Origin of the sequence: Limimaricola cinnabarinus (assembly GCF_047631075.1) — a bacterium.
Classification (GTDB): Bacteria; Pseudomonadota; Alphaproteobacteria; order Rhodobacterales; family Rhodobacteraceae; genus Limimaricola; species Limimaricola cinnabarinus.
In genome coordinates this window covers 1-52989 of sequence record NZ_JBLHYX010000017.1, presented here as the reverse complement: position 1 = coordinate 52989, position 52989 = coordinate 1, and the positions used below count along the sequence as shown (strand labels likewise).

Genomic DNA, 52989 nt, shown 5'->3' with positions numbered 1-52989 from the left:
GAACGAGGCGGGCTTCGTGGAGAACACGGTGAAGGCCATCGCCGGGCGCACCATCCACGCCTTTCACACCGAGGGCGCGGGCGGCGGCCACGCGCCCGACATCATCAAGATCTGCGGCGAGATGTCGGTCCTGCCCGCCTCGACCAACCCCACGCGCCCCTTCACCGTCAACACGGTCGAGGAGCATCTCGACATGTTGATGGTCTGCCACCACCTCGACAAGCGGGTGCCCGAGGACATCGCCTTTGCCGAGAGCCGGATCCGGCGCGAGACCATCGCCGCCGAGGACATTCTGCACGACATGGGCGCCTTCTCGATCATCGCAAGCGACAGCCAGGCGATGGGCCGCGTCGGTGAGGTGCTGATCCGCACATGGCAGACCGCCGACAAGATGAAGCGCCAGCGCGGGCGTCTGGCGGAAGAGACCGGCGAGAACGACAACTTCCGCGCCCGCCGCTATATCGCGAAATACACCATCAACCCGGCGCTGGCGCATGGTCTGGCGCGCGAGATCGGCTCGATCGAGCCGGGCAAGCGCGCGGATCTGGTGCTGTGGCATCCCGCCTTCTTCGGGGTGAAGCCCGAGATGGTGCTCTTGGGTGGTCAGATCGTAATGGCGCAGATGGGCGATCCCAACGCCTCGATCCCGACGCCGCAGCCGGTGCATCTGCGCCCGATGTTTGGCGCCTATGGCCGCGCAGTGGAACATGCGGGCGTCACCTTCGTGTCCAAGGCGGCGCAGGAGGACGGGCTGCGCGACAAGATCGGCCTCGCCAAGCAGACGGTGGCGATCGAGGACACGCGACACGTCACCAAGCGCGACCTGAAGCTCAACGACGCGCTGCCCAGCGTCGAGGTGCACCCCGAGACCTACGAAGTGCGCGCCGACGGCGTGCTGCTCACCTGCGAGCCTGCCGAGGTGCTGCCGATGGCACAGCGCTACTTCCTGTTCTGAGGATAACCATGATCGATCTTCCCACTGCCCGGCACTTGCACCGCAAGGGTGACTGGTCCGGCCCCGCCGAGACCTGCGCGCTCGATTACGAGGGCCGTTTTTTGCGCCGCAAGCGGCTGGAAACGGCATCGGGCCGTCCCTTCCTCGTCGATCTCGCGCAGACCACATCGCTCGACGCAGGCGATGCGCTGGAACTGTCGGACGGCAGCCACGTCGCGATCGAGGCCGCGCCAGAGCCACTGACCGAGGCGCGCGGCGACCTCGTCCGTCTCGCTTGGCATGTCGGCAACCGCCACACCCCCTGCGAGATCCGTCCTGATTGCCTCGTGATCCGCCGCGACCACGTGATCGCGCATATGCTGGCGCATCTGGGCGCGGAGTTGCGCGACGTGACCAGGCCCTTCACGCCCGAGGGCGGGGCCTATGGCCATGGCCGCACCCATGCCCACGACCATGTCGCCACCGCTCATGCTCACTGATCATCAGGCCCTGATGCTGATGCGCTGGCTGTCGCCGGGCTACCCGGTCGGGGCCTTCGCCTATTCGCACGGGCTGGAGCAGGCCATCGCCGAAGAAAACGTGCGGGATCGCGCCACGCTCGAGGACTGGCTGCGGGACACGTTGGAGCATGGCGCAGGCCGCAACGACGCGCTGCTGCTCGTTGCGGCCTATCGCGACCCGGACGACACCGCACGGACCGACGCCGCCGCCCGCGCCTTTGCCGCGAGCCGCGAAAGGGTGATCGAGACCGAGCGGCAGGGCGCGGCCTTCGCGCGCACCGAGGCCATCGTCTTGGGCGGCCCGGATGCGCCGCTGAGCTATCCTGTCGCCATCGGCGCGGCAGCGGCGCGCCATGTGTTGCCGCTACGGCCCACTTGCGCGCTCTACCTCCAAGCCTTCGCCGCCAATCTCGTCACGGCGGCGCAACGCCTGATGCCGCTGGGCCAGACCGAAGGCCAAAGACTGCAATCCGCCCTCGCGCCCCCCTGCGCCCGCATCGCCGAGGAGACCGAGCACGGCACGCTCGACGATCTCTCCTCCACGACCTTCATGGGTGACATCGCGTCGATGCGCCACGAGACCCTGCAACCGAGGATATTCGCCACATGAGCACGACCTCCATGAACGGCCCCCTGCGCATCGGCATCGGCGGCCCCGTCGGCGCTGGAAAGACGACGCTCACTGCCGCTCTGGCCCGCGCCCTTGCGCCCGATCACTCCATCGGCGTCATCACCAATGACATCTACACCCAAGAGGACGCCGAGGCCCTGATGCGGATGCAGATCCTGCCCGGCGACCGGGTGATCGGCGTTGAAACGGGCGGCTGCCCGCACACCGCGATCCGCGAGGATGCAAGCCTCAACCTCGCCGCCGTGGCGGAACTCGAACGGCGGCATCCAGGGGTCGAGGTGGTGCTGATCGAATCGGGCGGCGACAATCTCTCGGCGACCTTCTCGCCCGAACTGGCGGACGTCACCGTCTATGTCATCGACGTGGCCGCAGGCGAGGAGATCCCGCGCAAGGGCGGTCCCGCCATCACCCGGTCGGATCTTCTGGTCATCAACAAGACCGACCTTGCGCCGCATGTCGGCGCCTCGCTCGAGGTGATGGAGCGCGACGCAGCCCGGATGCGCGCAGGCCGGCCCTTCACCTTCTGCGCGCTGCGCCATGGGGGCGGCATAGACGAGGTGCTAGGTCACCTGCGCCGGATGGGCGGCCTTGCGGCCCCGGACGCGGCGCCCGCTCTGGCACCAAGCGCCGCGGCAGGGTAACGAGGAGCGGCAGCGACGGAGCCCCCTTGGCCTATCTCGACAACATCCGCACCTTCGTCCGGGTCTACGAGCTGGGCTCGATGTCTGCCGCCGGGCGCGACATGCGGATCTCGGCCGCCGTCGCCTCGGCCCGCATAGGTCAGCTCGAGACGCATCTGGGCGTGCGCCTGTTCCAGCGCACCACCCGCAGCCTCGCCCCCACCGAGCAGGGCCGCAGCTTCTATGATGGCGCGCGCGCGGTGCTCGAAAAGGTCGAGGAGGCCGAGGCGCTGGTCTCGGAAATCACCGAGACCCCGCGCGGCACGATCCATGTCGCGGCGCCTCTGGGGGTGGGCCGGCGGCTGATCGCGCCGCTGCTTCCTGGCTTCGCGCAGGCCTATCCACGCATCGATCTGCGGCTGCGGCTGTCGGACCGGATGATCGATCTGGCCGCCGAGGCGATCGATCTGCGGTTCTTCCTCGGCCATCCCGCCGACAGCGATCTGACGATCCGCCAGATCGCGACCTGCGCGCGCGTGCTCTGCGCGGCACCGGCCTATATCGACCGGCACGGCGCACCCCGCGATGGCAACGATCTGGTGGCGGCGGGGCATGACTGCCTCAACCTGCGCTTTCCCGGCGCCACGGAGTTCCGCTGGACGCTGAGGACACCGCAAGGCCCCCGGCCCTATCCGGTCAGGGGCCGCCTCGAATGCGACGATGGCGACGTGCTGACCGCTTGGGCGCTCGAAGGGGCGGGCATCGCGATGAAACCGGTGTTCGAGATCGCGGAGCATCTCGCGGCCGGGCGTCTCGTCCCGGTCTGCGCCGCGACGCCGCCGCTGCCGGTACAGATGGCCTGCCTCTTCACGCATCGGCGGCTGCAGGACCCCAAGATCCGCATCTTCATGGAACATGTCTCGGGTCGCGTGGCGAGCGCCGTCGCTGCCGCCGAGGCGAAGGCAACCGAGGACGCAGCGGAACAATCGGCAGGAAATTGCTGACGGCTCGTCTTTTCGGGAACCGCTTCTGATCCTTTTGGGCGACTCTGTTATATCGGAGGGAGAGCCAGAGGAGATCGCCCTTGTTCGCAGCCGTCCAGTCCGTGCAGGCCCCGGAACGTCCCGTCAGCCCTTCCGAAACCGGTCCACTCGTGCGCACCGCCATCCTGCTGGCCCGCGTCTGGGAGCTGCGCGACGCACAGATGGTGGCGATTCTGGGCGGCATGCAGCCCGAAAGCTGGCGTCGCTGGTGCGCGGGACAGGTCGAGATCGTCGATCGCGAACGCCTGCGCCGCATGGCACTGCTTCGTGATATCCATATCGCCACCCGCCCGGCCTGTGTCGGTCTCGGTGCTGCCGACTGGATCCGCGCGCGTCAGCGCCAGCTTGGCGATCGCAGCCCGCTGCAGCTGATGATGTCCGGCCGGGTCGAGGATCTGGTACGGCTGCGCGACAGCTACGCCTCCATCGCCGCCTGATCTCTCCGAGGGGGCGTTCCCCCGGCGGGATCGTTCCGGTTGACAGATCCGCGCCGACGGATAGGAGGGCGCTCTCGCCCCACCGCCGGAGCTCCCCGCCATGGACCTGCCCCTCGCGCCGTTTCTCGCGGCGCTCGATCTCATCGCAGCCGTCTCCTTCGCCGCGACCGGCGCGCTGGTCGCCTCGCGCAAGGAACTCGACATCCTCGGCTTCGTCTGGTTCGGGGTCATCACCGGCGTCGGCGGTGGCACGCTGCGCGACCTGCTGCTCGGGCTGCCTGTGTTCTGGGTCGAGGATCCGACCACCGTGCTGGTCTGCATCGCCACCGCTATCGCGGTGCATTTCGCGGCGCATCTGATCGAATACCGTTACCGCTACATCCTGTGGCTCGACGCCTTCGGCATGGCGCTGGTGAGCGTGGTAGGCACGCTCAAGGCGCTCGATGCGGGGGCCGGGGTCACGGTGGCGATCGCCATGGGCGTGATCACCGCCAATGTCGGCGGCATCATCCGTGACACGCTGGGCCAAGAGCCCTCGGTGATCCTGCGCCGCGAGATCTATGTCGCGGCCTCGATGCTGGGCGCGGCGGCCTGCGCGGCGCTCGAAGTCGCGGGGGCGGGTCGCGAGGCGGCGGCGCTGGCGGGCTTCGGCGCGGCCTTCGTGCTGCGGATGCTGGCGCTCTGGCGGGGCTGGTCGATGCCCGCCTACAAATCGCGTCCGGGCCGTGAGAATCCGCCCACCGGGTTCGAAACCGATACCTGACGTGAAAAGGGGGGCCACGAAGCCCCCCCTGTCTTGTCGTCTGGCGTGCGACCCTCAGCCCAGGGGCCGGGTCAGCGCCGGGTTGGCCCATGCCCCGCGGTCGATGTCGAGATCGGCATAGTCCGCGATCTCCAGCACCGGCTCCACCGCGCCCGCGCGCAGCTGGCGGCGGTAGTCGTCCAGAAGCCGCAGCCCGACCGGGAACAGCATCGCCAGCGCCAGCAGGTTGACCAGCGCCAAAAGCCCCATCAGCGGGTCCGAGAAGAAGAACACGGCCGTTGCACCCGGGGCCGCCGCGCCGAGGAACACCACCAGCGGCACCGCGAGACGCAGCAGAAGCCGGGCGATCCTGGTGTCCGAGAGGACCGAAAGCGCCGTCTCGCCGAGGTAGTAGTTGTAGATGATCGAGGAGAAGGCGAAGAGCAGCACCGCGCCGGTCAGGAAGTACTGCGACCAAGCGCCCAGATGATCGACGAGGCTCTGCTGCGTCAACGCGACGCCGTCCACCTCGGTGGCACCGGGCACGTAGACATCGCCCAGAAGGATCACCATCGCGGTGCAGGTGCAGATGATGATGGTGTCGATGAACACCGACAGCGACTGCACGATGCCTTGGCTGATCGGGTGCGGCACCGCCGCCGCCGCTGCCACGTTCGGAGCCGAGCCGAGGCCCGCCTCGTTCGAGAAGAGGCCGCGCCGCATGCCTTGGGCCACCGCCGCGCCGACACCGCCGCCGACCGCTTCCTCGAGGCCCACCGCGTTAGCCACGATGGTCCACAGCGCCGCCGGAACCTCCGTGATGTTGAGCACGATCACGGCCAGAGCGAGCACGATATAGCCCAGTGCCATCACCGGGATCACCACGTCCGAGACCTGCGCGATCCGTTTGATGCCGCCGAACACGATGATCAGCGTGACGAGAGCAAGCCCCGCGCCGACCCAGATCGGATCTAGCCCGAGGCTGTCCTGCGCCGCCACGGCGACGGTGTTGCCCTGAAACGCCGAGAAGCCGAGGCCGAAGGAGGCCAGCAGGCAGACCGCGTAGAGCATCGCGAGCCAGGTGAACCGCTCACCCAGACCGTGAATGATGTATTGCGCCGGACCACCGCGGAAGGTGCCGTCATCCTCGCTGCGCTTGTAGAGTTGCGCCAGCGCGCATTCGAACAGAGAGGTCGCCATGCCGATGAACGCAACGACCCACATCCAGAACACCGCGCCCGGCCCGCCCAGCGTGATCGCCACGGCGACACCCGCGATGTTGCCGCCGCCGACGCGGCCGCCGATGGACACGAGCAGCGCCTCGCGCGAGGACACGCCACCGGCGCGATTGCCGCCCTCGGACAGCACGCCCCACATGCGCCCGAAATAGCGCAGCTGAACGAAGCCCGACATCAGGGTGAAGGTCCCGCCGAAAACAACGAGGAAGGGGATCAGCGCCCACCCCCAGGTGGCGTCTCCGATCCAGCCGAATAGTGTCTGCAACTGTGTCATGCGGTCCTGTCTCCCCTGTCACACCCGATAAGCACGGTGCGGCTCTGTGGCGCGTTTGCGCAAGCGGCGCAACGCAATGTTCCAATATGACCGCGTCAAAGAAGCACCAACACCACGGACCCCACATAGAGGCCAAGCACCAGAACGCTCTCGAAGCCGATCCGCACCGGTCCGGTCTTCTGTCGCCGCAGCATTCCCAGAAGCAGCACACCGGTCATCAGCATGGCGATGAGCGCCGTGGACCGGTCGGCCGGGCCAATTGCCGCGTAGATCGACCCGTCATCGAAGAAATCCGCCGCCGACAGGAACATCACCTCGAAGGCGTTGCCGCCGATCACATCGCCTACGGCGAGACTGACCGCGCCGATCCGCACCGCCGCGATGGCGGTGACCAGCTCGGGCAAAGAATTGGCGACACCGGCAAAGACCGTGCCCACCGCGCTCTCGCCCATGCCGGTGATCTCCACGAGCGCGAGGCTCGCCTCGCCGATCACCCAGCCCGCTACCGCCGTCACCCCCGCATAGAGTGCGAAGCGCAGCCACAGGCCGGTGTCGGACTTGCCGCCCTCGCGGTCGGGCTCAGAGACCTCCTCGCGCGTCTCGTCGGTCTCGACAGGATGCCACATCGGGGCCTCATGCATCTGGGCAAGCAGGCGCAGGCCCAGAGCGTAACCCACCGGGATCAGCAGCGAGGCGGGATGCACGCCCCAGAAGGTGATCTGCGGTTCGGCGGAAGCGATGAGCGGGATCGACAGCAGCGCCACCAGTAGCACGCCTTGCGCGAGGCCGGTGACAGAGGCGGCGGCATGTTCGAGATTGGCGCGACGGTAGAACAGGTCGGCCACGGCGATGAAGGCGGTCTGTGCGGTGAGCCCGCCCAGCGCGTTGCCGACGGCAAGACCCGAGGCTCCCTGTGCTGCGGTCGAGATCGAGGTGATGGCGCCGGGCAGCGAGGTCGCCGCGCCGACGAAGAGCGCCCCGGCAACGACCTCGCCCATACCGGTGCGATCGGCCAAGGCGTCGGCCACATGCGCAAGGCGCACGCCCGCCAGGGCAATGGCCGCCGCCGCCATCACGAAGATGCCGGCAACGGCCCCGAGCGAGAGGCCACCCAGATCCATCTAGAGGACGGGCGTGACCATCATTCGGCGGCGATGAACTCGCGGCCCTCGAACAGGGCGCAGGAGCCGTCGCTGTCGCCGATGGCGAAACCGGAGCCGCTATCGGAAATGTCGCAACGCATCGGGAAGATCGCCGACCCCGTGTCGCCCTGCGCTTGGTCGAGCGTCAGAATGCCATTGGCGACCGTGTAGACGCCGTTGACCCGGCCCAGCTGATCGCTGCCCGCCATGGAAAAGCGGCCATCCTGCGAGAACTTCACCGCGATGGGGCCAAGGGTATAAAGGCCTGGTTCGATGGCATTGGCTGGGGCGACTGCCTCTTCGGTATCGCTGTTGGCCGGGGCCACGGCAGGACCGGCAGGCGCTGCGTTCGCCTGCTCGCCGAGAGCGGGGTCGGAGACGTCGATCGAAGGTGCGGCGGCCACGGGAGCAGACGCTTCGGCGGCATCCGAGCCAATGTCGCCAGCCTCGGAGGCTTGAGCCGGTTGCGTGGCTTCGGTCTCTGTCTGTGCATCCTCCTGCGGCAGCTCGGTCACCTGCGGACGCGCCTGCGCACCGGCTTCGGCGGCGGTCGGCACGACGGGGGCGGCGGTTTCCTCCTGAGCGACGTCCTCCTGAGCGATGGGGGCCTCTGCCTCGGCCTGAGCGTCAGGAGCGGTCGCCTCGTCGCGAGTCGCTTCGTCCTGCGGCAGGTCCGTCACCTGCGGGCGTACGACAGGGGTCGACGCGATGCCCTGCCGCGACGATGCGGCGGCAATGCGGCTTTCGATCTGCGCCAGTTCCTCGGCCCGCATGGCGAGGTTCTGCGCCAGCCGCGCCACTTCCTGCTGCAGCAGCTGCTGCTGGTCGCGCGCGGCCTCGACGTCGCCGCTCAAAGCCTGCTGCTCTTCGCTGAGCTGAGCCACCTCGGTTTCAAGCCCGTCGCGGCGTTCGGTCAGCTCGGCAACGCGTGCCTCCGCCTCGGCCACCTGCTTTTCCAAGGTCGTGTTCTGGGCCCGCAACTCACCGAGCTCGGTTTCGGCCTGCGAGACCTGTTCGGTCAGGTCGGCAGCTTCGGCGCTCAGCGTCGCGATGAGCTGGCGCAGCTCGGCCTCCTCATTGCGGGCCTGCTCCAGACGCTCGGTTACCTCGTTCAGCTCGGCGGCGGAGGCTTCGGCCTGCGCCTGCGCGTCGGCCCGGCGGCTCTCGATGCTGTCAAGCTCCGAGCGCAGCGGTGCGAGCTGCTCCTCAAGAGCCTGCGTCCGCGCCTGTGCCTGACCGAGATCGGCTTCGGCCGTGGCGATCTGACCGGACAGCTCCTGCAGCCGCGCTTCGGCAGGAGCGATCTCCGCCTCGATGGTGGCGCGGCGGTTCTCGAGCTCCTGCTCCTCGACGCGCATCTGATCGAACTCCGCGCGCAGCGCCTCGATGCTGCCCATGGTCTCGGTCTGGATCGCCACCTGATCCTCAAGCTCGACGACCCGGACCTGCGTCTCTTCGAGATCGCCGCCGATCGAGGCGCGGGCGATGAGCAGCCACAGAACTAGGATCCAGCCGATCACCGCGGCGGCCACCGCGATCCAGAATTGTGACGTCTTGGGCCGCTTCGCGGGTCCGGCTGTATCGGTCATGTCGTGAAATCTCCCCTCGTGGCGCGTCGCGCGCACCGCATTCTTGTCGCCAAGAGGCAACCTAGGCAAGCGCGACAGGTTCCAGACCCGGCGCAGATTTTCTCAAGCATCCCCGTCATCGGGAGGGGGGCCAGATCGCGGCCACCGCCTCGCGCACCCGCCGCAAGGGATGCGTCACGGCCACTTCCGACAAGGGCAGGACCGCCCCGTCTGGGCCATAGCCCAACGCTGCCATCGCCTCCCGCGCCCCCTCGGGACAGGGCATCCTTGCGCGCAGGTCATAATCGGCAGTGCCGTCGCGTACGGCTTCCAGTGCATCCTTCTGCCCCTCCCCCGGCCTGTCGCAAAACGCCGCGAGCGCCTGCCGCGCCGCGCCGGGATCTGCCACGAGGTCCTCGTAGCGCAGGATCAGCCGGGCATGCAGCCTTCGGGCATCCATCAGCGCCAGCCGGTAGGCCTGCCCCCAATGCGCCACCAGATCTGCTTCGCCCAGATTGCTCCACTTCTCGGTCGCGCGCGCCACCGCCAGCGGATGCCGCGTGACGATGACGAATTGCGACAGCGGAAAGAGCTGCTGGTAGAGACGGCTACGCAGCAGGTTCACTGGCGATTTCTCGACCCGCCACGGGGTCGGGGGGAACCACGGGTCCCAATCCGCCTCGATCCGTTCGCGCACGTCGAGCCGGTCATAAGGCCCGCCGTCGACGAGATGCTGATCGGGATCGAAGGCAAAGCGTCCCGGCGCCCCGGACTGGGCGTCATGCGGGATCGCGCCTTGCAGGTAGACGCCTTCATTTTCTGGAACGGGCGCATTCCAGATCGCACCGATACCATCGATCGAGGCCGCGATCCGTGTGGCCAGCGACGTGCCCGACCGATGCAACCCACCGATGAAAAGATAACGATGGCGCATGGTTGCGTTGTCCTCGGGCGGGCTGATCACATGCACCTAGTGCGTTTGGCCGAAAAATCCCGCCTGGGTACGCACCGGAACATGAAGGGAACCGATATTCGCCAAGGAGCATTGAGCGGCGAAACCGACATCCCTGCCGAAAGATCCCCCCGATGTTCGTGATGCAAATTGCGCTCGGCGGTTGCCTCAAGGCGCCGCCGATCCACTATGGCCTGACTGACGATACCGGGGGCCACATCGCCTATGTCCTCGCCGCCACCCATGCGCTCGAGGCGCGCGATGACATCGACTATGTCGAAGTGGTCACGCGGCGGTTCGACCGGCCCGATCTCGGCGCGGCCCATGCGCGGCCCTACGAGAAGCTGGGGCCGAAATCCGGCATCCTGCGGATCGACGACGGGGTGGCGGACTATCTGTCCAAGGAGGCGCTGGAGGCACAGGTCGAGGCCTTCACGGCAGCGTTTCTGACCCATCTCGATGGGCTGGTCCGCAAGCCCGACGTGATCCATGCGCATTTCGCCGATGCAGCGAAGGTTGCGCTCGCGGCGCGGGCGCGTTTCGGCATCCCGGTGATCTACACGCCACATTCGCTCGGACTCGACAAGGCAGGGGCCATGGCCGCCCCTGGCATGGCCCGCCGGATCGCAGCCGAGACCCGTGCGATCGCCGGGGCCTGCGCCACCGTGGTGTCGTCGCGCGATGAGGCCGAGCGACAGGTCAGCGCCTATCCGGGCGCCGATCCGGCCCGTATCCATTGCATCGCCCCCGGCGCCACTTTGCCTGCTGCCCCTGACCGCGACGCGGCCCGCGCGCTGATCGCGCCGTGGCTCGGCGCGCCCGACAAACCGATGATCCTCGCCGTCGCGCGACCGGTGGAAAAGAAGAACCTTGTCGGGCTGGTCGAGGCCTATGCCCGCACGCCGGGCCTGCGCCAACGCGCCAACCTCGTGATTCTCGCCGGGCTGCGCGGTCCCGGACGGCAGGGCAGCGCCGAACAGCGCCGGGTCATCGCCGGGATCGAACGCGCGGTGCGGACACACGGGCTCGAAGGGCGCGTCGCCCTGCCGCCCGAGCACGACGCCGCGGCTCTCGCGGGGCTTTATGCCCTCGCCGCCGACCGGCGCGGCATCTTTGCCAACCCTGCCTTCACCGAGCCCTTTGGCCTGACCATTCTGGAGGCCGCCGCCGCCGGCCTGCCGGTGGTGGCCACTTGTCATGGCGGCCCCTCGGACATCGTGACCCGGATCGGGCACGGGCTATTAGCCGAACCGAACGATCCGCCGGCCTTCGGCGCCGCGCTGTCGCGGCTTCTTGGCGATGCCGACCTCCATGCGCGCTGCCGGGCCGCCGCCGCCGATCATGAGGACGCCTATTCCTGGGCGGCCTGGGCCGCACGGGTGGCCGATCTCATGGCGCGCATCGCGGCACCGCGTCCATTGCCTGCCCCCACCCGCATCCTTGCCAGCGACATCGACAACACGCTCACCGGAGACCGCGGCGCTCTAACCGGTTTCGCGGAATGGCGCAGGCAGGGCCATGCGCTCTTTGCCGTGGCCACGGGGCGCACCATTACCGAGGCGCGGCGCATCCTCGCGGAATGGGACATCGAAGAACCCGACGCCTTCATCACCTCTGTCGGCACCGAGATCTATCGGCGCGACGCAACAGGGCGGCTCGTCTTCGACGAAACATGGGCACAGGAAATCGAGTCGGACTGGCGGATCGATGCGATCCGCGACACCCTCGACAACCCCTCGATCCGGGCCCAGCCCGAAATCGAGCAGCGGCGCTGGAAGCTGGGCTATCTGGGCGACGCGCGACAGGCCATGCGCATCCGCAACCGGCTCGACATGGCGGGTCTCGCGGCGCGGGTCATCGCCTCGCATGGGCGGTTGATCGACGTGCTACCAATCCGGGCCGGCAAGGGAGCGGCGGTCGCGCATCTGGCCAAGAGCCATGGGCTGACGCTCGACCACTGCGTCGTGGCAGGCGATTCGGGCAATGACGAATGCATGTTGCGCGCTGCCGGTCGCGCCATCGTCGTGGGCAATGCCGATGGCGATCTGTGCCACCTGCCGCGTCGGCCCGGCCTGTATCGAAGCCCATTGGCACATGCGGCGGGCCTTCTCGACGGCTTGGCCTGGGCCGGGCTGCACGACGGGGCGGGGGCGCCGCAATTGCGGATGGCCGCCGAATGAAGCCGATCGGGTACTTCGTCCACCACCAGGGGCGCGGCCATGCCGAGCGCTGCGCCGCGCTGGCGCATGCCTTGCCCGCCATGCGGCCGCTGGTGATCTTCTGCGCCCGCGACGACATCTTCCCGCCCCTGCCGCCGCAGGCGCGCATCGTCACCATCCCCTCGCTGTTTCAGGCCACGGGGGCGGAGGCGCAGGGGCTGGCCGATCTCGATACGCCGGACACACTGCATTGCGCGCCCGTCGGTTGGCCCGGCATCCGCGAGGCCATGGGGATCATCGCGCAATGGTTCCGGGAGGCCGACCCGGCGCTGATGATCTGCGACGTCTCGGCCGAGATCGCGCAGCTGGCGCGGATCTGCTCGGTGCCGCATGTGAAGGTGGTCCAGCATGGCGACCGCAGCGATCCGGGCCATGTCGCGACCTATCGCGGCGCGCTGGGACTGCTGGCCCCCTGCCACGCGGCTTTGGCGCAACCCGACTGGCCCGACTGGATGATCGCCAAGACCCATTTCGCGGGCGGTCTCGGCATCGCGCCGATGCCCGCGCGGGACGCGGCGCGGGCGCGACTCGGCATCCAGGCCGATGAGCGGATCGCCCTCGTCGTCTCGGGCGGCGGCGGGTCGGGCTTTGCACAGGCGCCGATCGGCGTCGGCGCGCGCGCCCTGAGCGATTGGAGTTGGCACAGCATCGGCCATGTGGAGCGCGACTGGCACGCCACCGAACCCGGCAACCTCACGCATCACGGCTGGGTCGACGACGCGCCCGACCGCATCGCCAGCGCCGATCTCGTCATCGCCTCAACCGGCAACACCACCTGCCATCAGGTGCTGGCCGCCGGGGTGCCGTGGATCGCGGTGCCTGAATGGCGCTATTTCGATGAGCAGCACGAAAAGGCCCGCGCGCTCGCGGAGGCGGGCCTTGCCCATGTGACACCACATCTGCCGTCCTCGGCCCACGCCTGGCGCGGCGCGGTCGAGGCGGCGCAGGCCGGGCATGATGCCGGGCGCATGCGATCCCTTGTCGACGCCGATGCCGCCCGCGCCGCCGCGTCCTGGATCGAAGGCTTGATCCACCGCGCCTGGGGGGCCGCTGCGCCCTTCGCCCTCGTTGCCGAATGACATTCCGGAGCCCCCTATGACAGCCTCAGTCCTGACCATCGCCCGCGGGCGCGACGCCCATCTTGCCAATGTCGTGCGGGGCCTTGCCCGCCAGACCGAACTGCCGGCCGAATTCGTGATCGTGCGGATGCAGGCCGAACCCTATGATCTGCCCGAGGCCCCCTTTCCGGTCCGACAGATCGCCCTGATCCGCGACAGCCTGCCGCTCGCAGAGGCACGCAACCTCGCGGCCAAGGAGGCCGTGGGTGACGAGTTGCTGTTCCTCGATGTCGATTGCATCCCCGCCCCCGACTTCGTGGCAGACTACTGCCGCCACCTCGCCGCCTTCGACGGGCTGGTGATGGGCGAGGTCATGTACCTGCCCGACGGGGTCAACCAAGAGGGCTGGGACTATCCCGATTTCGAGGCGGTGGCCGAGCGCCATTCCGACCGGCAGGGCCCACCGCCCGAAAGCGTCCGGGACTGCAACGACTACCGCTGTTTCTGGTCGCTCAACTTCGCCATGCGCCGCGCCGATTTCCGCAAGGCGGGCGGCTTTGACACCCGCTTTCACGGCTATGGCGGCGAAGATACGGATTTCGGCCGCATGCTCGACAAGAAGGGCATCAAGATCGGCTGGGCCAAGGGAGCGCGGGTCTATCACCAGTACCACCCGCACCACATGCCCCCAGTGCATCATCTCGAAAGCGTGGTGCGCAACGCCGAGCTGTTCCGCGAGAAATGGGGCCACCGCACCATGGGGCACTGGCTGCACGCCTTCGCGCTCATGGGGCTGATCGCGCATGACGAGGAGCGCATCCGAATCCTGCGCGCCCCCTCGGAGGCCGATCTCGAGCTGACCCGGCACCAGAGCCACCGGCCCTATTGCAACTCGGCCGAGGTGATCCGCGAGATCGAGCGCCGCCGCGCCGCGACATCCGCCAGCCGCGTGGCGGCGGAATAGACCTCAGGCCCCGGCGATCGCCGCCGGGGTCATCCGCAGCTGGTGCGGCGCATAGGCGAGGTTGGGCCAATCCGCCTCGCGCGCCGCGACCGCCTCGGCATAGAGCGCCTCGTAACCATCCACCATCGCGCGGATCGAGAACCGCGCCTCGACCCGCGCCCGTGCCGCCGCGCGGGGCAGCGTCATCGCCGTCAGAATGGCCCGCGCCAAGGCGTCCGGGTCGTTGGGCGGCGCATAGGCGCCGCTGTCACCGATCACCTCGCGCACCGCGCCCTGATCGATCGCCGCGACCGGCAGCCCGCAAGCCATCGCTTCGATCGCGGCCAGACCGAAGGGTTCGTCCCATAGCGGTGTAAAGAGCAGCGCCGAGGCCCGTCCGAAGGCCTGCGCAAGATCGGCCCCCGCGAGGTGGCCGCCATATCGGACATCTCCCCCCAGATGCGGTTTCACCTCTACCTCGAAGTAGTCGCGGTGTTCGATCACCCCGAAGAGCGTCAGGGGCACGCCCGCGATCCGCGCCGCCTGTGCGGCCAGATGCGTTCCCTTGGTCGGCGTGATCCGCCCCGCCCAGACCGCCGAGCCATCGCCAGAGGGCAAAAACGGCCAATCCTCAAGCGCGATGCCGTTGCCGACGACGCGGGCCGTGGTGGGCGGCACCTCCCACCAGCGGCCGAGCTGCCGCGTCGAGCAGGTGGTCACGAGATGCCACGGCGCGACGCTGTCGGTCATCGCGCGGCGCAGCACCTCGAAGGGCGGGACATGCATCGACGATACCATCGGCAAACGTTTCGCGCGCGAAACACGCGGCACGAAACGGTGCAGCGTGTTGTTGTGCACGACGTCGTAGCCGCCTTTCGCCACGTGGTCGCATGCGCCTGCGAAGGCCGCGTCGAGATGCGCGTTGAGCACTTCCGTGCCGTGAAAATCGTGCCACGGGTAACGGCGGTCGTAGTGCTCGGGCACGACCGGGTGCAGTCGCGCCCCCGACGGGGCGGCGCTGTCGCCACTGGCCAGAAGCGTGACCTCGTGACCGCGCGCCACGAGCGCGCGCGCGAGGTGCCAGCCATGCGCCTCCATGCCACCCATGAAGGGCGGGCGCACGGGGTGGCGGATATGGGTCATCAGGGCGATTTTCACGGGTGGGACTCCGGCGCGGGTCTGGACGCCTGTCTGAGCGCCTGCCTGACCGACAAGCTGCGCCCGGTTCCGGGCCGGTCAAGGGTCCGTTTTGCCCCGGTGCGGGGCCGCGTTGGGGGCGGGCCGGACCGGAACGAAACGCTCGCGCGCGTCGTTGACCAAGGCACATCAGGCGGAAAGGACTTCCCATGAGCCTCAAACGGATTCTCGGCGTCATGCTCGCCTCTCGCATGGCCGGTCGTGGCCGCCGCCGGGGCAGCCTCGGCAGCGCGGCGCTTCTGGGTGGGCTCGGCGGACGCGGCATGCGCGGCAAGGCCGGCGTCGCGGCGCTGGGCTACATGGCCTATCAGGCCTACCGCGATCACCAGTCGCGTCAGCGCGCCAGCGGCTCGACCGCGCACACCCCCAAAACCGGCAGCAGCAGCTCGGGACTGGGCGGCATCTTCGATCAGATCGCCGGTGCGCTCGGCGGCGAGACACAGTCGCAGGAGGCGCCGGACCCGCGCCATCAGCAGGCCGCCGAGGCGATGAGCGACGACCGCGCGCTCCTGCTGATCCGGGGCATGATCGCCGCGGCCCATGCCGACGGCACGCTGAGCATGGATGAGCGTCACCGCATCACTGGTCAGCTCGACGAGGCCGAGGCCAGCGCCGATGAGCGGCGGCTCATGAACACCGAGATCGAAAACCCCAAACCGCTCGATACGCTGCTTGCGCAGATCGACGATCATGACACGGCGATCGAGTTCTACCTCGCGTCCCGCGCGGCGGTCGATTCCGAGACCGAGGCCAACCGGGCCTACCTGACGCTGCTGCGCAATCGTCTCGCCATCACCGAGGACGAAGCACGCGAGGCCGAAGAACTGGCCCCCTGACCCTCGGGTCGGTCCTGCGGGAACGAACAAGGGCCGCTTCCATCGGAAGCGGCCCTTTTGCCATGCCGGGATAGGCGTGGTCTCGATCTCACTCGGTGTCAGTCGGCCCCTTGGCATAGGCGTCGGCGGTCTTTTCGGGTCCCGAACGCACGGCGCGGCGGCTGACCTTCTTTTCGCCCGGCGCGACAGTGTTGCCCCCCTTCTTCGCACCAAGCTTGCCCGGATCGACATCTTCGGTCGACTTGGCCTTCTTGGGGCGTCCCCGCTTGGGAGCGGCCCCCGGTTCGGCCGATTTCGCGGCAGCCTTGCGGCGGCCGCCCGTGGCCGGGGTGGTGTCGGCGATCTGCTCGCCCGGGGCTTCGGTCAGCCCCTCCTTCGCCTGCCGCTCGCCGATCTCGTCGAGACCGTCGAGACCGTCGGCGCTCAGCGGGGCGCCTTCGCTGCGGCCCGCCAGACCAGCGGCGGCGGCGGTGCCCGGTGCGACGTCGTTGTCGGTTGCCTCTTCGGCATCGATCTGCGCCGCGGCCTCGTGCCAATGATCCTGGTCGCGGCCCTCGGGTGCGCCCTCGTTCTGCCACAGATCATAGGCGCGCTGCCGAATCCGTTCTTCCCTGTCGTCGGCCATGGGGCCCTCCCGATTGAATCAATGCTCTTTTCCGGAGGTATCGCGCCAAGCGGCAATTGCGAGTCTCCGCGCCCGAAAAGCTTTGCGCAAACGCCGAACGCCCGGCGCGGCGTCTTGTGACGCGCCCGGTTGCGGCGATGATTTCGGTCTGAGCAGGAAATGGCGGACTGGGGAGGATTCGAACCCCCGACCCCTTGATTCGTAGTCAAGTACTCTATCCAACTGAGCTACCAGTCCGCTGTAGAGTGAGGCCGATCTACCGCCCGGTGCCGGGACATGCAAGGGCCGTTTTTCGGAAATCCCCGGTTTTCGCATTCGATCTCGCATGCCGTGGGGGCAGGCCCAGACCTCGCTGGCCTCAGGCTGGTGAAGCGGGAGCGCTGCGTGGCAGGCAGATCGCGAACTCGGTGCCGGTCTCGTCGGAGCGGGTCAGCTCCAGCCGCCCGCCATGCCCCCGTACCAGCTCGGCGGCGATGGCGAGGCCGAGACCCGAGCCGCCCTTGGCCACACCGCCGCGAAACGCGAGAAACAGGTGCTCGCGCGCCCGGGGTGGCAGGCCGGGGCCCGTATCCGTCACGAAGATCCACCACTCCTCGTCCTCCTCGCGGGCCGAGACGGTGACACGCCCCGTGTTGCCGGTCGCAGTGATGGCCTGTCGCGCGTTGCGCACGAGGTTCGACAGCACGCGGAACAGCTGCTCGGAATCGGCACGTAGTACGAAGCCCGCGGGGATCTCCTCCACCAGCGCCACCTCGCCCTCGGGCGTCGCCAAACGCTCGGCCTCGATCACTTCCGCGACGAGCGGCGCAAGCTCGAACCGGGCAAGCTGCGGCGGCGGCTCCTCGGCCCGGCCGAAGGCCAGCGTCGATTCGCACAGGTTCACCGCGCGGGTGATCGACCCCACGAGCTTGGGCGCCATACGCTTGACCAGCGGATCCTCGGAGCCTTCGAGCCGGTCGGCGAAGAGCTGCGCCGAGGTGAGGATGTTGCGCAGGTCGTGGCTGACCTTGGCGACGCCGGAGCCGAGCTGAGCCAGCCGGTCCTTCTGGCGCAGCGCCGAGGTGAGTTGCGTCTCCATCGCCTGAAGCGCGGTTTCGGCCTCTCGCAACTCGCGCAGGCTGGCGCGCGGCGAGATGATCCGGCGCGCATCCTCGGGCGCGTCGGCATAGCTCTGGATCTGCCCCACCACCCGCTTGATCGGGAGCACGAGAAAGGCCTGCACCGCCGCGAAGAGCAAGGCCGCCGTCACCACCGAGATCACCGCCGACAGGATCAGGATGCGCAGGCCGTAGTCGAGCATCTCGGCGCGCAGCGGCGCCTCGTCCATCGTCACTTCGATCAGCAGCCCACCCTGCTGCACGGGATCTCCGATCACGCGGATGATCCTCTCCCCGGTGCCGGTCAGCGTGCCCAGCGCGTCGCGGATCAGCGTCAGCGCCGGGACCTCGCGCAGATCATAGGTCGCATGGATCGGCTCGGGCAGCGGCGAGGACAGCGCAAGCTGACGCACCTCGTCGCGCCTGAGCACAACGTTGTAGACGCCCGCGTTCTCCAGAAGCTCGGCCTCCAGATCGGCGTCGAGCGTGTCGGAGGCCAACAACGCCAGCGATGCGATCTGCGCGCGTTCGAGCCGCAGTTGCAGGTAGTCCTGCCGAAACCGCGCCACCGATGGGACGAAGATCAGCACCTCGGCCAGCATCACGAAAACCGTGGTCAGGGCAAGAAAGCGTCCTGAGAGGGTATTGAACATCTGGTCCCTTTTGCGCCGCCGGGCGGCCGGACCTTCAAGGTATCCAGCGTTGCACCGCCCGGACGGCGGTCTTCACCCATTCGTTATCAAACAGGCTGGCGCTGAAATAGTTGCCTGCCGCGCGCTTGTTGATTTCGCCCAAGGTCGGATAGGGCAGCACCGCGCCCGCGATCTTCGACAGCTTGGTGCCGCTGGCGATGGCGATCGCCCAGACGCCGATCAGCTCGTCGGCGCTCGCGCCGAGGATTGTGGCTCCCACGGGGCGGCCCTTCACGGCCATCAGCTTGAGCGTGCCGAGGGTGCGGCCTTCGGCGATGGCGCGATCGTTCTCGTCATAGGCCATGCGGATCACCTTGAGCGCGTTGCCATGCTTCTCGCGTGCCTGCGCCTCGGTCAGCCCGACCTGCGCGAGGCCGGGGTCGGTGTAGGTGGCCCATGGGATATGCGCGGTCCTGGCCTTGGATGGCAGTCCGAACAGCATGGAACGGATGATGACGCCCGCATGGTAGCCCGCGACATGGGTGAACATCAGTCCGCCCGCCGCGTCGCCCACCGCATAGACCCGGCGATTCGTCTTCGAGCGCAGATCCTCGCCCACCGTGATACCGTGCCGGTCATGTTTCACGTGTGCCACGTCAAGGCCGAGCCCGTCGGTCACGACCTGTCGGCCCACTGCCATCAGGAGGTGCGAACCCTCGAACCGGCCTTTTTCCGTCTCGACGGTGATCGCGCCCTCGTGGCCCGAGACGGCGGTGACCTTGGCCCCCTCTTCGATGCGGATGCCCTCGGCGCGCAGCCGGCCGAGAAGCTGCTCGGCCAGCTCGGGGTCGTCCTTGCCCAGCGCCTTCGCCCCCTCGATCACCGTGACCTCCGAGCCGAGCCTGCGATGCGCCTGCGCCATCTCGATGCCGATCGGCCCACCGCCGATCACCAGCAGATGGCGCGGCCTTTCGCGCAGGCCGAAAATCGTCTCGTTGGTAAGATAGGGCGTGTCCTCGATGCCATCGATCGGTGGCACGAGGGGGCGCGAACCGGTGGCGAGCACGAAGCGGCGCGCCTTGATCGTCGTGTCGCCCGCTTGCATCTCGTGGGGCGAGGTGAAGCGCGCGTGTTCGCGGATCACGGTGATGCCGAAGCCTTCGAACCGCTCTTGCGAGTCAACGGGCGCGATGGTGGCGATGCTGCGCGCGACATGCTCCTTCACGGCGGCGAAATCGATCTCGGGGGTAACCGGCGTGATGCCCATCTCCGCACCCTTGGTCATCGCATGCGCCTGCTTGGCTGCCGCCAGAAGCGCCTTGGAGGGCACACAGCCGCTGTTGAGGCAATCGCCGCCCATCTCCCCCTTTTCGATCAGCACGACGCGCGCGCCCATCTGCGCCGCCCCCGCCGCGACCGAAAGCCCGCCCGATCCGGCGCCGACGATGCAGATGTCGCAGTCGATATGGCTCATGAGAAGCCTTTCCGGCCCTTCACGGCCTTGATCACGAGGGGCAGCGCCGAAAGGGCGGCGAGCCCCAGAAGCGGCAGCAGGACATGGGGGGCGAAGATGATGCCGAGATCCGGCGTTTCACCGGCGGCGAAGACCGTGCCGAGCCCGGCCCCGACCGAGGTGAACACGAGCGAGCCCGGCAGAATGCCCAGAAGCGTGGTGACCCCGAAAGGCACCAGCCCCACGCCGACGAGCGCCGGCAGCAAATTGGCCATGAAGAACGGCACCACCGGCAGCAGCCGCAGCAGGAACAGCATCGACCACTGATTCTCACGAATGCCGTCCGTGATGCTCTTGATCCGCCCTGCGGAGGTGTCCATGCCGCCCGATAGCCGCCGTCCCAGTCCGGCCCGCGCCGCCAGGAAGATCAGCATCGCCCCGGCGGCCGCAGCAACGGTATTGAACAGGACACCGGGAAAGGTGCCGAACAGGAACCCGCCCGTCAGCGTCGCCACGGTGGCCCCGGGCAATGAAAAGGCAACAATCGCGACATAGGCGGCCATGAAGCACGCCACGGCGAGCGCGTAATTGGCGTCGCGCCATGTGACCAGCGCCTCGCGGTTGTCGCGCAGCGTGTCGAAGCTGAGCAGGTCGCGCAGAAAGAACGCCCCCGTCAGCGCGATGAGACCGATCACGATCAGCGGCAGGTGGCGCAGCCAGCCCGATCGGCGGGGCCCATGCTCTTCCACGGTCTCGATGCTCATCCCGGGATCTCCTGATCGGTGGCTCCCTTAGACATGCACCGCTGCGGGAAGGCCGCCCACCCCCCTCGCAGGCTCTTGATCCGCAGGGTGGGACTGTAACAATGCCGGTGATATGGGGATTCAGGCCCAGCTTGCGTTGACAGCCTGCCGATGCCTCTCTATGGCACGGGCTTCGAATGATGGCAGGCCCCGAATCCGGCATGGACGGCGGACGGCGCGGCCCCTTGAGACGGAGAAAGCGCAATGAAACGCACGTTCCAACCCTCGAACCGTGTGCGCAAAGCGCGTCACGGCTTCCGCGCCCGCATGGCCACCAAGGCCGGCCGGAAGATCATCAACGCCCGCCGTGCGCAGGGCCGCAAGGTCCTGAGCGCCTGATCATCGATCAGGTGGCAGCGGAAAAGACCCCCGTGGTCGGCAGCGATGCCGCCGCGCAGGGGTCTTTTGGCGTTGGCGTCGACAAGATGCGCAAGCGTGCCGACTTCCTGCGCGCCGCGCGGGCGCTGCGGCAGGGCACGACCGGTTTTCACCTGCAGGGCAACCCGCGCGGGAACGGTCTCGACACCGTGCGCGTGGGCTTCACCTGTTCCAAGAAGGTCGGCAACGCGGTCGCGCGCAACCGCGCCAAGCGCCGCCTGCGCGAGGTGGCGCGCAAAATGCTGCCCGAACAAGGCCGCCCTGGCTGGGATTACGTGCTGATCGGCCGCGCCAATGTCACGGCCACGCATGATATCGAACAGATGGCGCGCGATCTAGAATGGGCGCTGGGCCGCGTCCATTCGCAGGCATGAGCCCTCTCGCACGACTGTTGGCCCTGCCGGTGCGCGCGTATCGGCTTACCTTCTCCCCCATGGTCGGCCATGGCTGCCGCTTTCATCCGACCTGCTCGGCCTATGCGCTCGAGGCGCTGGAACGGCATGGCGGGCTCAGGGGCGGCTGGCTCACCCTGCGGCGTCTCGCCCGCTGCCACCCATGGGGCGGCAGCGGCATAGACAACGTTCCCGACTGACCACATCCCTTCGGGCCACTCCCCGCCGGATCATTGCCTGAGCGTGATGACTCCACAGGCGATGCGGTCGCCCGCCCCTGCTTCGGCCTGATAGGTGTCGGGGTTCACATGCACGATGACCGCCGAGCCGTCCTCGTCGAACAGCGTGCTCTCGGCCCCCTCCTCCATTGAAAGCCGGTCGGTGAACATGTCGGCGTTCACCTCCATCTCGGCATCGGCATAGATGTTGGGCATATCGCCCGCATGCATCCCCGCCTCGTTCATGAAGCCATGCTCGGCCCCGTCGGGGTTGTAGTGATCACCTGCCGCCTCGAAATCGGGCTCGCAGGTGCCTGTCTCGTGGATGTGAAAGCTGTGGCCGCCCTCCGGCAGGTTGGTGATGCCAAGCGTGAGCAGCACGCCATTCGGGGTCTGGGTGAAGGCCACCGTGCCCATTTCCATCCCGTCGGCGCCGACCATGTCGGCCACGGCGTCCTGTGCGGAGGCGGCGGCAGGAAGCGCCAGAAGCGCGGCGCAAGTGATCAATGTCTTCATGGGGGTTCTCCCTTGGCTTGGGGCATTCTGCCCTGGCGGGAAAACGACGATCGGCCACCCGGCGTTCCACCCCTTTCTTCACTGGCCCTTTCTTCACTGACCCTTTCTTCGCTGGCTCTTTCCTCGCAGGCGCCCGCGTGGCATATTTCCGCCGATCCACAGGAGCCCCGATCATGCTCGACGACGCCCAAGATGACAGCCATGACGACATCCACCCGCTCTTTGCCGGCGCGCCCAAGACCACGGAGTTCCGCAAGCTGCGTAAGCGGATCATTCGCGACACCCGCGAGGCGATCGAGAAATACGGCATGGTCGAGCGCGGCGCGCGTTGGCTGGTCTGCCTTTCGGGCGGCAAGGACAGCTACACGCTGCTCGCGGCGCTGACCGAGTTGCAATGGCGCGGGCTGCTGCCGGTCGAGATCCTTGCCTGCAACCTCGATCAGGGCCAGCCAGGCTTTCCGGCGACCGTTCTCCCCGAGTTCCTCGAACGCATGGGCGTGCCGCACCGGATCGAGTATCAGGACACCTATTCCATCGTCATGGACAAGGTGCCGCAGGGCCGCACCATGTGCGCACTGTGCTCGCGTCTGCGCCGTGCCAACCTCTACCGCGCCGCGCGCGAGGAGGGATGTTCGGCCGTGGTGCTGGGCCATCACCGCGACGATATGCTCGAGACCTTCTTTCTCAACCTGTTCCACGGCGGCAAGATCGCGACGATGCCACCCAAGCTCCTGAACGACGAGGGCGACCTGTTCCTCTACCGCCCGCTTGCGCATGTGGCCGAAGCCGATTGCGAGAAGTTCGCGACCGCAATGAACTACCCGATCATCCCGTGCGACCTGTGCGGCAGCCAAGACGGGCTGCAACGCCAACAGATCAAGCAGATGATCGACCAGTGGGAAAGAAACGCGCCGGGGCGGCGCCAGAAAATGTTCACTGCGCTGAACCAGGTCAGGCCGAGCCACATGCTCGACCCCGAGCTGTTCGATTTCGCGGCGTTGACCCGCGATGCGCCCGAAAGGTAGCCGCAATTCTAACGATCCGGGCCCGTCACATTAAGAAACCGCTTAGATTGCGTTTCTAGGTTGTCTTCCTGTCAGGGCCCGGCGCGACCGCGCATCGGCCTCTCTTCGGCGGGACGAGAACACGCATGCGCAGTACGGTCGGCCTTCCCCTGCACCGCCTCATCGCAGCCCTCGCGGGACCGATCGGTCGCCTGACCCGCCCTGTCATGCTCGCCATGGCGCCGATGTTGCTGCTCGCGGCGCTGACGCTGGGGGGCAATCTCGGAGTCGCGCTCGTGCTCCTCGCGTTGCCGCTGACCGTGGCGAGCGCGGTTGGCCGGCCGATCCTGACGCGAGAGGGGACACGCGACCCGTTGACCGGGCTCGGCGACCGTGCCGCCCTGACCGCCGAACTGGACCGGATACTGGGCCGAAGCGGCGGGCCGCCGCGATCGGTTGCAGCCATGGTGCTCGAGATCGACGGCTTCAAACAGATCGAACAGCGGCATGACCGCGTCGCGATCGAATGGCTGCTTCGGATCGTGGGCGAAAGACTGCAGGACGGCCTGCGTGACGGCGACACGCTTGCCCGTCTCGATGGGGCCTGTTTCGGCCTGGCGCTCTCCTCGCGCCATCAGCCCGACCTCGAAACGGCGATCCAGCTTGGCCAGAGGTTGCAGGCTGCGGTCGCCGATCCGATCCCGGTCGAGGGCCTGCAGATCCATGTCACCGTATCGCTGGGCTTCGCTTTGGCATTGCGACTGGTGCGACCGGACGGGGCCGATCTCGTACAGGCCGCGACCCTTGCCTTGATTGAGGCACAGCGTGGTGGATCGAATTCGATCCGCTGCTACTCCGAAGCGATGCGCCACCGGGTGAGCCTGCGTCACGACCTCGCGGACGAGGTGGCCGCCGCGCTCGACAGGGGAGATGTCGTGGCCCATTTCCAGCCGCAGATTTCGCTGCGCAGCGGGCGGCTCACCGGTGTTGAAGCACTCGCGCGCTGGCACCACCCGGAACGCGGCCTGATCCCACCAGGGGAGTTCCTGCCGGTGATGGAACAGGCCGGGCTGATGGGTCGGCTGGGAGAGGTCATGGTGCAGGACGGCCTCAACGCGCTGCGCCTGTGGGACGCCGCGGGCCTTGATGTGCCGCATGTCGCCATCAACTTCTCGCAGGCAGAGCTCGCCGACCCGCGGCTGGTCGACCGTCTTGCGTGGGAGCTTGATCGCTTCGACCTGCGCCCCGACCGTCTGGCGATCGAGGTCCTCGAAACGGTGGTGGCCAAACGTGTCGAGGACGTGGTGGTCCGCAATCTCTCGGGTCTGTCCGGTCTTGGCTGCAGGCTCGATCTTGACGATTTCGGCACCGGTCATGCCGCGATTACCTCGATCCGACAATTCTCGATCCAGCGCATCAAGATCGACCGCTCCTTCGTTACCCGAATCGACAACGACGCGGAGCAGCAGAAGATGGTCTCGGCGATCCTGACCATGGCTGACAGGCTCGGGATCGAGACATTGGCCGAAGGGGTCGAGACCGAAGCCGAGCGCGACATGCTTCACCGCTTGGGGTGCGACCATGGGCAGGGGTTTGGCATCGGCAGGCCGATGCCGCGCCTGGAGACCGAAGCCTGGATCCGCGCCATCCCCCCCTCCTGCCACGAAGAGCCGTCATGCCGCGCCGTATGACCCCCGGCACCGGGCCGCAAAGGCGAAAGAGCTTGACCTTCGGACCCTCGCCCTGTTGAACCGCCACTGACCTTTTCCGGCGATCGAGGGCGTTTTTTCATGGACGATCAGAACAAGAACCTGATCCTGGCGACAGTGCTCAGCCTGGTGGTGATCCTGGGGTGGTTCCTGATCTTCCCACCCGAGGAGCAGGCCCCCTCGCCCGATCTCGACGAGATATCGACCGCTGCCGAAGGGCCGTCTCCGGCTTCGGGCGACACCGCACTGCCCGGCACCACCGCAGCGCAGGCCGCCCCTCAAGAGCAGGAAGCGCCTCGCATCGCCGTCGAGACTCCGAGCCTGACCGGTTCGCTGTCGCTGCGCGGCGGCCGGATCGACGATCTGTCGCTCGTGGGCTACCACGAAACGCTCAACCCCGAGAGCCCGTTGGTTCGGCTGCTGTCGCCCGTCGGCACCGAGACGCCCTATTATGCGGTCTGGGGCTGGGCCCCGGTCGGCGGCACCTCGACCTCCCTGCCCGGCCCCGACACGCTGTGGACCTTGGAAAGCGGCGAGACGCTGACCCCCGGCAGCCCGGTGACCTTGGCTTGGGACAATGGCGAGGGTCTCGTGTTCCGCCGCACCGTCTCGGTCGATGACAAGTTCATGTTCAACGTCGAGCAGACCGTCGAGAACACCGGCGACATTGCCGTGAGCCTTGCTCCCTATGGCTTTGTCGCACGCCACGGCCAGCCCGACACGCAGAACTTCTTCATCCTGCACGAGGGTCTCGTGCGAATGACCGACGGCACGCTCGAAGAGATCAAGTACAAGAACATGGACGATCTCGACCCCGATCCGCGCGGTGCGGGGCTGGTCGACGTGGCCGAGGTCACCGAGAATGGCTGGACCGGCTTCACCGACAAATATTGGATGACGACGCTGATCCCCGAGCCGGGAACGCCGTTCCGGTCGGTCGTGCGCTACACCGAAGGCACCGAGATCTACCAGACCGACAGCGTGTCGCCTGCGCTCGAGGTGGCCCCCGGCGCCACGGTCTCCTCCGAAACCCGGCTCTTCGCCGGCGCCAAGGAATGGGAGGCGATCCGCTCCTATCAGGACGACGGCGGCATCGAGGGCTTCGTCGACAGCATCGACTGGGGCTGGTTCTTCTTCCTGACCAAGCCGATTTTCATACTACTGCACTTCCTCAACGGTCTGATCGGCAACATGGGCTGGTCGATCGTGGCGCTGACGCTGATCCTCAAGGCGATCGTGTTCCCGCTGGCATACCGCTCCTACGTGTCGATGGCGCGGATGAAGGAGCTGCAGCCGCAGATGGAGGCGCTCAAGGAGCAGTCCGGCGACGACCGTCAGAAGCTCCAGCAGGGCATGATGAAGCTCTACAAGGAGAACAAGGTCAACCCGGCCTCGGGCTGCCTGCCGATCCTGATCCAGATCCCGATCTTCTTCTCGCTCTACAAGGTGATCTTCGTCACCATTGAATTGCGCCATGCCGAATGGTTCGGCTGGATCCGCGACCTGTCGGCCCCCGACCCGTCCTCGATCCTGAACCTGTTCGGCCTGTTGCCCTTCGACGCGCCAGATCCGACCAGCTTCCTCGCGATCATCTCGCTGGGCATCCTGCCGATCCTTCTGGGCATCTCGATGTGGTTGCAGCAAAAGCTGAACCCGGCCCCCACCGATCCGACGCAGAAAATGGTCTTCGCCTGGATGCCGTGGGTCTTCATGTTCATGCTCGGCAATTTCGCCAGCGGTCTCGTGGTCTACTGGATCACCAACAACACCGTGACCTTCCTGCAGCAATACGCCATCATGCGCAGCCATGGGGCCAAGCCGGACGTGTTCGGCAACATCCGCTCCGGCTTCAAGCGCAAGCCCACCGAAGCCAAGGCCGCCAACGCCCCCGGGAAGCCCAAGAAGTGACCGGCATGAAGATGAACTTTCCCGAGGCCACCCCGCCCGAGCCCGACGCGGCCGAGGCGGGGCGGCTTCTCTTCGCGGGCGAGGTCGAGTTCCTCAAGGGCGTCGTCGCGATGTCGGGCCTGCCGCCCGCCGACCGGATCGAGGTCTGCTTCGCCGGCCGCTCCAATGTCGGAAAATCGTCCCTGATCAACGCGTTGACAGGTCGCAAGGCGATCGCGCGGGCGTCGAACACACCGGGGCGAACGCAGGAGATCAACTTCTTCACCGCTGCCGACAGCCACTATATCGTCGACTTGCCTGGCTACGGCTTTGCCAATGCGCCGCTGGCGGTGGTCGAGAAGTGGCAGCGCCTGCTCAAGCAGTATCTCTCGGGCCGCCCCACCCTGCGCCGCGCCTTCGTGCTGATCGACGCGCGTCACGGTGCCAAGAAGGTCGACGAGGAGATCATGACTCTGCTCGACCGCTCGGCCGTGCCGTTTCAGGTCGTGATGACCAAGATCGACAAGCTGCGCCGCGACGAGCTCGACCAGAGCCTCGGCCTGACACGGGCCGCGCTGGCCAAGCACCCGGCCGCATTTCCCGAGCTGGTGCTGACCAGCTCCGAAAAGGGCGACGGCATCGAGACGCTCCGCGCGATCGTCGCGGGGCTGGCCTGACCAGCTGAACAGGGGCCTCCCATGAGGACGCAGAAGATGGACCGAGACTGGATCGCCACCGCCAAGACGCTCTCCGAAGCCCTGCCCTATCTGCAGCGTTATTCAGGCGCAATCGTCGTGGTGAAGTTCGGCGGCAACGCCATGGGCGACGCCGAGGCGATGGCCGAGTTCGCCCGCGACGTGGTGCTGATGCGGCAGGTCGGGGTGAACCCGGTCGTAGTGCATGGCGGCGGCCCGATGATCAACGAGATGCTGGCCAAGCTCGGCATCAAGTCCGAGTTCGTGCGCGGCAAGCGTGTCACCGACAAAGCCACCGTCGAGGTGGTCGAGATGGTGCTCACCGGTCTCGTCAACAAGCGCATCGTGCAGGCCATCATGGACGAGGGCGGCCGCGCCGTGGGCCTGTCGGGCAAGGATGACGACCTGATGGTCGCCGTGGCCGACGACCCTGAGCTGGGCTTCGTGGGCCGACCCGTGGAGATGAACGTGCAGGTGCTGCGCGACATGTTCTCGGCCGGCATCATCCCCGTGGTGGCCCCGGTGGCCACCGGCATGGATCCCAACGAGACCTTCAACGTCAACGGCGACACCGCCGCCGGTGCCATCGCCGGTGCGCTCAAGGCTGACCGCCTGCTGCTGCTGACGGACGTGTCCGGCGTCAAGGACGCCAGCGGCGAGGTCGTCACCCAGCTTTCGCCCGAGCAGGTGCGCGAGATGACCGCCGAGGGCACGATCGCGGGCGGCATGATCCCCAAAACCGAAACCGCGCTCGCGGCGCTGGAGCAGGGCGTGCGCGCCGTGGTGATCCTCGATGGCCGCCTGCCCAACGCCTCCCTGCTGGAGCTGTTCACCGAGCATGGCGCGGGCTCCATCATCCGCTCGAGCGAGAGCCGGATGCGTCCGCGCAACGAGACATGAGCCTCAAGCTCGTCCTGATCCGGCATGCCAAGTCCGACTGGGGCGACGCCGGTCAGCACGACCATGCCCGCCCGCTCGCCGCTCGCGGTCGCCGCGATGCGCCGCGCATGGGCGCATGGCTCGCCCAAGGCGGACATGCTCCCGATCTGGTCCTGTGCTCGGATGCCACGCGCACCCGCGAGACGATCGCCCTGATGCAGCCCGAATGGCCCGGCCCCACCGAGATCCGTTTCGATCCCACGCTCTACGCCGCCCCGCCGCGCCAGCTTCTGTCCGCCCTCAAGGACGTGAGCACGCGCAGCGTCGCCTTGGTGGCGCACAACCCCGGCATCGGCCGACTTGCTGCCGAGTTGGCGAGTGAAGCCCCCGATCACGCGCGCTTCGCCGACTATCCCACCTGCGCCGTGACGGTGCTGGAGTTCGAGGGCGCCGACTGGTCGGCCATCGGTCAGGGCCGCGTCGCCGCCTTCGCCGTTCCCGCGGATCTCTGAACGCGAAAGGGGGCCGCTTTCGCGCCCCCCCTCCCGATTTCATACTTCAAATACGCGTCTTCGCGGCCCTCGGGGCCGCGCCGCGCTCAGTGGCCGAGAATCTGGCTCAGGAACAGCTTGGTCCGGTCGGACTTGGGCGCCATGAAGAAGGCCTCCGGCTCGTTCTGTTCGACGATCTGGCCCTGATCCATGAAGATCACCCGGTTGGCGACCTGCCGCGCGAAGCCCATCTCGTGGGTCACGCAGAGCATGGTCATGCCCTCCTCGGCGAGCTCGATCATGGTGTCGAGCACCTCCTTGATCATCTCCGGGTCGAGCGCCGAGGTCGGCTCGTCGAAGAGCATGATCCGCGGCTTCATGCACAGGCTGCGGGCGATGGCGACGCGCTGCTGCTGGCCGCCCGAAAGCTGGCCGGGATACTTGTTCGCCTGCTCGGGGATCTTCACCTTCTTGAGGAAATGCATCGCGATTTCCTCGGCCTCGCGCTTGGGCGTCTTGCGGACCCAGATCGGCGCGAGGGTGCAGTTCTCGAGGATCGTCAGATGCGGAAAGAGGTTGAAGTGCTGGAAGCACATGCCGACCTCGGAGCGGATCTTGTCGATATTCTTGAGATCCGAGCTGAGCTCGGTCCCGTCGACGACGATCCGGCCCGACTGGTGCTCCTCGAGCCGGTTGATGCAGCGGATCAACGTCGATTTGCCCGAGCCCGAGGGCCCGCAGATCACGATCCGCTCGCCCTGATAGACGGTCAGGTCGATGTCGCGCAGCACGTGGAACGAGCCGTACCACTTGTTCATGTTCGAGATCTCGATCGCGACCTCGTCGGAGACCTGCATGTGGCTGCGGTCGATGGTGCGGGCGGCGGTGGTGTCGGTCATCACACCCTCCTCAATTGTGGCCGCGCTGGAGTTTTTTCTCCAGATACAGCGAGTAGCGGGACATGCTGAAGCAGCAGATGAAGAAGAGCAGGCCGATGAAGACGAAGAGCTCCCAGTAGATGCCGTTCCATTCGACCGAGGCACGGATCGCGTTGCTGAGACCGATCGGGTCGAACAGACCGATGAACACCACCAACGTCGTGTCCTTGAACAAGCCGATGAAGGTGTTGACGATGCCCGGGATCGATATCTTGAGCGCCTGCGGCAGGATGATCAGCCGCATCGCTTTCCAATAATCTAGCCCAAGCGCGTCGGCCGCCTCGTACTGGCCCTTGGGCAGGGCGGCGAGACCGCCGCGCACGACCTCCGCGATATAGGCCGCGGCAAAGAGCGTCACCATGATGATCACGCGCAGCATCAGGTCGAAATTGGTGCCCGGCGGCAGGAAGTAGTTCAGCAGCAGGGACGCGGTGAACAGCCAGACGATGAGCGGCACGCCACGGATGATCTCGATGAAGCCCACCGAGATCTTGTTGATGATGAACAGGTCCGACTGCCGGCCCAACGCCAGCAGGATGCCCAGCGGCAGCGACAGGATGATGCCCGCGATGCCGATGATGAACGACAGCATGAAGCCGCCGAAATCCTGACTCGGCACGTATTCGATACGCAGCGCGACGACCTGTTCCAGCTCGCGTGCCAGCGGCCCGGCGGTGTAAAACCAGTAGATGATCGGCAGCGCGGCAGCGACGATCACTGCCACGAGGGGCCCCGCAATCGGCGCGAGCGCCCGCAGCGCCGCCCAACCCAACACGAAGCCCAGCGCGATCGAAACCGGAAACCACGCGGTGCCGCCCCAGAGCAGCCAGAACATCACAAAGGGCGACAGCGCGGTGATCCACAGCGCCCGGCGCGGCATGCCAGCGAAGAGCACCGGCGCGATGGCGACGAGAAAGATCACGAAGGCCAGAACCGGCCGCCAGTAGAGCTCGCGTGGGTAGAAGCCGAACATCAGCTGCTGCCAGCGGTCCCCCAGCACCGCCCAGCAGGCCGCCGAGGCGCCCTCGCCCAGCGTGGCGTTGCGGATCTCGCGGCATTCGGTGAGAGAGCCCGCGTTCCAGATGCCATTGAAGACCCATGGCATGGTATGCGCGAGCGCCCACCAGATGACATAGAGCGATACCAGCGTCATCAGGATGTTGAACCAGCCCGAGAACAGGTTCTCGCGCATCCACAGGATCGCGCCGCGGTTGCCGACCGGAGGCTCGGCCTCCGGCAGCATGGTCTCGCGCACGAAGGAGACGGTCTGTGCGTGGGTGTCCGACATCTCAGCGCTCCTTCAGCTTCACGCGGGAATTGTAGAGGTTCATCGCGCTCGAGATGACGAGGCTGGTCACGAGGTAGAACAGTCCCAAGAGCAACATTCCCTCCAGCTCCTTGCCGGTCTGGTTGATGGTGATGCCCCCCAGCGTCGATCGGGCATCCATGTAGCCCACCGCGATTGCCAGCGAGGAGTTCTTGGTGAGGTTGAGGTATTGCGAGATCATCGGCGGAATGATGACGCGCAGCGCCTGTGGCAGGATGACGAGGCGCATGGTGCGCGAGGGCTTGATGCCCAGCGCGAAAGCCGCCTCGGTCTGGCCCTTGGAGACCGACAGGATGCCGCCGCGCACGTTCTCGGCGATGAAGGCGCCGGTGTAGAGCGACAGCGCCAGCCACAGCGCGATCAGCGAGTTGCGAAGCTGCAGCCCGCCCTCGAAGTTGAAGCCGCCCAACACAGGGCTTTCGAACTGCACCGGGCTGCCGCGCTGGATCGTGTCCGACAGCGCCACGGCGCCTGCGGGCGCGGTGGCGGCATCGGTCGAAGCGGGCAGCGACAGGATGTTGCAGCGCCCGGCCTCGGCGGCGGCGATGGCCTCCTCGGCGGTCGTTACCGGCACGACGTTGAAGCGCAGCCCCTCGGCACGCAACGCGCGGCGCAGGTTCAGAGATTCCGTCGAATTGGGCACGGCGCAGGCGTTGATACCCTGTTGCGCAGCACCAAACTCGGCAAGGCTCGCTCCCTCTATGCCGCCGGCAACGTAGATCGGCTGCGTGACCCGGCCCGAAGTCATCGACAGCGCGAGGAAGGCGATGGTGAGCGGCACGACCAAAAGGCCCAGCGTGCCCCAGCCAATGGGCAGGATACGGCCTGTCTCCTCCTGGGTCTTGTGAGCATAGCGCCGCCAGCCCCAGACCGCGACGAGAGACAGGACCAGCACGATCAGCAGGATCAGCGAGCCATTGCCCCAGGCGGGCGCGGGGACGAAAACGCCGCGATTGGTGATGGCGACGGTATCGCCGAAGATCATCGACGCGCCGCCGCCTTCGCGGAAATCGCGCGGCTGCGGCGTGGCCTCTGTCATCAGCGCGAAGATCAGCAGAATCCACAGCAGCACCGGGATGTTGCGGAAGCCTTCGACATAGACCGCCATCAGCTTGGCGATGAGCCAGTTCTTGGACAGGCGCAGCACGCCCGCCAGAACCCCGACAACGGTGGCGAGCACGCAGCCCAGCGCCGCGACCAGCAGCGTGTTGAGGATGCCCACGAGCGCGGCGCGGCCATGGGAGGAGGCGCTGTCGTATTCGATCAGGCGCTGGTTGATGTCATAGCCCGCGCGCTGGCCTAGAAAGCCGAAGTCGAAATCCTTGCCGAGCGCGGAGAGGTTGGCGACCGTGTTCGACACCAGCCAGCTCAGCCCCAGCATCAGCGCGATGAAGGCAATCACCTGGATGGTCAGCGAACGGTAGCGGGTGTCGTAGATCAGCTGGCTCGGGCGGAACCCGGCCTTCGGAGCATCCGAGGTCGTTGTCATGTCTTGGTCCCCGTTGGTCCCCGCGCCGGTTGCGCGCCGGTTGCTCCGGCTGCGCCCTGCTGTCGGGGACAGGTGGCGCATCGCGCCATGTTCTTCATGGGTGGAAAGGGGCGCCGCGGCGCCCCTTTCCGAAATACTTAGCGGAACGGCGGCGCGTAGATCAGGCCGCCATTGGTCCACTGCGCGTTGAGGCCACGAGCCAGACCGATCGGGGTGTTCTCACCGATGTTCTTCTCGAAGATCTCGCCATAGTTGCCACCGGCGGCGATCGCGTTCTTGGCCCAGTCGTTCTCGAGGCCGATCATCGCGCCCAGCTCGCCTTCGGTGCCGAGCAGACGGTTCACTTCGGGGTTGGTGCCCGGAGCGGCGGCCAGCTCGCTGACGTTGGCCGAGGTCACGCCGAACTCTTCGGCGGCGATCAGCGCGTTGAGCGTCCAGCGCACGATGTCACCCCACTCGTTGTCGCCGTGGCGCACGAGCGGACCGAGCGGCTCCTTGGAGATGATCTCGGGCAGGATCACGTGATCGCCCGGGTTCTCGAAGGTGGCGCGGGTCGCGGCGAGGCCGGAGGCGTCGGTGGTGTAGGCGTCACAGGCCCCGGCGAGGTACTGCTGCTGCGCCTCGGCGTTGGTCTCGACGGGCACGGGCTCGTAGCTGATGTTGTTGTTGCGGAAGAAGTCCGCGAGGTTCAGCTCGGTGGTGGTGCCGGTCTGGATGCAGACGGTCGCGCCGTCCAGATCCTTGGCCGAAGACACGCCCAGCGCGGTCGGGACGATGAAGCCCTGGCCGTCATAGTAGTTGACGCCGATGAAATCGAACTTCAGGTCGGTGTCGCGCGAGAAGGTCCAGGTGGTATTGCGCGCGAGCACGTCGATCTCGCCCGAAGCCAGCGCGGTGAAGCGGGTCTGGCCGGTGGTCGGCACGAAGTTGACGGCGGTGGGATCGCCCAGCACCGCGGCGGCGACGGCACGGCAGACGGCGACGTCGAAGCCCTCCCAGACGCCGTTGGCGTCGGGGGCGCCGAAACCAGCAAGGCCGGTCACCACGCCGCAGTTCAGCTCGCCGCGCTCCTTGACGTCGTCGAGGGTGGCGGCTTGAGCCGCTCCGGCGAGAAGACCGGTGGCGGTCAGCGCGCCGAAGATAACGGATTTCTTCATGTTTACCTCTTCCTGAGTATCGGCCCCTCTTGGCGGGGGCGGCAGTCTAGGGGCCGACCGCGACGCGATCCGGCAATATGCAGGGACCATTGATCCCGACGAAGGCAGTTGGACAACGATTTCACTTCAGGTCAAGGGCCGCACCCTGTCACGTAGCGGCGCGAACGCCGGGTAAAGCGGCATCAAGTTACAAAAAAAGGGCAGCCCCTCCAGAGGCTGCCCGATCATTACCCGCCTTGTCCGCCTGTCAGCCGAGCAGCGCCCAGAACCGCGCCGCATCGAGAAAGGCCGCGCGCTTGACGCGGGCCATGGCCTCGGCCTCCTCGTCGTCGCCCCATTGCTCGATCTGCCAGTCCTCGTCGAGCCGCGACAGCCGCCAGGCCTCCTGCGGCTCCAGCCGCCTCTCGACGACAGCCAGCGCCAGCACCAGCGACCCCGAGAGCGCCACCAGATCGTGAAAGGCCGCGAGGGCGAAGGGCTCCATGGCGAAGACGGGGGCCGCCAGCCGCTCGAGCGCCGCCGCGTCCTGCGCCACCGGCATGACCCCGGTCGCGGTGACGAGCCGCGCGCCATGGCGCTCTTCGGCCCAGTCGAGCAACGAGTCCCATTCGCTCGCCTGCCGCGCGATCAACTCGGCGGGGCGTTCGGCGCGGTAGCACAGCAGGTCCGATCCGCCATAGGCCGCGAGCATCTGCGCCACCTCGGCGCGCTGCACCGCCACCTTGTCGAGCGCCGAATTGGCGGTGCGGGTCAGCGGCATGCTGCCCGGATCGATCCGCTCCTCCTGCGCCTGCCATTCGGCGGCGAGGGCCTCTGCCAGCGCCTGCGTGGGCAGGACCAGTGGCGCCTTGGCGGGCGTGCGCACCGGGCGCGCGTCGAGCAGCACCTGCCAGCCGCCCTCGGCTGGGGCCACGTTGGCCTCTTTCCAGAACCGCTTGGCCTTCCATTCGCTCATGAGGTCGTCTCCGTCAGATCGTCGAGCGCGGGCGCGAGCCCGGCCCAGTCGTGAATGATCCGGTCGGCGGAGAGGCCCGCCGCCGGTTGATAGCCCCATGCGACCCCGATCGAGGCCACCCCCGCCGCGTGCGCCATGTCGACATCAAAGCGGGTGTCGCCGATCATCACCGCACGCCGCGCCGTCACGCCCGTCTCGTCCAGAGCCGCGCGGATCATCGCGGGGTTGGGCTTCGAGGGGTGGTCATCGGCGGTCTGACGGCTTTGGAACATACCCTCCAGCCCATGCGCCTCGATCAACCTATCGAGCCCGCGCCGCGACTTGCCGGTGGCCACGGCCAGAAGCGTGTGAGGCTCGCCCGCCAGGCGATCGAGCGTTTCGCGTGCACCCGCGTAGAACGGGCTGCTCTCGGGGCCGTGCGCCTGCCGCAGATCGGCATAGGCGGTGCAGTAGGCGTCGATCATCCGGGCGCGAATATCGGCCCCCTGCTCACCCGCCAGCCGCAGGAACGTCTCGGGCAGCGACAGGCCGACGCCCGACAGCACCCGCTCGCGCGGGGGCGTCTCCAGCCCCTGTGAGCCGAAGGCCGCCGCCATCGCGGCGAGGATGTCGCGCTGGCTATCGACGAGCGTGCCGTCGACGTCGAAGATCACCAGCCGCAGCTCGCTCATGCCAGCGGATCGTCCGGGTCGAACGGATCGAGCGGCGCTTCGCGCGGCTCCCAGCCGAGAAAGTCCCAGGTCCGCTCCATGTGTTCGGGCAAGGGTGCCACGAGTTGCAGCACGGCCTTGGTGATCGGATGCTCGATCCGCAGCGAGCGGGCGTGCAGGTGCAGCTTGCGGTCGATCTCGGCGCCGAGGCCCGAGCCCCAGCCATCGCCGAGGTTTTCCTGCCCCGAGCCGCCGTATTTGCCGTCGCCCACGACGGGGTGGCCCATCTCGGCCATGTGGGCGCGCAGCTGGTGCGTGCGCCCCGTCACCGGCACCAGAGCCATCCAGGACACCCGCTGTCCCAGCGCGCTGATCGTGGCGAACTCGGTAGTGGCGCGCTTGGCGCCGGACGTCTTGTCGACCTCGGCGGGGTGGATGCACTGCATCTTCTCTCCCTCGCCGCCCTTGCCGTGGCCCATCGCCTTGACGAGACCGTATTTGATGATGCCCGCGCGCGGCTGCGGCGCGCCAGCGACGGCGGCCCAGTAGATCTTGCGCGTCTCGCGGTGCTTGAGGTTCTCGGTCAGCCCCTTGGCAGCCATGCGGGTGCGCGCCAGCAGCAGCACGCCCGAGGTGTCCTTGTCGAGCCGGTGCACGAGGCGCGGCTTGTCCTCGAACCCATCGCGCAGCGCCTCGGCGAGCCCGTCGACATGCTTGGAGACGCCGGAGCCGCCTTGGGTCGGCAGACCCGCGGGTTTGTTGATGGCGATGATGTGCTCGTCGCGAAAGATCACGCAGCCGCGGATCATCTCCGCGTCCTTCTTGGAGATCTGGCTGCGGTCCACGGGCCGGCTCTCGACCTCGTGCGCCTCGGGGATCGGGGGCACGCGCACGCTCTGGCCGACTTCGAGCCGCGTCGCGGGCTTCACGCGCCCGCCTTCGACCCGAAGCTCGCCCTTGCGGCACATCTTCTCGATCCGGGTCTGGACGAGATGAGGAAAGCGCCGCTTGAGCCAGCGGTCGAGCCGCTGTTCGCCCTCGTCGGGGCCGACGGTGATGGTCTGCACGCCGCTCATGAGAGGCTCCTTGCGATCCAGAGGCCCAAAGCGCAGGCCGCGATTGAGAGAATGACCGATCCCGCCACATAAGCCAGCGCCGCCCCAAGGCGCCCCGCCTCGACAAGGCGCAGCGCATCGAGGGAAAAGGCCGAGAAGGTGGTGAAGCCGCCCAGCAGACCGGTGATCAGCAAGGGCGCCAGCGGCGCGCCGCGACCCGAGAGCCAGACGAACAGCACGCCGATCGCGAAGCTGCCCGCAAGGTTCACGGCGAACGTGCCGATGGGAAAGGCCAGCGCCTGCCCCACGAGAAACCGCAGGCTCGCGCCCGTGGCGCCGCCGAAGGCCACCAATGCAAGGGATGTCATCATCCGCGCGGTGTCGCGGCGCGCGCCGCGCTTGTCAAGCCGGGCCTGCCATGCCCCATCGCCTCCGGCATGGACACAGCGCCGCATCGGCCGGTTCAGCTGCCCCCACTACGCCTGCGCTTCTCGCGCAGCCCGGCAAAGAACTCCACTCTTTTGCGCAACTCGCGCTCATGGCCGCGATCGACGGGGGTGTAATAGACCGGCCGCTTCATCGTCTCGGGGAAGTAGTTCTGCCCCGAGAACGCGTCCTCGGCATCGTGATCGTAATCATAGCCCTTGCCGTAACCTTGCTCCTTCATCAACCGGGTCGGGGCATTGAGGATGTGCTTGGGCGGCGGCTCGGAGCCAGTCTTGCGCGCCTCGGCCATCGCCGCCTTGAAGGCGGCGTATCCGGCGTTGGATTTCGGCGCGAGGGCGAGATAGGTCACGGCCTGCCCCAGCGCCAACTCGCCTTCGGGCGAGCCGAGCCGCTCATAGGTTTCCCATGCATGAAGGCAGATCGTCTGCGCCTGCGGATCGGCCAGCCCGATATCCTCGACCGCCATGCGGGTGATGCGCCGCGCGAGGTAGCGCGGGTCCTCGCCACCGGTCAGCATCCGCGCCAGCCAATAGAGCGCCGCGTCCGGATCCGAGCCGCGGACCGATTTGTGCAGGGCCGAGATGAGGTTGTAATGCTCGTCGCCGGACTTGTCGTATTTGGCCGCCCGCTTCATCAGCCGCGATGTCAGCGCCTCGACCCCGAGCCGGGTGTCGGTCTTCCACGCCGTCACCTGCTCGATCAGGTTCAAGAGCGCCCGCCCGTCGCCATCGGCCATCTCCAGAAGCGCCTCACGCGCCGCCCCATCGAGGGGCAAGGCCCTGCCCAGCTCCTTCTCGGCGCGCTGGGCCAGACGTTCGAGATCGGCGAGGTCGAGCCGGGTCAGCACCAGCACTTGCGCCCGGCTCAGAAGCGCGGCGTTGAGCTCGAAGGAGGGATTCTCGGTCGTGGCCCCGACGAGAAGGATCGTGCCATCCTCCATATGTGGCAGGAAACCGTCCTGCTGCGCCTTGTTGAAGCGGTGGATCTCGTCGACAAAAAGAAGGGTGGCACGCCCCTGCCCGCGCCTGAGCTTGGCGGCCTCGAACACCTTCTTAAGGTCCGCGACCCCGGTGAAGATCGCGCTGACCTGCACGAAGGCCAGATCCGACGCATCGGCCAGCAGCCGCGCGATGGTGGTCTTGCCGACGCCGGGCGGTCCCCACAGTATCAGAGATGACAGCGATCCCGCCGCCAGCATCGCGCCGAGCGGGGCCTCGGGGCCCAGCACCTGCTCCTGACCGATCACCTCGCCCAGCACCTTGGGCCGCAGCCGGTCGGCCAGCGGCCGGTGCGCGGCCTCGGGCACCGTGCCGCGGCGCGGAGGCTGGACGGGCGTGTCGGGAAAATTGTCGAACAGATCAGCCATGCCCCCAAATCTAGTGCAGCTGTGGATAACTGCCAAGGGATTTGGTATTGCTGCCGAAATATGGGGGCCGGTCGGGCGGAGCGTCCCGTAGAGGCCTTGGAACACGGATCAGAGCAGCCGGTAGTTCCGAGCGCGTTGGATCGCTTCGGCGGTGGTGCGGGCCAGCAACGTGGTGCGTGCCGAAGCCAACCGCGCCTTGAGCGCGCTTTCCGAGATGCCGAGGCGGGCCGCCGCGGCGGTGTGGCGATCGCCGTGGGCGATGCATTGCAGCGCCTCGATCTGCGCCTTGGTAAGGGCGCGCGGCGGCTCCGTGATCTCGTGCAGATGTTCGATCACCGCGGCGAAGCTGGCGATCTCCTCGTCGGCAAACTCGCGGTCGAGGCGGCAGGCCGAGGCGATGGTGCGCGATTTGACGGGACCGCAGGCCACCGAGAAGCCGTAATTCATCCCGAACTCGCGCGCCTGCCCGAAGATGTCGAAAGGATCGGGGATCTCGATGTCGCTCCAGCGACAGGTGCCGGTGGTGCTGAAGCCCCATGCGATGATCGGATCGCGCAGCGCGTAGGCCTCCTCGGTGTAGCGTTCCGTCCAGCCCTCGGGAAAGGTCTCATGGCTCATCAGCGGCAGGGCGAAACGGATGTGCAGCGCGAAGAAGAACCCATCCGGCGCGAGAGTGGCGAGCTGGCGAATATGCAGGTCGATACCGGCTCCGAGGGACATGGCGTCTTCACTCCTGAAAGGATGCTACATATCCTTCCTTCTAGGCAGACCGCCGGTGCCCTCCCAAGGCATAAGTCATTGACGTTACGACATTAACCAAAAACGCCCCACCCTTTCGGGGTGGAGCGCTACGCTTAGGGATCGGGTCCCTATCACTCTGCCGATCACTCGGCGGCGGCGTCTTCCGCTTCGAGTCGGGCGCGGTCGGCGGCACCCTTGGCATCGACGTCGCGGTCGACGAACTCGATGATCGCCATCGGCGCCATGTCGCCGTAGCGGAAGCCGGCCTTCAGAACGCGGACATAGCCACCCTGACGCTCGGCGTAGCGCGGCCCGAGGATGTCGAACAGCTTGGCGACATAGGCGTCCTGCTTGAGCTGGGACGCGGCCTGACGGCGGGCGTGCAGGTCGCCGCGCTTGCCAAGGGTCACAAGCTTCTCGATCACGCGGCGCAGGTCTTTCGCCTTGGGCAGCGTGGTCTTGATCTGCTCGTGCTCGATCAACGAGCCGGCGAGGTTCGCGAACATCGCCTTGCGGTGCTCGTGGGTACGGTTCAGGCGGCGATAGCCACTTCCATGACGCATTGGGTGTCTCCTATAGCGTTTTGCTTTGTCTGGCGACCGATGCGTGTCGATCGCTCTCCTTGGGGCGGGATGCCCGGGTCGTGCCGGGGGCGGTCACCCGCCCCCAATGAAACTCAGAACTGGTCTTCGAACTTCTTGGCCAGGTCTTCGATGTTGTCCGGCGGCCAATCCTCGACGTCCATGCCGAGATGCAGGCCCATGCCCGACAGCACTTCCTTGATCTCGTTGAGCGACTTGCGGCCGAAGTTCGGGGTGCGGAGCATCTCGGCTTCGGTCTTCTGGATCAGGTCGCCGATATAGACGATGTTGTCGTTCTTCAGGCAGTTCGCCGAGCGCACCGAAAGCTCGAGCTCGTCGACCTTCTTCAGCAGCAGCGGGTTGAACTCGAGCCCGTCGTCGAGCGCGCCGGCCGAGGCCGATTCCGGCTCGTCGAAGTTCACGAAGATCGACAGCTGGTCCTGCAGGATGCGCGCCGCATAGGCCACGGCGTCATCGGGCGTGAGCGAGCCGTCGGTCTCGACCTTCATGGTCAGCTTGTCATAGTCGAGCACCTGACCCTCGCGGGTCGGCTGCACGTCGTAGGACACCTTCTTGACCGGTGAGTAGATGGCATCGATGGCGATCATGCCGATCGGCGCATCCTCGGGCTTGTTGCGGTCGGCCGCGACATAGCCTTTGCCGGTGTTGACGGTCAGCTCCATGTAGAGATTGGCGCCATCGTCGAGGTGGCAGATCACGTGATCCTTGTTCAGGATCTCGATGCCCGCGGTCTCGGAGATGTCACCGGCGGTGACGACGCCGGGGCCGGTCGCCTGCACGGAGAGGCGCTTGGGGCCTTCGACTTCCATGCGGATGGCCACGCCCTTGAGGTTCAGCACCACGTCGGTCACGTCCTCGCGGACACCGGCGATCGAGGAGAACTCGTGCAGCACGTTGTCGATCTGGACGGAGGTGATGGCCGCACCCTGAAGCGACGACATCAGCACGCGGCGCAGCGCGTTGCCGAGCGTCAGGCCGAAGCCACGCTCGAGCGGCTCAGCGACCACGGTCGCCTGACGCGACGGATCGTTGCCCGGCTTGACGTCAAGCTGCGTCGGCTTGATCAGCTCGGCCCAATTCTTGTGGATCATGCGTCCCTCCATTCCTGTCCGTGCTCCATGGTCCCGAAGAGCCGGACGCCCGAGGTTTCAAAATGACGGTTCGGGGCCGCGCAGCAAGGCGCGGCCCCGAACAGGTAGTATAGACTCAGACGCGGCGGCGCTTGGGCGGACGGCAGCCGTTATGGGCCATCGGCGTCACGTCGCGAATCGAGGTGATGTTGAAGCCGACGGCGGCCAGAGCGCGCAGCGCGCTCTCGCGGCCCGAACCGGGACCCTGCACTTCGACTTCGAGCGTCTTCACGCCATGTTCCTGTGCCTTGCGGCCCGCGTCTTCGGCGGCCAGCTGAGCGGCGTAGGGGGTCGACTTGCGCGACCCCTTGAAGCCCATGGTGCCGGCGGACGACCAGGAGATCGCGTTGCCCTGCACATCCGAGATCAGGATCTTGGTGTTGTTGAACGAGGAGTTCACATGCGCCACGCCTGCGGCGATGTTCTTGGAGACCTTCTTCTTGCCTCCGCGACGGGTATCACGTGCCATTGATGCGTCCCCTTATTTCTTCTTGCCGGCAATGGCCTTTGCGGGGCCTTTGCGGGTGCGAGCGTTGGTGTGGGTACGCTGGCCGCGGACCGGCAGGTTGCGACGGTGGCGCAGGCCACGGTAGCAGCCGAGGTCCATCAGGCGCTTGACGTTCATCGTGGTCTCGCGACGCAGGTCGCCTTCCACGGTGAGGTTGGCGTCGATGTGCTCGCGGATGGCCAGAACTTCGGCGTCCGACAGGTCGTTGACCCTGCGGGTCACGTCGATTCCGACGGCTTCGCAGATCTGGCGGGCGGTCGTGTCACCGATACCGGTGATGTAGGTGAGGGCGATCGGAACCCGCTTAGCGGTCGGGATGTTCACGCCGGCAATACGTGCCACGTTTAGCGTCCTTTCGTTGCGGCTCCGTGATACCGGAGCCTTTTTTCACAACTGAGGCCCGGACGAACCGGGCCGCATCCTGCGAGGTGATCCGCGCATGGCCGGGGGCGACCCGTTAACCTGCGCGAAATGATTCCCTTTCGGGATGGGGCTGTCTATGGGCTGGCGGGCAGCGGGTCAAGCCCCCCGCCCGCGACCTCGACAGAGCTGTCAGGCGTCCTGGGTCTGCGCGCCCAGAAGCCCCGCGATCTCGGCCGAGACTGCCTCGATCGCGGCGAGGCCGTCGACGCTCTCGAGCTGGCCCTTGGCGTGGTAATAGCCGATCAGCGGCGAGGTCTGCTTGTAATAGGCGAGCAGCCGCGTGCGCAGCGCGTCCTCGTTGTCGTCGGCCCGGCGCTTGATCTCGGTCGAGCCGCAATTGGCGCATTCGCCGCTCGCGGGAACGGGCCGGGTCACGTCGTGATAGACCTCGCCGCAATTGGCGCAGGTCGACCGGCCGGTGATCCGTGCGACGAGCACCTCGTCATCGACCCGCATCTCGATCACGTGGTCGAGCATCTGGCCGAGTTCGGAGAGCAGCTCACCCAGCGCGTCGGCCTGTGCCAGCGTGCGCGGGAACCCGTCGAAGATGTAACCGCCCGACGCCTTGCCGGAGGTCAGCTTCTCGCGGATGAGGCCGATGACGATCTCGTCGGTCACCAGCTCGCCCCGGTCCATGACGGCGGCGACGCGTTTGCCCATCTCGGTGCCCGAGGAGCGGGCTTCGCGCAGCATATCGCCGGTCGAGAGCTGGACCATGCCGCGCTCTTCGACCAGACGCTTGGCCTGCGTGCCCTTGCCCGCCCCCGGCGGCCCCAGAAGAATGATGTTCGTGGTCATCGGCGCGCGGGCCCCCTCGGCTTGGTCTTGTTGGTCTTGCCGCCGCGCCTCCCGCGCAGCTGCGATTTCTCGATCAGCCCCTCGTACTGATGCGCGAGCAGATGGCTCTGCACCTGCTGGATCGTATCCATGCCTACAGACACGATGATCAGGATCGAAGTGCCACCAAAGTAGAACGGGATCGCCAGCTGGCTGCGCAGGATCTCGGGCAGGAGTGCGACGAGTGCCAGATAGGCCGAGCCGAGGACCAAAATGCGGTTCAGCACGTAGTCGAGATACTCGGCCGTACGCTTGCCGGGACGGATGCCGGGGATGAAGCCGTTCTGGTTCTTGAGGTTGTCGGCGACTTCCTCGGTCTTGAACGCCACTTCGCGGGTGTAGAAGTAAGTGAAGAAGATGATCATCGCCGCGAAGAAGATCAGGTAGAGCGGCTGTCCGGGACCGAAATAGGCGAGGATCGTCGACATCACCGGACCGCCCTGCCCGCCCGAGAAGGTCGAGAGCGTGGTCGGCAGCAACAGCAGCGCCGAGGCGAAGATCGCCGGGATCACGCCAGCCGGGTTGACCTTGATCGGCAGGTGCGAGGAGCCGCCGTCATAGACCTTCATGCCGACCTGGCGGCGGGGGTACTGGATGTGGATCTTCCTGAGGGACCGCTCCATGAACACCACGAAGGTGAGCACGCCGATCACCATGGCGACAACCAGCAGGATCACCGCCGGGGAGATCGCGCCGGACCGGCCCTGACTCAGGAACTGCGCCAGAGCGGCGGGCACTTCGGCGATGATGCCGACGAAGATGATCAGCGAGATGCCGTTGCCGATGCCGCGCGCGGTGATCTGCTCGCCCAGCCACATCAGGAACATGGTGCCGCCGACAAGGGTGATCATCGTCGAGGCGCGGAAGAACAGGCCCGGGTCGGTGACGAGATCGCCCGCCTCCAAGCTGACGGCGAGGCCGTAGGCCTGGAATGTCGCCAGCACCACGGTGAAGTAGCGAGTGTACTGGTTGATCTTCTTGCGGCCCTGCTCGCCCTCTTTCTTGAGCTGCTTGAGCGGCTCGTACATCGAGGCCATGAGCTGCACGATGATCGAGGCGGAGATGTAGGGCATGATGCCGAGGGCGAAGATGCCCATCCGGCTCAGGGCGCCGCCGGTGAACATCGACAGGATGCCGCCGATGCCGGAGGCCGCGCTCTCCATGAAATTGCGCAGCGCGGCGCCGTCGATCCCCGGCACGGGGATGAAGGTGCCGAGCCGGTAGACGATCAGGAGGCCGATCGTGAAGAGGATCCGCTGACGGAGCTCGGTGGCCTTGCCGAAGGCCCCCCAGCTCATGTTGGCGGCCATCTGTTCTGCTGCTGATGCCATCGGGGCTCTCTATGTCATGTCAGCGCCGCCGGACCGGGGTCTTCCGGTCGGCGGCGCGGGAACAGTCGGTGACGGGGCTGGGGAGCGCAAGGCCCCCCGGCCACCGATTATTCGGCGGCGGCCGCCGGTGCGGTGAGGGTGAGCTTGCCGCCCGCCTTCTCGACCGCCTCGATCGCGCCCTTGGACGCGCCGGTCACGGCGAGGTTGGCCTTGGAGGTGAACTCGCCCTTGGACAGAACGCGGATGCCGTCGCGCTTGCGGCGCACCAGGCCCGACGCGATCAGCGCATCCTCGGTGATGTCCTGACCAGCGTCGATCTTGCCCGCATCGATGAACTTCTGGATCAGGCCCAGGTTGACGACGGCGTATTCGCGGCGGTTCGGCTTGTTGAAGCCGCGCTTGGGCAGACGCTGGTAGAGCGGCATCTGGCCGCCCTCGTAGCCCTTGATGGCCACGCCCGAACGAGACTTCTGACCCTTGATGCCACGGCCACCCATTTTACCGGTGCCCGAGCCCGGACCACGGCCGACGCGCTTGGGTTTCTTGGTGGCGCCCGGGTTGTCGCGCAGTTCGTTGAGTTTCATGTCGCTTCTCCTTTGCCGGAACTGCCCCCCAGCGACGGAACGGGCAAACGCGGCTTCATTGAATGGATTCGGACCCCTCGAAAGGGCCACCGGCGGCGTATACGATCCTCGCGCCGCGCATGCAAGCCGTGCGGGACAGGCGAAGGCCGGACCTCTGCCCCGCTCCGGTCGCTTCCTGCTGCTTCCGCTTCTTGGCGGCGATGCCCAAAGGCATGCGAAAAGGGCGCCACGGTTTCCCGCGGCGCCCTTCCCGTTCGCGCTGAGCCGGTGGCTCAGGCCTTTTCTTCGATGATCTGCACGAGGTGCGGGATCGAGTTCACCATGCCGCGCACCGAGGGGGTGTCCTCGAGCTCGCGGGTGCGGTGCATCTTGTTGAGCCCGAGGCCCTTCAGCGTGGCACGCTGAACGGCGGGGCGACGGATCGGCGAGCCGATCTGCTTGACGACGATGGTTGCCATGTCCGCTCTCCTCAGGCTTCGGCGACTTCGGCGCCGGCCTCTTCGGGCTTGCGCAGAATGTCGGCGACCTTCTTGCCGCGACGCTGGGCGACCGCACGCGGCGACTGCTCGGCGCGGAGGCCGTCCAGCGTCGCGCGGATCATGTTGTACGGGTTCTGCGAGCCGAGCGACTTGGACACGACGTCCTGAAGCCCGAGCATCTCGAACACCGCACGCATCGGGCCGCCGGCGATGATGCCGGTACCCGCGGGTGCCGCCCGCATGACGACACGGCCGGCGCCGTGGCGGCCTTCCATGTCGTGGTGCAGGGTCCGACCCTCGCGCAGCGGCACGCGGATCAGGTTGCGGCGCGCCTGCTCGGTGGCCTTGCGGATGGCCTCGGGGACCTCCTTGGCCTTGCCCTTGCCGAAGCCGACACGGCCCTTCTGGTCACCGACGACGACGAGCGCCGCGAAGCCGAAGCGCTTGCCGCCCTTGACCGTCTTGGAGACCCGGTTGATCGCCACGAGACGATCGGCGAATTCCGGGTTCTCATCGCGGTCGCGGCGACGGTTGTCACGTTCTGCCATGTTACGTCTCCTCAGATCTTCAGGCCGGCGTCACGGGCCGCGTCAGCGAGCGCCTTGACCTTGCCGTGGAACAGGAAGCCGCCGCGGTCGAAATAGGCTTCGGACACGCCGGCCGCCTTCGCACGCTCTGCGATCGCCGCACCGACCTTCGCGGCCGCCTCGACGTTGTTCTTCCCGATGATGCCCAGATCCTTCTCCAAAGAGGAGGCCGAGGCGAGAGTGACGCCGTTCACGTCGTCGATCAGCTGGACGCTGATGTTCTTGTTGCTGCGGTGCACGGAGAGACGCGGACGCCCCGCGTTCACCTTACGCAGCTTGCTCCGGACGCGCTGACGGCGCTTCAGGAACAGATCCCGTTTGCTGTTTGCCATTTTTTCGCGTCCTTACTTCTTCTTGCCTTCCTTGCGGAAGATGAACTCGCCTTTGTAGCGGATGCCCTTGCCCTTGTAGGGCTCGGGAGCGCGCCACTCGCGAATGTTCGCCGCAACCTGTCCAACCTGCTGCTGGTCGATGCCTTCGACCACGATCTCGGTCTGCTTGGGCGCCGTGACCGTGACGCCCTGCGGCACCTCGAAGTTCACGTCGTGGCTGTAGCCGAGCGCCAGCTTCAGGACATTGCCCTGCATCTGGGCACGGTAGCCCACGCCCTGGATCTCGAGCTCCTTCTTGAAGCCCTCCGAGACGCCGGTGACGAGGTTCTGCACCATCGAGCGGGACATGCCCCACTGCTGACGTGCGCGCTTGGACGTGCCGCGGGGCGTGATCGAGATCGCGCCATCCTCGAGCGTCAGCGTGACGTCGTCGGTGGCGGTGAAGCTGCGGGTGCCCTTGGGCCCCTTCACTTCGACCGACTGGCCCGACAGGTTGGCGGTCACGCCGCTGGGCAGAGCGACCGGGCGTTTACCGATACGAGACATTCCGGACCCTCCTTAGAATACGGTGCAAAGCACTTCGCCGCCGACATTGGCTGCGCGTGCATTTGCATCCGACATTACGCCGCGGGGCGTGGAGACGATCGAGACGCCGAGACCCTGGCGCGGAGCCGGGAGGTCGTTGACGCTCATATAAACGCGGCGACCGGGCTTGGAGACCCGCTTCAACTCACGGATCACCGGAGCGCCTTCGTAGTAGCGCAGGCTGATCTCGAGAGCGGGGTGCCCGTCCTTGCCGGTGGTCGACTCGTAGCCACGGATGTAGCCTTCGTCGGCGAGGACATCGAGCACCCAGCCGCGCAGCTTGGAGGCGGGGGTGATGACGGTGGACTTGTGACGCATCTGCGCGTTGCGGATGCGGGTCAGCATATCACCGATGGGATCGTTCATCTGTGGACCCTCCTTACCAGCTCGACTTGACCATGCCGGGGATTTCCCCGTTCGAGCCGAGCTCGCGCAGCATGATCCGGCTGAGTTTCAGCTTGCGATAGTAGGCGTGCGGACGCCCCGTCAGCTGGCAGCGGTTGTGAAGACGGGTGGGCGAGCTGTTGCGCGGCAGTTGCGCGAGCTTCAGGTTCGCCTTGAAGCGCTCTTCCACGGGCTTGTCTTTGTCGTTCGCGATCGCCTTGAGCTCGGCGCGCTTGGCGGCATATTGCGCCACCAGACGCTCGCGCTTCTTCTCGCGTTCGATCATGGATTTCTTGGCCATATCTCTCTTTCCTCCCGCGGATCAGCTGTTGAACGGCATGTTGAAATGCTTCAACAGCGCCTTCGCTTCCGCGTCGGTCTTCGCGGTGGTGCAGATGACGATGTCCATGCCCCAGACCTCGTCGACCTTGTCGAAGTTGATCTCCGGGAACACGATGTGCTCCTTGAGGCCCATGGCGTAGTTGCCACGGCCGTCGAAGCTCTTGCCGGGGACGCCGCGGAAGTCACGGATCCGGGGCATTGCCACGGTGATCAGGCGGTCGAGGAATTCGTACATCCGGTCGCCGCGCAGCGTGACCTTGCTGCCGAGTGGCATGTCCTCGCGGACGCGGAAGCCGGCGATCGACTTCTTGGCCTTGGTGACGACGGCACGCTGACCGGCGATCGTCGAAAGATCGTCCTGAGCGGACTTGGCTTTCTTGGAATCGCGGACGGCCTCGGCCCCGGCGCCGATGTTCAGGACGATCTTGTCCAAGCGCGGGATCTGCATGTCGTTCTTGTAACCGAACTCCTCGCGGAGTTTGGCCTTGATCTCGTCGGCGAAAGACGCCTTGAGACGCGGGGTGTAGTTCGCGGTGTCGAGCATCAGATCACGTCCCCGGTTGTCTTGGCGAAGCGGACCTTCTTGCCGTCTTCCTCGCGGAAGCCCACACGGGCCGGTTTGCCGTTGGCATCGACGATGGCCAGGTTCGACAGCTGGATCGGCATCGACTTGGGCTGGCGGCCGCCCTGGTCGGACTGGCTTTGCTTGACGTGACGAATGGCGACGTTGAGCCCTTCGACCACGGCCTTGCCGGCGGTGGGGTTGACCGAGAGGATCTCGCCGGTCTTGCCCTTGTCCTTGCCGGTCAGAACGACGACCTTGTCACCCTTGCGGAGTTTGGCAGCCATTACAGCACCTCCGGCGCAAGCGAGATGATCTTCATGAAGTTCTTCGCGCGCAGCTCACGAACCACCGGCCCGAAGATACGGGTGCCGACCGGCTCGTTGTTGTTGTTGAGAATGACGGCCGCGTTGCGGTCAAAGCGGATCGAAGTGCCGTCTTCGCGGCGAACTTCCTTGGCGGTGCGCACGACGACGGCCTTGCGGACGTCACCTTTCTTCACGCGGCCACGGGGGATCGCTTCCTTGACGGACACCACGATGATGTCGCCGACCGACGCATACCGGCGGTGCGAACCGCCGAGGACCTTGATGCACTGCACCCGGCGTGCGCCGGAGTTGTCAGCGACATCCAGATTGGTCTGCATCTGGATCATGGGTTTCTCCCGACCTTTGGGGGGCTCTCAATGGCCTTCTCCCCAGGGTTTCGTTCAAGCTGGAAGATGAAACGCCTTACTCGGCGATCACTTCCCAGCGCTTGGTCTTGGATTTCGGAGCGCATTCCTGGATGCGGACGCTGTCGCCCACATTGAAGGAGTTCGCTTCGTCGTGAGCCCGATACTTCTTGGACTTACGGATCGTCTTCTTCAGAACCGGATGCGTGAAACGACGCTCGACCGACACGGTGATAGTCTGCGCGTTCTGGTTCGAGGTCACGACGCCTTGCAGGATGCGTTTGGGCATGGGCTCAGGCCTCCGTGCCGGCGGCCGCAGCCGCCTTCTGGTTCAGAATGGTGTTGATGCGGGCGACGCCGCGCTTGACGACGCGCATGCGCGCGGTGTTCTCGAGCTGGCCGGTGGCCTGCTGGAAGCGCAGGTTGAACGCTTCTTTCTTGAGGTCGACGAGTTGCTCGCGGAGCTGGTCCGCGGACTTGTCGCGGAGTTCCTTGGCATGGAGCGCCATGGGTCTGTCCTTTCGACATCACCGGAAGGCCCCTTTCATCATCGAGAGGGTCACCCTGATTCCGGTGGACTAGGTGAATGAGCGCTGTCCCTAACCGACACGGGTCGAGGATGCAAACCCTTTCTCCGACGCCCTCGCGCCCGCTGTCCTGCACCTGCGCACGGGTTGCGCGTGCCGCCGACAGGCTGGCGTGGAGGGAGTGCGACGGATGGCATGGGCGAAGGGCCCCATTGCCGGAACGAACCGCCTAGACCCCGAAAAGAGCCAGCAACGGCAGAAGCGCCAAGGCCGCCGACAGTCCTGCCCAGTTGCCATCCTCCGAAGCCTCCGTTTCCTCCGGAGGCGCGAGCTGTTCGATACCATCCGTTGAAGAGGCATCATCCACCTCGAAGCCGTCGGGAGACACCGGTTCCGATGAAACATCCCCGGACGCCGGGGCACCAAGGACCGCAGCAAATGTCTCGGTCGGGACGATGTCATGGATGACCACCTGCATGATCTCGTCCGCCGCCAGATCGCACTCGACGGTCATGTCGTGCGACGGTCCGGGTGGTTGATCCCGCCCCTGCGCCACATGTAGCGCGCGCTCCGCGCCTTCGGCATCTGGGCTTCGTCCGAGAATGGACATCTCGACCCTGCCTGCGGCCGCAAGGAATGCGGAAAGGTCGATGTCCATCGAAACCGGCGTGTCAGCCTTGGACAGAACATAGAGCAGCATGTCGCCGTCGCCCACGAATGCGTGAATGTCGGCCTCTCCCGCGCTGAACTCCGTCTCGTCGGGGTCGTTCGCCACCATGTCGACGAGGCTTTTGCCCGGAAGGTGCCGCGACATCATAGAGAACATCTCGCCTGCGACGGACGGCGCGTCGTAGCCGAACCCCGGCGCGAGGGCGTTCGTCGTGTTCTGGATCAAGGGCCAGACATGCGCCTGCTCCACGCCCGACGACATGAAGTCCTCGACCAGTTCGAGCATCTCCTGCGCCTGCACCAGCCCCCCCGGCTCGGCGCCGTCGGGGCGTTCTCGCATCCGCTGGTTCCATTCGGTCACGTGGATCTCCAGATCCTCGAACCCCTCCTGTTCGAGCCAGCCGGAGCGGATGCAGTCGAGAGCGAACTGCCTGCTGAAGGTGGTGCCTCGGGAATAGACATGGGCGACCACCCCGTCGATCGCGTCACGGCTTTCGACCGTGTCGAAGGACATGCGGATCAAGGCATCATTGGCTTTAGTCCAGTTGACGTCGCCGCTGGTATAGAGGCAGTCCTCGGAAATATCCGATGAGGGAAAGCGCGCCGTCAACTCCGCGATCGCCTGCATGCCGTCCTGACCCTCATAGGCGTCCGAAAGACAGGAACTGCCGTGGTTGCTGCCCATCTGGACGAGCAGCTTCGTCCGGGACGTGTCGATGCCATGGAGCCGCTCCACCAGATCGAGCTCGTCCCGGACGATCCGCGACATCTCGGCCGCGAGCCGACCGTACTCCACGGCATTGCATTCGCCCGACCCCCAATACTCATTGCCGATCTCAAGGGCGCGGACCTGCGCATCGCCATATTCGCCGATCAGCAGGTCATGAACGAAATCGCGCAGGGCGTCCTCGTCTATCTCGGGAGACCGGTTGCCATCGGCATCCACTTGCGTGCCGAATTGCGTCCGGGTCGGAAGCACGATCGTCACGGCATGTCCGTTCATCCCGGCGTAGGACATGAACTCCGACAAGGGGATGAAATCCGTCGCCTCGCCCGTCCGGTCGTCGATCGTTTCGGCGGCGTCGGGGTCCGAAATGTCAAAGCAGTATTCGGTCAGCGAGCCTCCGGGATATCGAAGCCCCGCGACGTTCAGCCCGTCGACGGCCTCGTCATACGATCCCTCGCCGGTCATGCTCGACCGCGTGGCGAGGACATTGCCACCAAAGAGGCTGGAGGTCGCGGCAGTATCGGGCACGAGGCTTCCGACAGGCAACGTGATCGACATGACAATACCTCCTCGCCGACAAGGCGTGGAGGCATGAGGTCACGAAAGACGGGGTGAGGCGGGCGCCCTTCCGGTCATCAAGAGCGGTCGAACGCATCCTGGCCTTCAGAAGGAGCGGGCCGAGCATGCCCTTCAGATGGCGGGACTACCCGAACGAAGGTGCGATGCGACGGCCCGCCTGACGATCGAACGCCCGATCAAGGACGGCCCGCCCCATCATGTCGCGATCGCGGGCCGTCGCGGCAGCCGCTCCCTGTCCGAAGCGAGGTTTCGCACACATGCGCCGGGTGCGGCTCAGATCAGCCGCTGATCCTTGGCGGCAATGGCGGCCTGGGTGCGGTTCCGGGCACCGAGCTTGCGGCACAGCGTCTTGACGTGCAGCTTGACGGTGACCTCCTGAATCCCGCAATCGCGGCCGATCTCCTTGTTGGACTTTCCGACCGACAGCCCCTTGAGCACCTGCTGCTCGCGCTTGGTCAGGTGACCGGCGGCCGGGTTGTCCTCGTCCTTTGCGGTCATGAAATCGATCGGCGCGAAGGTCTCCCCCAGCGCCATGAACTTCACGGCGTTGATGACGGATCTGGCGGACATGGTCTTGGGGAGGAACCCTGCCGCACCCGCCCCCAGCGCCTCTTCCGCGACCGTGCGATCGGCGTCGCCCGACACCAGCGCGACAGGATTGCCGCCGCTGGCGCCAAGCGCCTGCTTGAGCCCCTCGAGCCCGCGCATTCCGGGCATCTTGTAATCGAGAAGAACGAGTTCGAAGGGGCCGTTCTTTTTCAATTCGGTGAAAGCCTGGTCGTAATTGGCGGACTGGGTCACTTTTATCCCGCCCTCCTTCTCCAGATAGGAGGCCATCATTTCGCGAACGAGGTCGTGATCATCGGCAATCAGAATATGCATGGTACATCCTTTTGAATTGATCCGACCTATTCGACAGACAACCGGACCCGCGATATGGGTCACAATCTCCTGCCCTTTGTGAAAATTTCAAGGCGCTTGGCGTGAGGTCACGTCGTGACGGTACGTCGCGGAACATTCCGACACGCCTATCGGATAGGATAGCCCCTGCAGATGGAGAGGCATTGAGACCTCAGACATCGATTCATATCCAGCCGCCGTCGGAAAGATTCTCCAGATCGGGTCAATATGATCTCAACCCGAAACCGCAGGAGCACGACATGAACACCCAGCCGCTGAACCGCCCCCTCGACCTGCCCGCGCCGCAATTCAACGAGATGATCTCGGACGATGATGGCGGCAATCATGTGATGGGCCTGCTGGTCCTCTCCATGCTGACGGGCATGATGCTCGCCGCGGCAATGCTGCTCATGGGTTACGGGCTCCTCGCCTCCTTCCTCGGCTACGTCCTGAGCACGCAATGCTCGATCGTGCTCTTCGCGGTCATTCAGGCACGCGTCCGAGGCTCTGACGCCTGAATTCAAAATATAATTCCGACCTGCTGCAAATGCCCGCCATTCCCATGGCGGGCATTTCACGTTTCAGCCGGGGCTGACAACGCCGGAGAATACATCCGCAAGGCCGCATCAATATATGCCTGTGGACAGGAGTTCACCCGATGCACGAATTACTACCCTCCCGGATGAACTAGATGCCTGCAATTCGTGGATATTGTGAGGAAAGGACGGCAACGACTGGCCGAATTCCTTTCCCTGCACTTCCACAAGAAGGACATCGAACATGAAAGACAAGATAAGCAGAACCCTGTACGGCGGGACCGCCGGCGTCATGAGTGTCTTTTGCGCGGCCCCGGTTTTTGCCCAGGATCTTTCCAGCGAACTGACGTTCAGCATTGTCGAGATGACGGATGGGGGCGAGGAGGTTTTGGTGGAGCGCGAGAGCGTGCGGCCGGGCGAGATCATCGAATAC

General features: G+C 66.5%; 61 protein-coding genes, 1 tRNA gene and 1 pseudogene (1 of these 63 only partly in view). 22 read left to right on the top strand and 41 right to left on the bottom strand.

The annotated features are described in order from the left end of the window. The 7 genes from ureC to ACJASC_RS13945 form a co-directional block, all read left to right on the top strand. Nucleotides 1–955, top strand: partial view of an urease subunit alpha gene (ureC, locus tag ACJASC_RS13975; RefSeq protein WP_021693300.1) — the 3' portion only. Its footprint begins 755 nt before the window's first position; only the last 955 of its 1710 coding nucleotides appear in the window; its start codon lies beyond the left edge, outside the window; the stop codon is at nt 953–955. An 8-nt stretch (nt 956–963) separates the two neighbouring features. Beyond that, nucleotides 964–1434 (top strand): urease accessory protein UreE, encoded by a 471-nt coding sequence (locus ACJASC_RS13970; protein ID WP_415146552.1) that lies wholly within the window; start codon nt 964–966, stop codon nt 1432–1434. Then, a complete protein-coding gene (locus tag ACJASC_RS13965) occupies nt 1409–2065 on the top strand; it encodes an urease accessory protein UreF (RefSeq protein WP_415146551.1) in 657 nt (218 codons plus the stop codon). Before ACJASC_RS13970 ends, ACJASC_RS13965 begins: the two co-directional genes overlap by 26 nt. Beyond that, a complete protein-coding gene (gene ureG / locus ACJASC_RS13960) occupies nt 2062–2727 on the top strand; it encodes an urease accessory protein UreG (protein WP_415146550.1) in 666 nt (221 codons plus the stop codon). Before ACJASC_RS13965 ends, ureG begins: the two co-directional genes overlap by 4 nt. A 26-nt stretch (nt 2728–2753) precedes the next feature. Continuing rightward, nucleotides 2754–3710, top strand: a complete 957-nt coding sequence (locus tag ACJASC_RS13955) for a LysR family transcriptional regulator (RefSeq protein WP_415146549.1) — start codon at nt 2754–2756, stop codon at nt 3708–3710. A gap of 80 nt (nt 3711–3790) precedes the next feature. Continuing rightward, nucleotides 3791–4186 carry a hypothetical protein gene (locus tag ACJASC_RS13950; RefSeq protein ID WP_415146548.1) on the top strand — a complete coding sequence of 132 codons (396 nt, stop codon included), beginning with the start codon at nt 3791–3793 and terminating at the stop codon, nt 4184–4186. A 100-nt stretch (nt 4187–4286) separates the two neighbouring features. Next, complete coding sequence (locus ACJASC_RS13945; protein ID WP_415146547.1) at nt 4287–4949, top strand: trimeric intracellular cation channel family protein; 663 nt, start codon at nt 4287–4289, stop codon at nt 4947–4949. A 54-nt stretch (nt 4950–5003) separates the two neighbouring features. On the opposite strand, the gene ACJASC_RS13940 is transcribed toward ACJASC_RS13945, so the two are convergent. The 4 genes from ACJASC_RS13940 to ACJASC_RS13925 all read right to left on the bottom strand — a co-directional run bounded on the left by ACJASC_RS13940 (nt 5004) and on the right by ACJASC_RS13925 (nt 10084). Continuing rightward, nucleotides 5004–6440 (bottom strand): alanine/glycine:cation symporter family protein, encoded by a 1437-nt coding sequence (locus tag ACJASC_RS13940; RefSeq protein ID WP_415146546.1) that lies wholly within the window; start codon nt 6438–6440, stop codon nt 5004–5006. A 95-nt stretch (nt 6441–6535) separates the two neighbouring features. Continuing rightward, on the bottom strand, nt 6536–7561 hold the full coding sequence (locus ACJASC_RS13935) for a sodium:calcium antiporter (protein ID WP_415146545.1): 1026 nt from the start codon (nt 7559–7561) through the stop codon (nt 6536–6538). A 20-nt stretch (nt 7562–7581) separates the two neighbouring features. Further along, nucleotides 7582–9171: a coiled-coil domain-containing protein gene (locus ACJASC_RS13930; protein ID WP_415146544.1), complete on the bottom strand. Its 1590-nt coding sequence runs from the start codon at nt 9169–9171 to the stop codon at nt 7582–7584. Between the two features lie 115 nt (nt 9172–9286). Beyond that, nucleotides 9287–10084 (bottom strand): sulfotransferase family protein, encoded by a 798-nt coding sequence (locus ACJASC_RS13925; protein ID WP_415146543.1) that lies wholly within the window; start codon nt 10082–10084, stop codon nt 9287–9289. A 152-nt stretch (nt 10085–10236) separates the two neighbouring features. Here ACJASC_RS13925 and ACJASC_RS13920 point away from each other — a divergent pair, with 152 nt between their 5' ends. From ACJASC_RS13920 to ACJASC_RS13910, 3 genes are read left to right on the top strand one after another with little or no spacing between them, the layout of a single operon-like run. Continuing rightward, nucleotides 10237–12282 (top strand): HAD-IIB family hydrolase, encoded by a 2046-nt coding sequence (locus ACJASC_RS13920; protein WP_415146542.1) that lies wholly within the window; start codon nt 10237–10239, stop codon nt 12280–12282. Then, nucleotides 12279–13400, top strand: a complete 1122-nt coding sequence (locus ACJASC_RS13915; protein ID WP_415146541.1) for a glycosyltransferase — start codon at nt 12279–12281, stop codon at nt 13398–13400. Before ACJASC_RS13920 ends, ACJASC_RS13915 begins: the two co-directional genes overlap by 4 nt. Before the next feature lie 16 nt (nt 13401–13416). Next, complete coding sequence (locus tag ACJASC_RS13910) at nt 13417–14343, top strand: glycosyltransferase family 2 protein (protein ID WP_415146540.1); 927 nt, start codon at nt 13417–13419, stop codon at nt 14341–14343. A gap of 3 nt (nt 14344–14346) precedes the next feature. Here ACJASC_RS13910 and ACJASC_RS13905 read toward each other — a convergent pair whose 3' ends face one another. Continuing rightward, nucleotides 14347–15480 (bottom strand): glycosyltransferase, encoded by a 1134-nt coding sequence (locus ACJASC_RS13905; RefSeq protein WP_415146539.1) that lies wholly within the window; start codon nt 15478–15480, stop codon nt 14347–14349. A gap of 188 nt (nt 15481–15668) precedes the next feature. Here ACJASC_RS13905 and ACJASC_RS13900 point away from each other — a divergent pair, with 188 nt between their 5' ends. Then, entirely contained in the window at nt 15669–16355 is a 687-nt protein-coding gene (locus ACJASC_RS13900; protein ID WP_415146538.1) for a tellurite resistance TerB family protein, read from the top strand. Between the two features lie 88 nt (nt 16356–16443). Here the strand turns inward: ACJASC_RS13900 and ACJASC_RS13895 are convergent, their stop codons facing one another. From ACJASC_RS13895 to ACJASC_RS13875, 5 genes are all read right to left on the bottom strand, one after another. Then, nucleotides 16444–16980: a DUF2934 domain-containing protein gene (locus ACJASC_RS13895; RefSeq protein ID WP_415146537.1), complete on the bottom strand. Its 537-nt coding sequence runs from the start codon at nt 16978–16980 to the stop codon at nt 16444–16446. Between the two features lie 160 nt (nt 16981–17140). Beyond that, nucleotides 17141–17217 (bottom strand) — tRNA-Arg (locus tag ACJASC_RS13890). A gap of 121 nt (nt 17218–17338) precedes the next feature. After that, entirely contained in the window at nt 17339–18730 is a 1392-nt protein-coding gene (locus ACJASC_RS13885; protein ID WP_415146536.1) for a sensor histidine kinase, read from the bottom strand. Nucleotides 18731–18764: 34 nt separating this feature from the next. Next, nucleotides 18765–20183 carry a dihydrolipoyl dehydrogenase family protein gene (locus ACJASC_RS13880; RefSeq protein WP_415146535.1) on the bottom strand — a complete coding sequence of 473 codons (1419 nt, stop codon included), beginning with the start codon at nt 20181–20183 and terminating at the stop codon, nt 18765–18767. Further along, entirely contained in the window at nt 20180–20926 is a 747-nt protein-coding gene (locus ACJASC_RS13875) for a TVP38/TMEM64 family protein (RefSeq protein WP_021693319.1), read from the bottom strand. Before ACJASC_RS13875 ends, ACJASC_RS13880 begins: the two co-directional genes overlap by 4 nt. Before the next feature lie 243 nt (nt 20927–21169). On the opposite strand from ACJASC_RS13875, the gene rpmH reads away from it, so the two are divergent. Genes rpmH through yidD form a run of 3 tightly spaced genes read left to right on the top strand, consistent with a single transcriptional unit; the run spans nt 21170 to nt 21935 of the window. Then, nucleotides 21170–21304: a 50S ribosomal protein L34 gene (gene rpmH, locus ACJASC_RS13870; RefSeq protein ID WP_021693320.1), complete on the top strand. Its 135-nt coding sequence runs from the start codon at nt 21170–21172 to the stop codon at nt 21302–21304. Nucleotides 21305–21315: 11 nt separating this feature from the next. Then, nucleotides 21316–21717, top strand: a complete 402-nt coding sequence (gene rnpA / locus ACJASC_RS13865; protein ID WP_415146534.1) for a ribonuclease P protein component — start codon at nt 21316–21318, stop codon at nt 21715–21717. Then, nucleotides 21714–21935, top strand: a complete 222-nt coding sequence (gene yidD, locus ACJASC_RS13860) for a membrane protein insertion efficiency factor YidD (protein ID WP_415146533.1) — start codon at nt 21714–21716, stop codon at nt 21933–21935. The genes rnpA and yidD overlap by 4 nt, the downstream gene beginning before the upstream one ends. Nucleotides 21936–21965: 30 nt before the next feature. On the opposite strand, the gene ACJASC_RS13855 is transcribed toward yidD, so the two are convergent. After that, nucleotides 21966–22469, bottom strand: coding sequence for a superoxide dismutase family protein (locus tag ACJASC_RS13855; protein WP_415146532.1), 504 nt, complete (start codon nt 22467–22469; stop codon nt 21966–21968). A 173-nt stretch (nt 22470–22642) separates the two neighbouring features. On the opposite strand from ACJASC_RS13855, the gene ttcA reads away from it, so the two are divergent. The 6 genes from ttcA (at nt 22643) to ACJASC_RS13825 (ending at nt 29155) form a co-directional block, all read left to right on the top strand. Beyond that, nucleotides 22643–23494: a tRNA 2-thiocytidine(32) synthetase TtcA gene (gene ttcA / locus ACJASC_RS13850; protein WP_415146531.1), complete on the top strand. Its 852-nt coding sequence runs from the start codon at nt 22643–22645 to the stop codon at nt 23492–23494. Between the two features lie 125 nt (nt 23495–23619). After that, the gene (locus ACJASC_RS13845; protein WP_415146530.1) at nt 23620–25164 is read left to right on the top strand and encodes a putative bifunctional diguanylate cyclase/phosphodiesterase; all 1545 of its coding nucleotides are present in this window, start codon (nt 23620–23622) and stop codon (nt 25162–25164) included. 99 nt (nt 25165–25263) lie between these two features. Further along, complete coding sequence (gene yidC, locus ACJASC_RS13840; protein ID WP_415146529.1) at nt 25264–27090, top strand: membrane protein insertase YidC; 1827 nt, start codon at nt 25264–25266, stop codon at nt 27088–27090. 5 nt (nt 27091–27095) lie between these two features. Further along, the gene (gene yihA, locus ACJASC_RS13835; protein WP_021693327.1) at nt 27096–27746 is read left to right on the top strand and encodes a ribosome biogenesis GTP-binding protein YihA/YsxC; all 651 of its coding nucleotides are present in this window, start codon (nt 27096–27098) and stop codon (nt 27744–27746) included. Nucleotides 27747–27782: 36 nt separating this feature from the next. After that, the gene (gene argB / locus ACJASC_RS13830; RefSeq protein ID WP_021693328.1) at nt 27783–28664 is read left to right on the top strand and encodes an acetylglutamate kinase; all 882 of its coding nucleotides are present in this window, start codon (nt 27783–27785) and stop codon (nt 28662–28664) included. Then, nucleotides 28661–29155 carry a SixA phosphatase family protein gene (locus ACJASC_RS13825; RefSeq protein ID WP_415146527.1) on the top strand — a complete coding sequence of 165 codons (495 nt, stop codon included), beginning with the start codon at nt 28661–28663 and terminating at the stop codon, nt 29153–29155. The genes argB and ACJASC_RS13825 overlap by 4 nt, the downstream gene beginning before the upstream one ends. An 86-nt stretch (nt 29156–29241) precedes the next feature. Here the strand turns inward: ACJASC_RS13825 and ACJASC_RS13820 are convergent, their stop codons facing one another. From ACJASC_RS13820 to ACJASC_RS13675, 30 genes are all read right to left on the bottom strand, one after another. Next, nucleotides 29242–30033 carry an amino acid ABC transporter ATP-binding protein gene (locus tag ACJASC_RS13820; protein WP_045319784.1) on the bottom strand — a complete coding sequence of 264 codons (792 nt, stop codon included), beginning with the start codon at nt 30031–30033 and terminating at the stop codon, nt 29242–29244. 10 nt (nt 30034–30043) lie between these two features. Then, nucleotides 30044–31360: an amino acid ABC transporter permease gene (locus ACJASC_RS13815; RefSeq protein ID WP_415146526.1), complete on the bottom strand. Its 1317-nt coding sequence runs from the start codon at nt 31358–31360 to the stop codon at nt 30044–30046. 1 nt (nt 31361) lies between these two features. Beyond that, nucleotides 31362–32888 (bottom strand): amino acid ABC transporter permease, encoded by a 1527-nt coding sequence (locus ACJASC_RS13810; protein WP_415146525.1) that lies wholly within the window; start codon nt 32886–32888, stop codon nt 31362–31364. A gap of 137 nt (nt 32889–33025) precedes the next feature. Continuing rightward, complete coding sequence (locus tag ACJASC_RS13805; protein ID WP_021693333.1) at nt 33026–34045, bottom strand: amino acid ABC transporter substrate-binding protein; 1020 nt, start codon at nt 34043–34045, stop codon at nt 33026–33028. A 247-nt stretch (nt 34046–34292) separates the two neighbouring features. Further along, nucleotides 34293–35000: an ATP12 family chaperone protein gene (locus tag ACJASC_RS13800; protein WP_415146524.1), complete on the bottom strand. Its 708-nt coding sequence runs from the start codon at nt 34998–35000 to the stop codon at nt 34293–34295. Then, the gene (locus tag ACJASC_RS13795) at nt 34997–35671 is read right to left on the bottom strand and encodes an HAD-IA family hydrolase (protein WP_415146523.1); all 675 of its coding nucleotides are present in this window, start codon (nt 35669–35671) and stop codon (nt 34997–34999) included. The genes ACJASC_RS13800 and ACJASC_RS13795 overlap by 4 nt, the downstream gene beginning before the upstream one ends. Then, on the bottom strand, nt 35668–36726 hold the full coding sequence (locus ACJASC_RS13790; protein WP_415146522.1) for an RluA family pseudouridine synthase: 1059 nt from the start codon (nt 36724–36726) through the stop codon (nt 35668–35670). Before ACJASC_RS13790 ends, ACJASC_RS13795 begins: the two co-directional genes overlap by 4 nt. Further along, a complete protein-coding gene (gene crcB, locus ACJASC_RS13785) occupies nt 36723–37076 on the bottom strand; it encodes a fluoride efflux transporter CrcB (RefSeq protein WP_415146521.1) in 354 nt (117 codons plus the stop codon). The genes ACJASC_RS13790 and crcB overlap by 4 nt, the downstream gene beginning before the upstream one ends. 92 nt (nt 37077–37168) lie before the next feature. After that, on the bottom strand, nt 37169–38518 hold the full coding sequence (locus tag ACJASC_RS13780; RefSeq protein WP_415146520.1) for a replication-associated recombination protein A: 1350 nt from the start codon (nt 38516–38518) through the stop codon (nt 37169–37171). Between the two features lie 108 nt (nt 38519–38626). Next, nucleotides 38627–39238, bottom strand: coding sequence for an autoinducer binding domain-containing protein (locus ACJASC_RS13775; RefSeq protein WP_415146519.1), 612 nt, complete (start codon nt 39236–39238; stop codon nt 38627–38629). Between the two features lie 164 nt (nt 39239–39402). Next, complete coding sequence (rplQ, locus tag ACJASC_RS13770; protein WP_021693340.1) at nt 39403–39822, bottom strand: 50S ribosomal protein L17; 420 nt, start codon at nt 39820–39822, stop codon at nt 39403–39405. A gap of 113 nt (nt 39823–39935) precedes the next feature. Beyond that, entirely contained in the window at nt 39936–40952 is a 1017-nt protein-coding gene (locus ACJASC_RS13765) for a DNA-directed RNA polymerase subunit alpha (protein ID WP_415146518.1), read from the bottom strand. 115 nt (nt 40953–41067) lie between these two features. Next, entirely contained in the window at nt 41068–41460 is a 393-nt protein-coding gene (rpsK, locus tag ACJASC_RS13760) for a 30S ribosomal protein S11 (protein WP_021693342.1), read from the bottom strand. 12 nt (nt 41461–41472) lie between these two features. After that, nucleotides 41473–41841 (bottom strand): 30S ribosomal protein S13, encoded by a 369-nt coding sequence (gene rpsM / locus ACJASC_RS13755; RefSeq protein ID WP_415146517.1) that lies wholly within the window; start codon nt 41839–41841, stop codon nt 41473–41475. A gap of 210 nt (nt 41842–42051) precedes the next feature. After that, nucleotides 42052–42720 (bottom strand): adenylate kinase, encoded by a 669-nt coding sequence (locus ACJASC_RS13750; RefSeq protein WP_021693344.1) that lies wholly within the window; start codon nt 42718–42720, stop codon nt 42052–42054. After that, nucleotides 42717–44090 carry a preprotein translocase subunit SecY gene (gene secY, locus ACJASC_RS13745; RefSeq protein WP_021693345.1) on the bottom strand — a complete coding sequence of 458 codons (1374 nt, stop codon included), beginning with the start codon at nt 44088–44090 and terminating at the stop codon, nt 42717–42719. Before secY ends, ACJASC_RS13750 begins: the two co-directional genes overlap by 4 nt. Before the next feature lie 107 nt (nt 44091–44197). Next, nucleotides 44198–44674, bottom strand: coding sequence for a 50S ribosomal protein L15 (gene rplO / locus ACJASC_RS13740; RefSeq protein WP_021693346.1), 477 nt, complete (start codon nt 44672–44674; stop codon nt 44198–44200). A gap of 272 nt (nt 44675–44946) precedes the next feature. Beyond that, nucleotides 44947–45132, bottom strand: a complete 186-nt coding sequence (rpmD, locus tag ACJASC_RS13735; protein WP_021693347.1) for a 50S ribosomal protein L30 — start codon at nt 45130–45132, stop codon at nt 44947–44949. 11 nt (nt 45133–45143) lie between these two features. Beyond that, nucleotides 45144–45701 carry a 30S ribosomal protein S5 gene (gene rpsE, locus ACJASC_RS13730; RefSeq protein WP_021693348.1) on the bottom strand — a complete coding sequence of 186 codons (558 nt, stop codon included), beginning with the start codon at nt 45699–45701 and terminating at the stop codon, nt 45144–45146. Nucleotides 45702–45712: 11 nt separating this feature from the next. Next, a complete protein-coding gene (rplR, locus tag ACJASC_RS13725) occupies nt 45713–46072 on the bottom strand; it encodes a 50S ribosomal protein L18 (protein ID WP_021693349.1) in 360 nt (119 codons plus the stop codon). Between the two features lie 12 nt (nt 46073–46084). Further along, entirely contained in the window at nt 46085–46618 is a 534-nt protein-coding gene (gene rplF, locus ACJASC_RS13720) for a 50S ribosomal protein L6 (RefSeq protein ID WP_021693350.1), read from the bottom strand. Nucleotides 46619–46630: 12 nt separating this feature from the next. Continuing rightward, a complete protein-coding gene (gene rpsH, locus ACJASC_RS13715; protein WP_021693351.1) occupies nt 46631–47023 on the bottom strand; it encodes a 30S ribosomal protein S8 in 393 nt (130 codons plus the stop codon). A gap of 13 nt (nt 47024–47036) precedes the next feature. Beyond that, nucleotides 47037–47342: a 30S ribosomal protein S14 gene (gene rpsN, locus ACJASC_RS13710; protein WP_017928028.1), complete on the bottom strand. Its 306-nt coding sequence runs from the start codon at nt 47340–47342 to the stop codon at nt 47037–47039. A gap of 21 nt (nt 47343–47363) precedes the next feature. Then, nucleotides 47364–47927, bottom strand: a complete 564-nt coding sequence (gene rplE, locus ACJASC_RS13705; RefSeq protein ID WP_021693352.1) for a 50S ribosomal protein L5 — start codon at nt 47925–47927, stop codon at nt 47364–47366. Continuing rightward, nucleotides 47927–48232, bottom strand: a complete 306-nt coding sequence (gene rplX, locus ACJASC_RS13700) for a 50S ribosomal protein L24 (RefSeq protein WP_341214256.1) — start codon at nt 48230–48232, stop codon at nt 47927–47929. The genes rplE and rplX overlap by 1 nt, the downstream gene beginning before the upstream one ends. Then, a complete protein-coding gene (rplN, locus tag ACJASC_RS13695; protein WP_017928025.1) occupies nt 48232–48600 on the bottom strand; it encodes a 50S ribosomal protein L14 in 369 nt (122 codons plus the stop codon). The genes rplX and rplN overlap by 1 nt, the downstream gene beginning before the upstream one ends. 76 nt (nt 48601–48676) lie before the next feature. Continuing rightward, nucleotides 48677–48907 (bottom strand): 30S ribosomal protein S17, encoded by a 231-nt coding sequence (gene rpsQ, locus ACJASC_RS13690; RefSeq protein ID WP_415146516.1) that lies wholly within the window; start codon nt 48905–48907, stop codon nt 48677–48679. Nucleotides 48908–48911: 4 nt separating this feature from the next. Beyond that, nucleotides 48912–49127, bottom strand: a complete 216-nt coding sequence (gene rpmC / locus ACJASC_RS13685) for a 50S ribosomal protein L29 (RefSeq protein ID WP_021693355.1) — start codon at nt 49125–49127, stop codon at nt 48912–48914. A gap of 247 nt (nt 49128–49374) precedes the next feature. Beyond that, nucleotides 49375–51099 carry a hypothetical protein gene (locus ACJASC_RS13680; RefSeq protein ID WP_415146515.1) on the bottom strand — a complete coding sequence of 575 codons (1725 nt, stop codon included), beginning with the start codon at nt 51097–51099 and terminating at the stop codon, nt 49375–49377. Between the two features lie 294 nt (nt 51100–51393). Next, nucleotides 51394–52002, bottom strand: a complete 609-nt coding sequence (locus ACJASC_RS13675; protein ID WP_415146561.1) for a response regulator transcription factor — start codon at nt 52000–52002, stop codon at nt 51394–51396. 278 nt (nt 52003–52280) lie between these two features. Here ACJASC_RS13675 and ACJASC_RS13670 point away from each other — a divergent pair, with 278 nt between their 5' ends. Next, nucleotides 52281–52538 (top strand): hypothetical protein, encoded by a 258-nt coding sequence (locus tag ACJASC_RS13670; RefSeq protein ID WP_021693358.1) that lies wholly within the window; start codon nt 52281–52283, stop codon nt 52536–52538. Nucleotides 52539–52800: 262 nt separating this feature from the next. After that, nucleotides 52801–52989: pseudogene (locus tag ACJASC_RS13665) on the top strand (hypothetical protein); the annotation flags it as partial.

What these genes read in the sequence shown, in the direction of transcription:
- ACJASC_RS13970 (WP_415146552.1), top strand. Translation starts at nt 964, where the DNA reads ATGATCGATCTTCCCACTGCCCGGCACTTGCACCGCAAGGGTGACTGG.
- ACJASC_RS13965 (WP_415146551.1), top strand. Translation starts at nt 1,409, where the DNA reads ATGTCGCCACCGCTCATGCTCACTGATCATCAGGCCCTGATGCTGATG.
- ureG (WP_415146550.1), top strand. Translation starts at nt 2,062, where the DNA reads ATGAGCACGACCTCCATGAACGGCCCCCTGCGCATCGGCATCGGCGGC.
- ACJASC_RS13945 (WP_415146547.1), top strand. Translation starts at nt 4,287, where the DNA reads ATGGACCTGCCCCTCGCGCCGTTTCTCGCGGCGCTCGATCTCATCGCA.
- ACJASC_RS13940 (WP_415146546.1), bottom strand. Translation starts at nt 6,440, where the DNA reads ATGACACAGTTGCAGACACTATTCGGCTGGATCGGAGACGCCACCTGG.
- ACJASC_RS13935 (WP_415146545.1), bottom strand. Translation starts at nt 7,561, where the DNA reads ATGGATCTGGGTGGCCTCTCGCTCGGGGCCGTTGCCGGCATCTTCGTG.
- ACJASC_RS13930 (WP_415146544.1), bottom strand. Translation starts at nt 9,171, where the DNA reads ATGACCGATACAGCCGGACCCGCGAAGCGGCCCAAGACGTCACAATTC.
- ACJASC_RS13925 (WP_415146543.1), bottom strand. Translation starts at nt 10,084, where the DNA reads ATGCGCCATCGTTATCTTTTCATCGGTGGGTTGCATCGGTCGGGCACG.
- ACJASC_RS13920 (WP_415146542.1), top strand. Translation starts at nt 10,237, where the DNA reads ATGTTCGTGATGCAAATTGCGCTCGGCGGTTGCCTCAAGGCGCCGCCG.
- ACJASC_RS13915 (WP_415146541.1), top strand. Translation starts at nt 12,279, where the DNA reads ATGAAGCCGATCGGGTACTTCGTCCACCACCAGGGGCGCGGCCATGCC.
- ACJASC_RS13910 (WP_415146540.1), top strand. Translation starts at nt 13,417, where the DNA reads ATGACAGCCTCAGTCCTGACCATCGCCCGCGGGCGCGACGCCCATCTT.
- ACJASC_RS13900 (WP_415146538.1), top strand. Translation starts at nt 15,669, where the DNA reads ATGAGCCTCAAACGGATTCTCGGCGTCATGCTCGCCTCTCGCATGGCC.
- ACJASC_RS13895 (WP_415146537.1), bottom strand. Translation starts at nt 16,980, where the DNA reads ATGGCCGACGACAGGGAAGAACGGATTCGGCAGCGCGCCTATGATCTG.
- ACJASC_RS13885 (WP_415146536.1), bottom strand. Translation starts at nt 18,730, where the DNA reads ATGTTCAATACCCTCTCAGGACGCTTTCTTGCCCTGACCACGGTTTTC.
- ACJASC_RS13880 (WP_415146535.1), bottom strand. Translation starts at nt 20,183, where the DNA reads ATGAGCCATATCGACTGCGACATCTGCATCGTCGGCGCCGGATCGGGC.
- ACJASC_RS13875 (WP_021693319.1), bottom strand. Translation starts at nt 20,926, where the DNA reads ATGAGCATCGAGACCGTGGAAGAGCATGGGCCCCGCCGATCGGGCTGG.
- rpmH (WP_021693320.1), top strand. Translation starts at nt 21,170, where the DNA reads ATGAAACGCACGTTCCAACCCTCGAACCGTGTGCGCAAAGCGCGTCAC.
- yidD (WP_415146533.1), top strand. Translation starts at nt 21,714, where the DNA reads ATGAGCCCTCTCGCACGACTGTTGGCCCTGCCGGTGCGCGCGTATCGG.
- ACJASC_RS13855 (WP_415146532.1), bottom strand. Translation starts at nt 22,469, where the DNA reads ATGAAGACATTGATCACTTGCGCCGCGCTTCTGGCGCTTCCTGCCGCC.
- ttcA (WP_415146531.1), top strand. Translation starts at nt 22,643, where the DNA reads ATGCTCGACGACGCCCAAGATGACAGCCATGACGACATCCACCCGCTC.
- ACJASC_RS13845 (WP_415146530.1), top strand. Translation starts at nt 23,620, where the DNA reads ATGCGCAGTACGGTCGGCCTTCCCCTGCACCGCCTCATCGCAGCCCTC.
- yidC (WP_415146529.1), top strand. Translation starts at nt 25,264, where the DNA reads ATGGACGATCAGAACAAGAACCTGATCCTGGCGACAGTGCTCAGCCTG.
- yihA (WP_021693327.1), top strand. Translation starts at nt 27,096, where the DNA reads ATGAAGATGAACTTTCCCGAGGCCACCCCGCCCGAGCCCGACGCGGCC.
- argB (WP_021693328.1), top strand. Translation starts at nt 27,783, where the DNA reads ATGGACCGAGACTGGATCGCCACCGCCAAGACGCTCTCCGAAGCCCTG.
- ACJASC_RS13825 (WP_415146527.1), top strand. Translation starts at nt 28,661, where the DNA reads ATGAGCCTCAAGCTCGTCCTGATCCGGCATGCCAAGTCCGACTGGGGC.
- ACJASC_RS13820 (WP_045319784.1), bottom strand. Translation starts at nt 30,033, where the DNA reads ATGACCGACACCACCGCCGCCCGCACCATCGACCGCAGCCACATGCAG.
- ACJASC_RS13815 (WP_415146526.1), bottom strand. Translation starts at nt 31,360, where the DNA reads ATGTCGGACACCCACGCACAGACCGTCTCCTTCGTGCGCGAGACCATG.
- ACJASC_RS13810 (WP_415146525.1), bottom strand. Translation starts at nt 32,888, where the DNA reads ATGACAACGACCTCGGATGCTCCGAAGGCCGGGTTCCGCCCGAGCCAG.
- ACJASC_RS13805 (WP_021693333.1), bottom strand. Translation starts at nt 34,045, where the DNA reads ATGAAGAAATCCGTTATCTTCGGCGCGCTGACCGCCACCGGTCTTCTC.
- ACJASC_RS13800 (WP_415146524.1), bottom strand. Translation starts at nt 35,000, where the DNA reads ATGAGCGAATGGAAGGCCAAGCGGTTCTGGAAAGAGGCCAACGTGGCC.
- ACJASC_RS13795 (WP_415146523.1), bottom strand. Translation starts at nt 35,671, where the DNA reads ATGAGCGAGCTGCGGCTGGTGATCTTCGACGTCGACGGCACGCTCGTC.
- ACJASC_RS13790 (WP_415146522.1), bottom strand. Translation starts at nt 36,726, where the DNA reads ATGAGCGGCGTGCAGACCATCACCGTCGGCCCCGACGAGGGCGAACAG.
- crcB (WP_415146521.1), bottom strand. Translation starts at nt 37,076, where the DNA reads ATGATGACATCCCTTGCATTGGTGGCCTTCGGCGGCGCCACGGGCGCG.
- ACJASC_RS13780 (WP_415146520.1), bottom strand. Translation starts at nt 38,518, where the DNA reads ATGGCTGATCTGTTCGACAATTTTCCCGACACGCCCGTCCAGCCTCCG.
- ACJASC_RS13775 (WP_415146519.1), bottom strand. Translation starts at nt 39,238, where the DNA reads ATGTCCCTCGGAGCCGGTATCGACCTGCATATTCGCCAGCTCGCCACT.
- rplQ (WP_021693340.1), bottom strand. Translation starts at nt 39,822, where the DNA reads ATGCGTCATGGAAGTGGCTATCGCCGCCTGAACCGTACCCACGAGCAC.
- ACJASC_RS13765 (WP_415146518.1), bottom strand. Translation starts at nt 40,952, where the DNA reads ATGATCCACAAGAATTGGGCCGAGCTGATCAAGCCGACGCAGCTTGAC.
- rpsK (WP_021693342.1), bottom strand. Translation starts at nt 41,460, where the DNA reads ATGGCACGTGATACCCGTCGCGGAGGCAAGAAGAAGGTCTCCAAGAAC.
- ACJASC_RS13750 (WP_021693344.1), bottom strand. Translation starts at nt 42,720, where the DNA reads ATGACCACGAACATCATTCTTCTGGGGCCGCCGGGGGCGGGCAAGGGC.
- secY (WP_021693345.1), bottom strand. Translation starts at nt 44,090, where the DNA reads ATGGCATCAGCAGCAGAACAGATGGCCGCCAACATGAGCTGGGGGGCC.
- rplO (WP_021693346.1), bottom strand. Translation starts at nt 44,674, where the DNA reads ATGAAACTCAACGAACTGCGCGACAACCCGGGCGCCACCAAGAAACCC.
- rpmD (WP_021693347.1), bottom strand. Translation starts at nt 45,132, where the DNA reads ATGGCAACCATCGTCGTCAAGCAGATCGGCTCGCCGATCCGTCGCCCC.
- rpsE (WP_021693348.1), bottom strand. Translation starts at nt 45,701, where the DNA reads ATGGCAGAACGTGACAACCGTCGCCGCGACCGCGATGAGAACCCGGAA.
- rplR (WP_021693349.1), bottom strand. Translation starts at nt 46,072, where the DNA reads ATGGCAAACAGCAAACGGGATCTGTTCCTGAAGCGCCGTCAGCGCGTC.
- rplF (WP_021693350.1), bottom strand. Translation starts at nt 46,618, where the DNA reads ATGTCTCGTATCGGTAAACGCCCGGTCGCTCTGCCCAGCGGCGTGACC.
- rpsH (WP_021693351.1), bottom strand. Translation starts at nt 47,023, where the DNA reads ATGAACGATCCCATCGGTGATATGCTGACCCGCATCCGCAACGCGCAG.
- rpsN (WP_017928028.1), bottom strand. Translation starts at nt 47,342, where the DNA reads ATGGCCAAGAAATCCATGATCGAACGCGAGAAGAAGCGCGAGCGTCTG.
- rplE (WP_021693352.1), bottom strand. Translation starts at nt 47,927, where the DNA reads ATGCTCGACACCGCGAACTACACCCCGCGTCTCAAGGCGTCTTTCGCC.
- rplX (WP_341214256.1), bottom strand. Translation starts at nt 48,232, where the DNA reads ATGGCTGCCAAACTCCGCAAGGGTGACAAGGTCGTCGTTCTGACCGGC.
- rplN (WP_017928025.1), bottom strand. Translation starts at nt 48,600, where the DNA reads ATGATCCAGATGCAGACCAATCTGGATGTCGCTGACAACTCCGGCGCA.
- rpsQ (WP_415146516.1), bottom strand. Translation starts at nt 48,907, where the DNA reads ATGCCCAAACGCATCCTGCAAGGCGTCGTGACCTCGAACCAGAACGCG.
- rpmC (WP_021693355.1), bottom strand. Translation starts at nt 49,127, where the DNA reads ATGGCGCTCCATGCCAAGGAACTCCGCGACAAGTCCGCGGACCAGCTC.
- ACJASC_RS13680 (WP_415146515.1), bottom strand. Translation starts at nt 51,099, where the DNA reads ATGTCGATCACGTTGCCTGTCGGAAGCCTCGTGCCCGATACTGCCGCG.
- ACJASC_RS13675 (WP_415146561.1), bottom strand. Translation starts at nt 52,002, where the DNA reads ATGCATATTCTGATTGCCGATGATCACGACCTCGTTCGCGAAATGATG.
- ACJASC_RS13670 (WP_021693358.1), top strand. Translation starts at nt 52,281, where the DNA reads ATGAACACCCAGCCGCTGAACCGCCCCCTCGACCTGCCCGCGCCGCAA.